We start from the raw sequence: 56287 nt of genomic DNA, 5'->3' as shown, positions 1-56287 counted from the left end.
CTTCTGGATGGAAATCAACAGCCAGGGCTTCCAGCGTGCGCGACAGCACGTTTTCATAGAACGCCTTGGCACGGTCCATGTCCTGCACATAGATTTCGAACCATCCAACGGGATTGCGTGTCATGGCAGACCTCCTGGGGGGATGCAGCGGGGGCGTGGCACGGGGGCCACCGTGTGTCCCGATTGTCAAAGTCTGGCCCGCCAGGGATGCAGGACGGTGGCTTTTCTTCCAGCAGGCGCAAGCATTGGCGTCTAAAAACCATAGCTGACTGCGTAGGTGCAGTATAGGTTTCTACCCTTTTATGCACCAACCTCAATGCTGCGTGCCCGCCCCGGGCTCAGGGGGCGGTGACCGGGCCCGGCGCGGCAGATGGGTCGTCGGCAGGGGCGCTGGGTGCGGCATCCCCGCGCAGCGCGCCCAGCTTGGCCTGCAGCCAGTCGTCATAGCCCTTGTGCACCAGCTCGTAGGTCTGGGCAATGCCGGACGCCACCGGGCTGCCTTCGCCCAGCACGCCCAGGCTGTTCAAGATGTCTTCCGCCTCCTGGTAGCCCTGCTTGAAACCGCCGCGGATCAGCACCACAAAATCCTGGGCCACCTCGGCCAGCTCCTTGTCGGGGTAGCGGGCCGCATAGGCGTCGAACATGGCGGTGGACAGGCCCACGATGCGGCCTGCCGTGGCCTGCGCGCTGTGGTCCTGGCCCATGGCGTTCTGGATGGCGTCGGGGCCCAGTTCGGGCGCCAGCTCCTGGTTGATGGCGTCCACCGCCGTGCGGTACAGCAGGGCCAGGCTGTCGTTGCCAGTCTGCAGGCTGACCTGCAGGGAGGCTTCCAGGATCTGCGCATTGCGCAGGTGCTGCTGGCCCTGGCTGCTGGCGGTGGCGGTTTTCTGCGCCTCGTCCAGCGGCGTGCTCTTGGCGGGCACGGCCGTGTCGGCGGAAACGGGCGAGGGGAAGGGGGTGGCGTTCAGCATGGTGCGCTCCAGATGCAATACAGGCCTGCAAGGCCTTATCGTGCATGTCGGCAATTCGGAGCGTGTACTGAAGTGCCGTCTGTCCTGATGGCGTGCATTCGTGAAAAAAAGGAGCTGTTGGCCTTGAATGGGTAAGCGTTTTAGGGTTAAAGCAGATGGAAAGCATTATTTGACCAGCGCTAGCAGCTCACTTTTTACTGAACTGATATGGTCATGTTGGGTTGAGGTGCATCTGATCCGGTGTTTTTGCCCCCAATCTGATGCTTTTGTTCCAGGCGCAGGGCGCGCACAGTCGCGGTGGAGCACCGCTGGTAGGGACTGGCGGGCGAGCCCTTTCACGCTATGCCTCATCACAACACTTCCACGAATGACGGCGGCAGCCAGCACGCGCCGCGCAAGACAATTCCGATCCACGCAGAGCCTGCCGCAGTTTCTTTTTATGAAGCGCGCAAGAAGATTCAGCCGCGTTCCATCCAGGGTCTGTTTTCCCGCTGGCGCTGGGCGCTGGTGTGGATCACGCAGCTGTTTTTTTACGGTGTGCCCTGGCTGCAAATTCATGGGCGCCAGGCCTTGCTGTTTGATCTGGAGCAGCGGCGTTTTTACGTCTTCGGCTGGCTGCTGTACCCGCAGGACTTCATCTACCTGACGGCGCTGCTCATCGTCAGCGCCCTGGCGCTGTTTTTGTTCACCACCGTGGCTGGGCGGCTGTGGTGTGGCTTCAGCTGCCCGCAGACGGTGTACACCGAGATATTCATGTGGATCGAGCGCCGGCTGGAGGGCGACCGCAGCGCGCGCCTGCGCCTGGATGGCAGCGGCTGGACGCTGGAGAAAGCGGCCCGGCGTGGCGGTAAGCACCTGCTGTGGCTGCTGCTGTCGCTGTGGACGGGCTTTACCTTCGTGGGCTACTTCGTGCCCATCCGCGACCTGGCGGTGCAGGTGATGGCGTGGCAAGGTGCCTGGCAGATTTTCTGGATTGCGTTTTATGCCCTGGCCACCTACGGCAATGCTGGCTTTTTGCGCGAGCAGGTGTGCAAATACATGTGCCCGTATGCACGCTTTCAAAGCGCCATGTTCGACAAGGACACACTGATCGTGAGCTACGACGCCGCGCGCGGCGAGGGCCGTGGCCCACGTGCTAAAGATGCCAACTATCGTGCCCAAGGTTTGGGTGACTGCATTGACTGCACGCTGTGCGTGCAGGTCTGTCCGGTGGGCATTGATATTCGCGATGGCTTGCAGTACGAATGCATTGGCTGCGGCCTGTGCATTGACGCCTGCAACAGTGTCATGGACAAAATGCACTATCCGCGCGGTTTGGTGCGTTGGAGTACCGAGCAAGCCCTGGCACAGCGCTGGAGCCGTGCGCAAATGCTGCGCCGCGTATTCCGCCCGCGCGTGCTGCTGTATGGCGCGGGGCTGCTGGCCATCACCGTGGCCATGGTGGCCAGCTTGTACGTGCGCGTGCCGCTGAAGGTGGACGTGGTGCGCGACCGGGGCACGCTCTCGCGCATTGTGGCGGGCGGCATGGTGGAGAACATCTACCGCGTGCAAATCGGCAATGCCACGGAGGTGCTGCAGCACTATGTGTTGTCAGCCTCGGGCCTGGGCGGGCTGCGTGTGGCCTCGGTGCCCGAGGTGGCGCTGGCAGCAGCCGAAGACCGCTGGGTGGTGGTGCGCCTGCAAGCTCCTTATGGTGCGGCGCAGCCAGGCTCCAACCCTGTGGTGATTGAGGTGCGTGCACAGGCCGATCCCAAGATTGCTGTGTCCGCGCACACCACTTTTTTGGCACCCCGCTAAACGCTAAAAGCTAAACACAGGGCACGGCACCTGTCAGCTACGTTTGCCGTGCTGCTGCATCTCGGTGCACCACTGGCCCAACTGCTGCAGGGCAGGGATGGTGCGCGCATCCCATTGCAAGCCAAAATTCAGCCGGATACAGCGTTCAAACCGTTGCGAAGCCGAGAACACCGGGCCGGGGGCCAGGCTAATCCCGGCGGTCAAGGCCTGCTGGTGCAGTGCCAAGGCATCGCAGCCTTCGGGCAACTCTACCCACATCAAATAGCCACCCTCTGGCCGGGTGGCGCGGGTGCCAGGGGGAAAGTACTGGGCAATCGCCTGGGCCATTGCATCGCGCTGGGTGAGCAAGATGTGGCGCAACTGGCGCAGGTGCTTGTCGTAGCCCACGCCCTCCAAGTAATGTGCCAGCGCCGTTTGTGCCGGGGCATTGGTGCTGATGGAGGTGGTGAGCTTTTGTCGGGCCACCGCCTGTGTGAAACGGCCTGCGGTGACCCAGCCAATGCGCCAACCGGGGGCCAAACACTTGGAAAACGAGCTGCAATGCAGCACCCAGCCTGCGCAGTCATAGGCCTTGATGGGCAGGGGGCGGCGGGCTGAAAAATACAGCTCGCCATAGACATCGTCTTCAATCACGGGTATTTGCAGGCGCGCAGCCATATCGCACAGGGCTTGCTTGTGCGGCGCTGGCATCAGGCTGCCCAGAGGGTTGTGAAAATTGCTCATCAACCAGATGGCCTGCGGGCGGTGGGTGGTGATGGCAGTTTCCAGCGCCTGCAAATCAATGCCGTCGCGCGGATGCGTTGGCACTTCAATGGCCTGCAGGCCCAAGCGCTCCAACGCCTGCAGTGCGCCGTAAAAACAGGGGGACTCCACCACCACCGCGCCGCCGGGGCGGGTGACGGCCGACAGGCATAGGTTCAGCGCCTCCAGGGCGCCATTCGTGATGACCACATCATCCATGTGCAGCGGCATGCCATCTGCCAAGTAGCGGCGGGCGATGTGGCGGCGCAGGCCACTGTGGCCGGTGCTCAGGTCATCGAGCAGGGCCTGCGGCTGGGCCTGGCGTGCGCAGGCGGCCAGCGACTGCGCCAGCTTGTTCCACGGGAAGTGCTGGGGCGCAGGGAAGGCGCTGCCCAGGCCCACCGTGCCCGGCTGGAAGCTGGCTTGCAGGATGGAAAAAACGCGCTCGCTCACATCCACCGTCAGCGAGGCAGGGGGGGGCAGCCGGGCAATCTCTGGCTCCGGCGGTGGGTGGTGCGCGCCCGAGGCCACGTAGTAGCCGGAACGCTCGCGCGCACGGATCAGCCCGCGCGCCTCCAGCAGGTAGTAGGCCTGAAACACTGTGGATGGGCTGACGCCACGTGCCGCGCAGCAGCTGCGCACCGAGGGCAGCTTGTCGCCTGGCTGCAGCACGCCCGCGTGGATGGACTGGGCGATGTCGGCGGCCAGGGTGGCGTAGCGCGTCAGGCTGGGGGAGGAGGCGGGTTGGGTGGACACAGCCGCCCAGTGTAGGGGCAGTCGGGCAGCCCCGCGCCAGACTGCACCGCCCCGGATTAGGTCGTGGCCGCGCTTTGCAACAGGCCCTTGGCGCCATGTGGCTCGCAGCGCAGGTACTGCGGGGCGGCCGCCACCTGGGCGCCCAGCTGGCGGGCGGCCTCCCAGGGCCAGCGCGGGTTGTAGAGCATGGCGCGGGCCACGCCGATGGCATCGGCCTGGCCGGCATCCAGAATGGCTTGGGCCTGCTGCGCTTCGGTGATCAGGCCCACGGCAATCACGGGCATGGCGCCGTGCAGGCTGCCGCGCAATCCAGCAGCCAGCGGGACTTGGTAGCCCGGGCCAATCGGAATCTGCTGGGCCGGGTGCAGCGCAGCGCTGGAGACATGCAAGAACGCGCAGCCGCGTTGTGCCAGTGCCTGTGCCAGCACTTGGCTTTGCGCCAAGTCCCAGCCGCCATCCACCCAGTCGGTGGCGGAGATGCGTACGCCGATGGGAAAGCCCGCTGGCAGGGCCGCCTGGATGGCGTCGAACACCTCCAGCGTCAGGCGCATGCGGTTGTCCAGGCTGCCGCCATAGGCGTCGTCGCGCAGGTTGGACAGGGGCGACAGGAATTGGTGCAGCAAGTAGCCGTGGGCAGCGTGCAGCTCCATTGCATCCAGCCCCAGGCCGTGCGCGCGCACCGCGGCGTCGACGAAGGCCTGCTTGATCTGGGCAATGTCCTGCAGCGTGGCGCTGGCCGGCAGCGGGTCGGTGGGCATGAAGCCCTGGGCGCTGGCGCTGAGGGTTTGCCAAGCCTCGGGATGGTCGGCAGGCAGGGCGCCCCCACCTTCCCAGGGCCGGCGGCTGCTGGCCTTGCGGCCGGCGTGGGCCAGTTGCATGCACACGGGCATGGGGCTGTAGCGGCGGATGTGTGCCAGCACCGGGCGCAGCGCCTGCACCTGGGCATCGTTCCACAGGCCCAGGTCGTGGGCGCTGATGCGGCCCCGGGCCTCGACGGCGGTGGCTTCCAGGATCAGCAGGCCGGCGCCGGACTGGGCCAGTTGGCCGTAGTGCATCAGGTGCCAGCTGGTGGCACAGCCTTCCTCGGCCGAGTACATGCACATCGGGGGGATGACGATGCGGTTGGCCAGTTCCAGCGAGCCAAATCGGATGGGGGAAAACAAAGCAGGCATGGGGGGCGCGTCCCTTCAAAACAAATCTTGCGCCGCAGCATGACACAAAAAAAGCGCGCCACCGATCCCCTCGGTGACGCGCTGTGGCAGGGTGCAAGCGTGCGGGTTCAGGCCTGTTCAGCCAGCAACTCTTGCAAGGTTTTGACCTGCAGGCGCAGGCGTTCGTTCTCGGCCTCCAACTCGGTCACGCGGGCCTGCAGTGTTTTGGCGGAGGCGAGCGGGGCGGCGTCCAGGCTGCCCTCGTCGGCTGCTGCGGGTTTGTCGGCCTTGGGTTTTTTCTTGGCCTCGCGCACGCGCTTGGCCGCTTGTTTGAGGCCGTCAGCACCTTCGGCGGCGACGGCTTGCTGCTCCTCCACGGGCAAGGTGGCCACGACGGCCGCAGCGTTGAGCGACAGCTCGCCAGCCTTTACCGCCGCCACCACTTCGGGGGCGGCTTTTTGCTGGATGGTCTCGATCATCTTGACCTGGCCCGCCGACAGGCGCGCGGCGCGGGCCAGGGCTTCGCGCGTGTCCAGCGCTTCGTCGGGCACCTTGGGGGTGCTGGCCAGGGCCTGGGCCACGGCGGGGTCGGTGTCGGTGTCGCCCTCCCAAGGCGCTTCGCTGCTGGATTCGGCCTTGGCGGCTTGCACGGCTGCGGCGGCTTGCGCGCGGCGCTCGGCAATGATTTCGCGCTTGCGCAGGGCCAGCACACCGCGCTGGTAGTCAGAGACGGAGCGGCGGCCCAGGTGCTGGTCGATCATCCACAGGTGAATGTCTTCCATGTTCTGAAAGCGCTCGTTCTGGATGGTTTTGAATGGCAGGCCGTGCTTTTGGCAAATGCCAAAGCGGTTGTGGCCGTCCACCAGGATGTTGCCCCACAGCACCAGCGCGTCGCGGCAGCCTTCGTCGAGGATGCTGCGCTCCAGCGATTCATATTCGTCGGGGGTGAGGGGGTCGATATAGGCCTTGAGTTCAGGCAGAACAACGATGTCTTCGGGGCTCATGGGATTCCAATGCAAGCGGGCCATGCACTGTAGCGGGCCGCCTGCGAATGTCAAAGAGGAAAGTCAAAAGGCACCCGAAGGTGCCTTTGCGAAGAAGCTGCAGCGCGCAGTGGGTATAGGCTTAGAAGCCTTTTTGGCCTCTAGCGCTTATCCAGTCTGCGCAAGCAGCTATGAAGTTTTATGCGTTCTCAGGGTGCAGCAGGCGCGAGATCAAGCCGCCTTCGACCGGGCCTTCCACGGGAATGCGCACGCGCACGGGGTTGCCCGCAGCCACTTGCACGGGCTCACCATCCAGGTTGAACATCTGCTCCAGCTTCATGGTGCGGTTGCCTGTGGGGTGGATGATTTCGATCATGTCACCCACCGAGAAGCGGTTCATGGTTTCGATCTCGGCCATGCCGTTCTCGTAGCCACGCACCGTGCCCACAAAGTGGCTGCGCTGCAGCACCGAGGTGCCGGTTTCGTAGTTCTGGTAGTCGTTGGCGGGGCGGCGCTCCAGCAGGCCACCGGTGTAGCCACGGTTGGCCAGGCCTTCCAGCTCAGTGATCAGGTGCGGGTTGAAGGGGCGACCGGCCACGGCGTCGTCAATGGCGCGGCGGTAGGTTTGCGCGGTGCGGGCCACGTAGTACAGGCTCTTGGTGCGGCCTTCGATCTTGAGCGAATCCACACCAATCTTGGCCAGGCGCTCTACGTGCTCGATGGCGCGCAAGTCCTTGGAGTTCATGATGTAGGTGCCATGCTCATCTTCCATGATGGGCATCATCTCGCCGGGGCGGCCTTTTTCTTCTAGCAGGTAGATGGCGTCGGCCTTGGGGTGGCGCTTTTGGTCGCCGCAGGTGCTGCTGAACTGGTTGTCCAGGTCGTTCTTGGCGTCTTCAAAGTTGAAGCCCTTGTCCATGGCCTGGCCCAGCGCTTCACCCGTGTTGGGGTCCACATCGGCGCCGTGGGTCTTGTATTCCCAGCGGCAGGCGTTGGTGCAGGTGCCTTGGTTGGGGTCGCGGCGGTTGAAGTAGCCCGACAGCAGGCAGCGGCCCGAGTAGGCGATGCACAGCGCACCGTGCACAAACACTTCCAGCTCCATGTCGGGGCATTCCTGGCGGATCTTTTCGATCTCGTCCAGGCTCAACTCGCGCGACAGGATGATGCGTTCCACGCCCATCTTCTGCCAGAACTTGACGGTGGCGTAGTTGGTGGTGTTGGCCTGCACGGACAGGTGAATCACGGCCTCAGGCCACTTTTCTTTGACCATCATGATCAGGCCGGGGTCGGCCATGATCAGCGCGTCGGGCTTCATGGCGATGATGGGCTCGATGTCGCGCAGGTAGGTGCGGATTTTGTCGTTGTGCGCAATGACGTTGGACGTCAAAAAGAACTTCTTGCCGCGCTGGTGGGCTTCTTGGATGCCTTGCGCAATCTGTTCCATGCGGAAGTCGTTGTTGCGCGCGCGCAGGGAATAGCGCGGCTGGCCAGCGTAGACAGCGTCGGCGCCAAAGTCATAGGCGGCGCGCATTTTTTCAAGCGAGCCGGCGGGAAGCAGCAGTTCAGGGGCTTTCATAGGGGGCTTATTTTCCTTGATTGGCGTCAGTCCGTCACGGCACTGGGGACATGTACCTGCAGTCAACGTGGGACAGCGCTGGGTGCTTTTAATAAAAGAGCTGCTTGCGCTGAATAAATAAGGACTTCAGGTAGATATCTATCTGAAGTCCTTGCAAAACCAGCGCTAAGCGCTATACAAAATATTTAGTCCTGGGGGCGGAAGCCGAAGGTGAACTCGGAAGGCACCTTGCCGTTGGTGTCTTTGGGCAGGGTCTCGGTCTTGTGCAGGGCGCGCACCACGGCGTCGTCCCAGGCCTTGTTGCCGCTGGATTTGACCAGTTGCACCCCGGTGATGGTGCCGTCGGGCGCCGCACGCACACGCACTTCGGCGCGTGGGTTGCCGCTGACCACATCGGGATAGACGATGTTGGGTTTGACCTTGGCCGCCACGCGCGCGCCGTAGCCCGCAGAGTGACCCGCCGTGCCACCGCCAGTGCCCTTGCCGCCGTTGGGGCCGCTGCTCTTTTCGGCCGAGCCGCTGCCGCCCGAGCCTGCCAGGCCTGCCATGGCGCGCAGGTTTTCCTGGCGCATGCGCTCCAGTTCCTTGGCGGCCTTGGCCTCTTGGGCGGCTTGCTCTTTTTTGCGCTTGTCGTCGGCAGCCTTCTTTTCGGCTTCAGCCTTGGCCTTCTCAGCCTTTTCTTTTTCGGCTTTCTCGGCTTTTTCCTTTTGGGCTTTCTCAGCCTTGTCGCGTTTTTCCTTCTCTAAACGCTCTTTCTTTTCCTGCTCGGCTTTCTCGCGCTTTTGCTGCTCCAGCTTTTCGCGCTTGTCTTGCTCGATCTTGTCTTTGCGCGCTTGCTCGGCCTTCTCTTTGTCGAGCTTGGCTTTTTCCTGTTTGGCTTTTTCGGCTTTTTCCTGCTCTGCCTTTTCCTTGGCCTTTTGGGCCTCCAGCTCACGCTGCTTTTTCAGCTCGGCTTCCTTTTGCTTGCGCTCTTGCAGCGCCAGCTCAGCATCGCGCTGGGCCTGCAGCTCTTGCTGGCTGGGCTGGGGCGGCGCAGGGGGTGGGGGGGGCAGCGGAACCGGCTCGGGTTCCGGCTTGGGCGCTGGAGTGGGTTCGGGCACCGGGGCAGGCGGTGGCGTGGGCGCGCGTGGCGCCGCTTGCTCAAAGTTTTCGGCCCACAGCTCAGCCTCGACGGCAGCTTGCTCCACCGCATCGGGAGGGCTCACTTTCCATACGAAGGCACCCACCAAAATGGCGTGCGCCAGCAATGCCATCACCCAGTTGCGCAGTTTTTTGGACTGCCGGGGAGGGGCAAATGGGTCGTGATCGAGGCGAGAAGACATGGAGGACAACAAGGCGGTGAACGAAGCGCGTAAAAAAATTATTTGGCGGCGGATTTCACGCCGAGCGCCACGCGCTTGACGCCCGCAGCTTGCAGCTCGCCCATGGCCGTCACAACGGCTTCATAGGTCAGGCCTTTGTCGGCCTGGATCATGACCGCACTGTCTTCCGGCTGGTTGGACTGCCAGGTCGCCGCCACCACTCCGAGCTCTTGCAGCGAAACGGCCTGCTCGCCATTGGGGGTTTTGATGCGGATGCTGCCATCGGCGTTCATCAGCACATGGGCCACGTTTTTGACGGCAGGTTTGGTGGACTTGCCGGCACTGGGCACATTGATGGCGCCGGGCGTGAGCATGGGCGCTGTCACCATGAAGATGATGAGCAGCACCAGCATCACGTCGATGAACGGCACCATATTGATTTCATTGACGGTGCGGCGACCGCGACCTCGGGAGCTGGCTGCTGGCATGTGATGCTCCTGCCTTCAATAGCCTGAAGCCGTGGCGCTGGCAGAGGGGCCACTCACATTGCGCTGCAAGATGTTGGTGAACTCTTCCATGAAGGTCTCTTGGCTGTTGGCAATCCGGTCAATGGTGTTGGCATAGCGGTTGTAAGCGGTCACTGCGGGAATGGCGGCAAACAGGCCCATGGCGGTGGCCACCAGGGCTTCGGCAATACCGGGGGCCACGGTGGCCAGGGTGATTTGCTCCATGTTGGCAAAGCCGGTGAAGGCGTGCATCACGCCCCAGACCGTGCCAAACAGGCCCACATAGGGCGAGACCGAACCAACGGTGCCCAAAAAGGACAGGCCGGACTCCACTTCGTCCATTTCACGCTGAAAGCTGGCGCGCATGGCACGGCGTGTGCCGTCCATCAAGGTGCCGCTGTCGTTGATGCGGCGCTCACGCAGTTTTTTGTACTCGCGCATGCCGCTGGCAAAAATGCGTTCCATCGGGCCGCCGTTTTTGGCGTTTTGCGTGGCGCTGTTGTAGAGGTCGTTGAGGCTTTGGCCCGACCAGAAATCTTGTTCAAACGATTCGTTGAACTGGCGCACCTGCTTGAGGGCCTGGGACTTGCGAAAAATAGTCGCCCAACTTGCTACGGAGGCGACGACCAAAATCAACATGACCAATTGCACCACCCAGCTGGCCTGCAAAATAAGGCTGAGGATGGACATGTCTTGGCTTGCGTTCATGAGAGTTTTTCCACGATGGAGTTCGGAATACGGGCAGGGCGCATGGTAGTGGCATCGACCCAACCAATGCGAATGCTGCCTTCACATAACAGCTGTGGCGCTTGATCGGATGACACAGGCCGCAAAAAAGCTTGCTGCGCGATGGTGAAGGACGCGCGGCCTGCCGATTGCAACACAGCGCTCACGTCGATCATGTCATCCAGACGCGCAGGTCGGAGATAGTTGATCTCGGCCTGAGTGACCACAAACATACCACCGACTTCATCGCGCAGTTTTTGCTGCTCTATGCCCAGGTTGCGCAGCCATTCGGTGCGTGCCCGCTCAAAGAACTTGAGGTAGTTGGCATAAAAGACGATGCCGCCGGCGTCGGTATCTTCCCAGTACACCCGGATGGGAAAGGTGAAGGCCATCAAAGTTCCCTTGCGTTACTGAAAAAGCTTTTGCATGCGGCGTACGGCCTCCTGCAACTGCTGCATGGAGTTGGCGGTCGAAAAACGCACATAGCGGGCGGTGTCTGCCGTGCCAAAGTCGCGCCCCGGCGTGATAGCCAGGTGCGCCTTCTCCATCAGTGCATAGGCAAACTCCCAGCTGTCTTTAACGCCCAGCTTGGCACACAGCGGCGTGCAATCTGCCCAGGCGTAGAAAGCGCCGTCGGGCATGACATCGATGCCAAAGCCCAACTCTTTCAGTGCAGGCAGGAAATAGTCGCGGCGCGCCTTGAACTCTGCGCGGCGTGCTTCAAAAATTGCAATGCTCTCGGGGCTAAAGCACGCCAGTGCCGCATGCTGCGCGATGGTGGAGGCGCAGATGAACAGGTTCTGCGCCATGCGCTCCACCACGGGCACCATGGCCTCGGGCACCACCATCCAGCCCAAGCGCCAGCCAGTCATGTTGAAGTATTTGCTGAAGCTGTTGATGGAGATGATGTCGTCGCTGATGGCCAGCGCGCTGTGGCTAAAGGCCTCTTCGTAGGACAGGCCCAGATAGATTTCATCGACGATGGTGATGCCGCCCTTGGACTTGACCACGTCATGGATGCGACGCAGTTCAGCCGGATCAATGGAGGTGCCGGTGGGGTTGGATGGCGAGGCCAGCAGCACGCCACGGGTTTGTTCTCCCCAGTGCGCGGCCACTTGGTCTGCGCTGAGCTGGTAGCGCTCTGCCGCACTGGTGGGAATCAGTTTGGCCACGCCTTCTGCTGCGCTCACAAAGTGGCGGTTGCAGGGGTAGCTGGGGTCGGGCATGAGGATTTCATCGCCCGCTTCAATCAGTGCCAAACAGGCCAGCTGGAGCGCAGCCGAGGCACCTGCCGTAATCACGATGCGCCGCGCAGGCACATCCACACCAAAGCGTGTGTGGTACCACTGGCTGATGGCTTCGCGCAAAGGCCCAAGGCCCAGCGCATTGGTGTACTGGGTGCTACCTGTCGTGATGCAGCGCTGCGCGGCGGCTTGTACTTGCTCGGGGGCGGTGTAGTCAGGCTCGCCGATGTTCAAGAAGATCATGGGCTCGGGGCCGCTGGCAACTTCTTGGGCCAGTTGCTGGGCGGCTTTGGCCACTTCCATGACGTAAAAGGGATCGATCTTTTCGGCGCGCGTAGAAAACTTCATGGGCAAGCAAAGCGCAAAGCGCTGTCACGTTGGAATTCACACAAATGCATATAAAAAAGGCAGCGGCCTGCTGGGCGCGCTGCCTTTTGCAAGGAGCCAATATTAGGCGGTTTTGCCGGCCTTGTCGGCTTCTACTTCGGTAGCCCGCAGCTCGGGAGCCAGTGCATTCAAGATGCCGTTGACGTACTTGTGTCCGTCCGTGCCGCCAAATTCCTTGGCCAGCTCAATCACTTCATTGAGCACAACGCGCCATGGCACATCCATGCAGTGCATCAGCTCATAAGCGCCAATCCACATACAAGCGTGCTCTATGGGCGACAGCTCTTGCAGCTTGCGGTCCAGCTTGGGCGTGATCAGTGCGTTCAAGTCTTCTTCCAGCTTGATGCAACCATGCAGCAGCGCGTCATAGTGCAGCGCATCGCACTTGTGAAAGCCAGCCAGGTCACGGGTGAACATATCGATGGATGTGGCATCGTTGCGGCCCACGATGTGCTGGTACAAGCCTTGCAGCGCAAATTCACGCGAACGCGTGCGCGGGGCTTTGGAAGCCGCCTTGCGTGCGCCGGTGCTGGTCAAGCCCGTGCGTTTGATGCGGGAAGGGCTGCTTTTGCCAGCCGGTGCGGATGCGTATTCGTCGCTCATGATTTTTTCAGAGTGTGGAGCAGGGTGGCCATTTCGATGGCCACACGCGCTGCGTCCAGACCTTTTTCGGTCTGGCGGGCAATCGCTTGCTCGAGGTTTTCGGTGGTGATGATTGCGTTGGCAATCGGAAGCCGGTAGTCCAGACTCAGGCGGGTGACGCCTGCGCCCGATTCGTTGGCTACGAGCTCAAAGTGGTATGTCTCCCCACGAATGATGCAACCCAGTGCGATCAGGGCATCGTAGCCGCCACGCTCGGCCATGGCTTGTAGTGCCACAGGCACTTCGAGTGCGCCGGGCACCATGACATGGTCGATGTCTGCGTCTTGCACGCCGGTGGCCAGCAGCTCTTGGTGGCAAGCTTGGGCCAGTGCATTGGTAATGCCTTCGTTCCAGCGGGCTTGGACAATGCCAATACGCAGTCCTTGACCGTTCAGCGAGGTGGCAGCGCCTTTGTCAGCGTTCAGCATCTTGGTTATTCCTTGGTGATATAGCCGGTGATTTCCAGACCGTAGCCGGCCATGCTGGGCATGCGGCGTGGCTGGCCCATCAGTTTCATTTTGTGCACGCCGCATTCGCGCAGAATTTGTGCGCCAATGCCGTAGGTGCGCAGATCCATGCGGCCCCGCTCAGGCGCCTGTGCAGAGCGGGCACTGCCTTCAAACTGCGCCAATAACTGGTCTGCGCTTTCGCCGCAGTTGAGCAGCACGGCCACGCCCTGGCCTTGGGCGTTGAGGTATTGCAAGCTGGTGTCCAGTCCCCAAGAGTGCATGGAGCGGTTGACTTCCAGCGCATCCAGTACAGACAGGGGTTCGTGTACGCGCACGGGCACTTCGTCTGTGTCGCTCCAGGAGCCTTTGACCAGGGCCATGTGCGCCGATTGGCTGGGCTTGTCCTGGAACAGGTGGGCCGTGAACTCGCCCCATGGGGTTTGCAGTGAGCGACTGCCCACTTTCTGCAGCAGCGATTCATTGCGGCTGCGGTACTGAATCAGGTCCGCAATAGTGCCAATTTTCAGGCCGTGTTCTGCAGCAAACAGCTGCAGATCAGGCAGACGGGCCATGGTGCCGTCGTCCTTCATGATTTCGCAGATGACGGAAGACGGGGTGCAGCCAGCCATGCCGGCCAAATCACATCCAGCTTCAGTGTGGCCGGCGCGGATCAGCACGCCGCCATCTACGGCTTGTAGCGGGAAGATGTGACCGGGTTGTACCAGGTCGGTGGGCTTGGCATTCGCAGCCACCGCAGCTTGCACCGTGCGTGCGCGGTCAGCAGCGGAAATACCGGTGGTGACGCCTTCGGCAGCTTCGATGGAGACAGTAAATGCAGTGCTGTACACGGTGCCGTTGCGTGCTGCCATCGGGGGCAGCTTGAGGAATTCGCAGCGTTCACGGGTCAGCGTCAGGCAAATCAGGCCGCGGCCAAACTTGGCCATGAAGTTGATGGCTTCAGGCGTGACGTGGTCGGACGCCAGTACCAAGTCACCCTCGTTTTCGCGGTCTTCTTCATCGACCAAGATGACCATACGGCCAGCACGCATTTCGGCAACGATGTCTTCCACCGGCGAAATCTGCACGGGTGTGAGTGGGGTGTTCATGGGGTGTCGTTCCTTGGATTTGCCTGTCGGGTTGCCGCCAGCACGGCCTTGGTATGGGCACCCGCCCAGCATGCGTGGTGCATGCGTCCAAAGAACATGTGTGCAGACGTCATCCGTCGCTAATAGCCATGCGCCGGATGGTGCTGGCTTCTGTGGAAAGCTGCCATTTTAGTGCTTTGTTGCGAGGGTGCAGAGATTGACCTGCTGCGCTGGGTCAATTTTCAGGGTCTTGCAAGCTGACATTCCCGTTGGGGTAGGCCACGCAGGGCAGTACACAGCCTTCGGCTTTTTCTTCCGCGGTCAAACCGGGCCAGTCAATTTGGTAGTGCACGCTGCCAGATCGGATGTGCCCCAAACAGGTGCGGCATGTGCCGTTGCGGCAAGAGCTGGGCCATCGCAGGCCGCCCATCTCGATGGAGTCGAGCAGGGTGTCGGTTGCCCATGCATCGCATTGCTGGCCGCTCGGTTCAAGTTTGACGGTAAATAGTTCAGGTGACAGAGGTGTGCTCACGGTTTTCCCAGGGCGGACGATCGATATGGGCAGGGATTGTCGCCGCATACGCGCTGACCAGTAGCTAGTGTGCAGAGTGCTTAAAAAATAGGCAAAGAACTTCTGGGCCTTGTAGATCAAGTACTTGTGCGGTCATCAGGGTCTATCGGATGGCTTATCCACATGGTTGTCCAGTCAATTTGGGGGCAACTGCCTGTTAGCTGCAGGTGTTCAAGGCGTGGCTGAGGCTGCTGTTACGAGTTGCGCAGATTGATGAAAAAACAGTCAGATTTTATTAATTCTTTTAAAAACAATAACTTGGTTTTGTTGTTGCTTGCTTTTCGTTAGGTTGTCCACAGGATTGTCAAGAGAAATGCGTGCTAAGTGTTGCCGTGGTTTGTGGCTGTGATGAAAAAATGTGCAAATGCCATCGGGGTTTGTAAAACAAGGGCTTAGCGCAGTTGTTTACAGGCCTGCAAAGTTTGTCCACATGCTTGTGCCGTGTTGCCGTGGATAAGCGCGTTGAGCCCCAGAGTCGCATCGGCGAACGCGAACACCAGAGGCTGTGCGTACAGTGCTCCACCCATGACAGGTCAAGCACGCATTCATACAAGCATGCATACAAACTAAGGAGATGAAGATGCAAAAATTGTCGTTTGAGGGGCAGGTGGCCATCGTGACGGGCGCCGGTGGTGGTCTGGGGCGCGAACATGCACTGGCTTTGGCGCGCCGGGGTGCCAAAGTGCTGGTCAATGACTTGGGTGGTGCGGTGGATGGCTCTGGCGCCAGCGTGTCTGCGGCGCAAAAAGTGGTCGATGAAATCCGCGCGATGGGTGGCCAGGCCATGGCCAATGGCGCCTCGGTCACGGACTTCGCGGCCGTGCAGGCGATGGTGCAGCAGGCGGTGGACGCCTGGGGGCGCGTCGACATTTTGGTCAACAACGCAGGCATCTTGCGCGACAAGAGTTTTGCCAAGATGCAAATGGAAGACTTCCGCTTGGTGGTGGAGGTGCACCTCATGGGCGCGGCCAATTGCTGCAAAGCTGTGTGGCCCCATATGCAGGCCCAAAACTACGGGCGCATTGTTATGACGACCTCTTCCTCGGGGCTGTATGGCAACTTTGGCCAGAGCAACTACGGCGCGGCCAAGATGGCGCAGGTGGGGCTGATGCAGACGCTGGCGATTGAGGGTGCCAAACACAATATCCATGTGAATGCTTTGGCGCCGACAGCGGCCACGCGGATGACGGAAGGTTTGATGCCGGAAGCAGTGCTCGCAGCCCTCAAGCCAGAAGCGGTGGTGCCTGCCATGCTGGTGCTGGCACATGCCGATGCGCCCACGCGCACTATTTTGTGTGCGGGTGCTGGCGGCTTTGAGGCGGCGCACATCACGTTGACGCAAGGCGTGTATGTGGGGGCCGGCGAAGATGCCGCTGAGCAACTGGCTGCGCAACTGGGCGCGGTGACAGACCGCACGGGCGAGCAGGTGCCACAAAGTGGTGCGGCGCAGGGGCAGCTGGAGGTGGGCAAGGCGATGGCCGCACAGTCAGCCACTGTCTGATAGACACGGCTATTTAGCCGTTACAAAGTCAGTGTGCAATCACGTGCTGCGGCGGCACAGCCGCCACGTGGTTATGCAAGCGCGGTGTGTCACATCAAAAAGCATGTCTCTATCATCACTGTGTGTGGGAGAGGCATGCTAAGGTTGTCCCCCGTTTTTTTGAACGCAACAGCCGAAAAGAATGAATTCCAAGCCCAAGCCGTCGCTATTTCCCGCAGCCGAGCGTCTGTCCGGTATCCGTCGCGGTATTGAAAAAGAAGGCTTGCGTGTGCTGCCTACGGGCTTTTTGGCACTGACACCGCACCCTGCGGGCTTGGGCTCTGCCCTCACGCACCCGCACATCACCACCGACTACAGCGAATCGCAGCTGGAGCTGATCACTTCAGCGCATCTGGGCGTGCAAGAGTGCCTGGATGAATTGCAGCAGGTGCACCAATACACGCTGCGCAGCATGGCTGCTTTGGGTGAAGAGATGGTGTGGGCATCCAGCATGCCCTGTGGCCTGCCCACCGATGAAACCATTCCCCTGGGGCGCTATGGCTCTTCCCACTCGGGGCGTTCCAAAAGCGTCTACCGCATGGGGCTGGGTCACCGTTATGGCCGCCGTATGCAGACCATTTCGGGCATTCACTACAACTGGTCCATGCCGGGCGTCAGCAGCGAAGAATATTTCGCCTTGATCCGCAACTTCCGCCGCCACGCGTTTGTGCTGCTGTATTTGTTTGGCGCATCGCCAGCCCTGTGCCCCTGCTTTGTGGAAGGCCGTGAGCACCGTTTGCTGCCGCTGGGCGATGGGCAAAAAGCGTTGTATTTGCCCTATGCCACCTCGCTGCGCATGGGGCGTCTGGGCTACCAAAGCGATGCGCAAGCATCGATCAACGTCAGCTACAACGGGCTGGATGGCTATGCCGACTCGCTCTACCAAGCATTGACCCAACCCTACCCTGCGTACGAGCAACTGGGCATTCGCAACCCGGGCGGTGACTACAACCAGCTAGGCACCAGCTTGCTGCAGATTGAAAACGAGTTCTACGGCACCATCCGCCCCAAGCGCACCACCTATAGCGGCGAGCGCCCCTTGCATGCTTTGCGTGAGCGCGGTGTGGAATATGTGGAAGTGCGTTTGATGGATCTGGATCCATTTGAGCCCGTGGGCATCAACGCATCCACCATGCGGATGCTGGATGTGTTCTTGCTGCACTGCCTGCTGACCGACAGCCCCAACGATTGCTCCGAAGAAATCACCCAGCTCAAGCACAACCAGCACCTGGTGGCAGAGCGCGGCCGTGAGCCCGGCTTGATGCTGCAGCGCGGCAACGAAAAAGTGCTGCTGAGCAGCTGGGCCCAGCAGGTGCTGGACGAGTGCCTGCCCTTTGCGCAGGCGCTGGATGCCACCCACGGCACCAATGCGTACAGCGAGGCCCTGGCCTTGGCGCAGTCGCGTGTGGCGCAGCCCGAGACTACGCCGTCTGCCCGTGTACTGGATCATACGCACCGCCTGCACGGCAACAGCTTTACGCAGTTTGGTCTGACCCAATCGCTGTGGGTGCGCGAGCATTTGCTGAGTCTGCCGTGGACGGACGCCCAACAGGCGCAATGGGCGCAACTGGCTGCAAAGTCCGAACAAGACCAGCGCGCCATTGAGGCTGCGGACACGGGCACTTTCGAAGCGTGGCGCCAGCGGTACATGGATCCTGCGGCGCTGGGTTAACACCCACTCAGCGCGCTTGCTGTGCCCGGCTTGCTCTGGCGGCGCGTAAGCGCTGCTGCACCGCGTGTTTCACGCCGCCTTGCTGTGGGCATCGGGCATGCTGGCGGTAGATTTGTCTGTTATCTCTAACATCCACCTCCGCTTTGCAATGCTGTGCCAGCGGCGCTGCACAGGCTTTGCGGATTGCGCATAGGTGGTTGGGGGTTGAAAAATAAGAGCTGCTAGCGCTGGTGAAATCTAGGTTTAAGATATAAAACACTTGCAAACCAAAGTTTTGCATACGCTGGCTGCTCTTGTTTTGTGTGAAACATCACTGCTGCCGTGCGGGCATGCATGGCCTTGATGTCATCCGACTGTCACAGTGTTGACATTTTGTAGCACTAAATTGGCAAGCACTCCATGTTGAGATGTTTGCTGCTATGTCGCTCCCTGCCTCTTCTTTAGCTCCCGTATCCGTGGCGGATGGGGTAGAAAAATCACCGCTACCCGCGCTGCGTACCCAGGGTGGCATGCTGCGCAATTGGCCTGTGGCCACCAAGATGGCGGTCGTCTTTGGCGGCCTGCTGCTGTGCGGCGTGCTGGTGGCTGGTGGTTTGATTGCCTACCTGCAGCAGGTGGAGCAGGGCGCAGCAGCCAGCTTGCAACGGCACGATGATGGCATTGCCCGGGCCCAGCAGTGGCAGGCCCTGACCCACCAAGGCGTGGAGACGGCACTGGCCAGCGTGCTTTCCTCCGAAGAAAGCGTGATTGCCGCTTTCGCCGGCAAAGCGCGCGACAACCTGGCGCAAGCCCATGACTTGCTGCAGACCATGACGCTGCAGGGCAGCTTGGGGGAGCAGTTGGCCGTGCAAGAGGCCGCGCTGCGCGAAAGCTATGCGCAAACTTTCAAAGCCCGGGATTTGGGCATGGCCTGGGAGGCGGAGCGGCTGGTCAAAGCATCGTTGCAACCCGCCGCGCAGCAATATTTGCAAACCCAAACGCAGTGGCTGGAGCAGCTGCAGCATGCGCGCCAGGCCGCGCAAGAGGCGGCAGCGCAGGCGCGCCAGTCGGCGCAGTTGTGGGCGCTGGCGGTGTATGCCGTATTGCTGGTGGTGGGGGTGTGGATTTCGGTGGCCATCACGCGCTCCATCACCCAGCCCTTGGCGCAAGCTGTGGTGCTGGCGCAAGCGATTGCGTGCGGTGATTTGACGGAACAGGTGACTGAAAACCGCAAGGATGAAATGGGCAGTTTGCTGCGCGCTTTTGCCAGCATGGGCCAGCAGCTGCACAGCGTGGTCGCGCAGGTGCGCAGCGGTGTGGGCCATGTCACGCAAACGGCCAGCCACTTGGCGCAAGGCAATTCCGAGCTGGCGCAGCGCACCCAGCACACCGATGCGCAGCTGCAGTTGGCGGTTACTGGGATTGAGCAAATCAGCCAGCAACTGGCGGATTCGGTGGCCAACGCCGGGCAGGCGCACCAGTTGTCCGCCTCGGCTGCGCAGTCGGCCAGCGATGGCGGTGCTGTGGTGCAGCAGATGGTGCACAGCATGGATAGCTTGCGCGCCCAAAGCGCGGAGATTGCCGCCATCACCGGGGTGATTGATGGGATTGCGTTTCAGACCAATATCTTGGCGCTCAACGCGGCGGTGGAAGCCGCGCGTGCGGGCGAGCAAGGCCGGGGCTTTGCCGTGGTGGCCGCCGAGGTGCGTGCTCTGGCGCTGCGCAGTGCCGATGCGGCGCGGCAGATCAAAACCTTGATTACCAGCTCGTTGGAGCAAATGGAGTCGGGGGCCGGGCTGGCGCAAGACGCCGGTCAGCGCATGCAGCGCATCGTGCGCGATGTGCAACACGTCAGCAGCCTGGTGGGGGGCATCACCCTCAAAGCCCAGGAGCAAAGCCAGGGCATGGCGCAGTTGCACACCACCATGGTGGCGCTGGACGGCATGACGCAGGACAACGCCCGGCTGGTACAAGCCAGCAGCCAAGCTGCTGCCAGCTTGCATGCGCAGGCCGGTCACCTGGCTGAGCAAGTGGCCGTCTTCAAATTGCAGGACGCAAGAAAACTGATAGCTTAGAGCGCTGGTGTATCAAGCGCTAGAGCCGTTTTTGGTTCTTTTATTTTTGTTTGCGGCGGCGCAGAGCGTACTGGCCGACAAAGGCAGCACCCAGCACCAGCGAGAACCATGCAGGAATGCGGGCGTGCTCAAACAGCTCGCGGGTGGGCGTGGCGGACATGAAGTGCGGTGCGATGATCAAAATCAAACCAATCAGCACCAAAATCACGCCGCGCACCAGCATGTCGTTGTTCAAAGGGTGGGCAGATGGTTTGGGGCGTTGGGAGGACATGATCGGGCGTTGGGGACGAGATAACAGCTTGCGATTATCCTTGCTGCCCTTCGCTCCCCGATAACAAGAACGTCAGAAAGCCCTTCGCCATGCAGATGATCCAATGGTTCCCCGGTCACATGAATTCCACGCGCAAGCTCATTGAAGAGCGTGTGAAAGACATTGACGTGGTCATTGAGGTGCTGGATGCGCGCATTCCCGGCTCCAGCTTCAACCCCTTGCTGCAAGAGCTCACGGGCCACAAGCCGCGCATGAAGCTGCTGAACAAGCAGGACGTGGCCGATCCCGTCAAAACCCAGCAATGGCTGGACTGGTACAACGCCCAGCCCGACACCCGCGCGATTGCCATGGATGCCGAAGAAGTGGCCCCGGCCCGCCGTCTGGTGGAGACATGCCGCCAGTTGGCGCCCAACCGTGGGGGCATGGCCAAACCCATGCGGGTGCTGATTTGCGGGGTGCCCAATGTGGGTAAATCCACCTTGATCAACACCATGAGCGGTAAAAAACAGGCCAAGGCGGCCGACGAAGCCGGTGTGACCAAGGATGAGCAGCGGATTGTGCTGGATGCCGACTTTTACCTGTGGGACACGCCGGGCATGCTCTGGCCCCGCATCTCGATAGCGCAAAGCGGCTTTAACCTGGCGGCTTCGGGCTCTGTGGGGCGCAATGCCTACGACGAAGAGCTGGTGGCGCTGGAGTTGCTGCTGATCTTGCAAAAGCACTATCCCCAAAACTTGGAAGACCGCTTCAAGCTGGGGCTGGGCGTGGCGCAAATTCAGGCCTTGCATGACGATGAGTTGCTTGAGGCGATTGGCCGCAAGCGCGGCTGCGTGATGAGTGGCGGGCGTGTGAACCTGCAAAAAGCGGCGGAGATTGTGATTACCGACTACCGCACCCATATGCTGGGACGCATCACCTTAGAGACGCCTGAAGAATTTGAGCAGTGGGCTGCAGTGGCTGCGGTGGCCGATGCCGAACGCCAGGCCAAAAAGGATGCGCAGGCCCAAGCCCGTAAAAAAGGGCGCAAGCCGCGCTGAAAACAGCATTTCTACCTACGCCGCGCGGAGCGTGGGTGTAGCAGGCTGTGAGCAATCTTTGGCTCCCAGTTGTTGCCCATAGCCTTCGCTTCGATGTTCACCTTCGCGCAACCTCACAACACCCGTTCTTCACCTGCGCTGGCGTATGCACGTATTGGGGCTGTACTCATCAGCATCTGGTATGGCGGCATGGGCTGGTTGACCACCATTTTTGCGGTGCAGGGGAGCAACCGCTGGTGGGGCGGCCCTTTGGCCACCTTGATTGCTGGGATTGCACTGGTTCTGATTTGGCGCGGTCATTGGCGCTGGGCAGCCCGTTGGCTGGTCGTGGGGGCTGTGGCGCTGACCAGTTTTTTTGCCTGGGACTTTGCGTTTCAGCCCTCGACCAGCTTGCTGGTGTTGACGGTGCTGGTGGTATTCGCCGCCTGGACTTTGGGCATGGTTGAGGCCAGCATCGCCGCAGTTGCGGTGATCTTGCTGGGTATCGGATTGATTTACTGGGGCTATATCGACTGGGCACAGATGCTGTCCGTCAGCTACGTGCTTTTTTTCTTGCTGGGCATCACTGGGCTGATGCTGCAGGGCTACCGCAGGCACCTGGAAGACTTGCGCGAATCTTTGAGCACGCTGGAGCAGCACAAGCAGCAACTCCATGTGCTGTACCAGGCGGTGGAGCAGTCTCCCGACAGCATTTTGGTGGTGGATTTGCAGGGCCATGTGATTTACGCCAACCCTGCCTATGAGGAGCGTACGGGGTACCTGCGCAGCGAGGTCATGGGGCTGCCCTCACGGCAAGTTTCTTTGACGGGGCTGACGCAGGAGCAGTACCAGGAGATGCGCCAAACCGTAGAAACCGGCCAGGTTTGGCAAGATACGGTGCGTAACCGGCTGAAAAATGGCGACATCGTGGTCGATGATGTTCGGATTGCCCCTGTGCTGAATGCGCAAGGTCTGGTGAGCTATCTGGTGGAGAACCGCCACGATATTTCGCAGCGCCTAGAAGCGGAAAACCGCATCTTGCATTTGCAAAAGCACGACAGCGTAACCCAGTTGCTCAACCGGCATGCCGTGCAAGAGCTGCTCGATGAGATGCTGGTTGCACTGCAAAGTGGGCAGGGGCCGCAACGTTATGGGGAACACCACGACTGGCACGCCTTGCTGCTGGTGGAAATTGATCGTTACCAGAACTTTGAAATTACGCGTGGCCGTGGCTGGATGGACGCTTTGGTGCAGTCGTTTGTGCAGCGGCTGCGCGCCGTGGCCCCCAGTGTTGCCAAACTGGCGCGCATTCGCATCAGCCAATTTGCGGTCATCGTGCCTGCGGTGGGGCAATCCCGCTATGGGGCGCGCATGCACACCTATTCGGTGGCGCAGGAGTTGCAAGAGGGTTTGCGTATGACCCAAATTACCAGCCTGGCTGAAGGGCCAGAGACGGTCAAACTCAGTTGCAGCGTGGGCTTTACCGTGTTCCCTTTTGTGGAGGAGGGGCTGAGGACCGACAGTGCAGACCATGTGCTGCGCCGCGCCAGCGTGGCGTTGAGCCAGGCTTTGCATCAAGGCGGTGGGCAGGTGCATTCCTATTCAGAACTGCTTGATGAGTCCATCCAGCGGCGTATGCAGGTGGAAAAAGAGTTGCTCGTCGCGCTGGACGAAGGGCAGTTGCAGGTGTTTTTGCAGTCTCAGGTGGATATGAATGGCCGTGTGGCAGGCGCGGAGGCCTTGGTGCGCTGGAAGCACCCGGTCAAAGGGTTGATTACGCCGGGCGATTTCATTCCGGTGGCGGAAAGCTGTGGCCTGATTGTGCCGCTGGGCGACTGGATGATGGAGCAGGTGTGTTTGCTGCTCAATGATCCGCGCGTGCAAGCCCAAGGCTGTGGGCTGTCGGTCAACGTCAGCACGGTGCAGTTTCGCCAGCCGCAGTTTGTGGACAAGGTGCGCGATGTGCTGCAGCGCACCGGTGCTCCCGCGCAGCAGCTGACGCTGGAAGTGACCGAGAGCCTGTTGCTCAACGACGTGGAGGGCACCATTCGAAAAATGGTGGCTTTGCGCGCATTGGGCGTGCAGTTTGCCTTGGACGACTTTGGTACAGGCTATTCATCCTTGGCGTATCTGATGCGTTTGCCGATTCAGGAAATCAAACTCGATCAGGCGTTCATTCATGATTTGGCCCCCATGTCCGAGCACAGTGTGCTGGTGCAGGCGCTGCTGATGGTGGCCAGCTCCAAAGATCTGCGCGTGGTGGCAGAGGGGGTGGAGCAAGCCGCCCAGGCAGAACTGCTGCAAGCGTGGGAGCCCAGCATCTTGTGCCAGGGCTACTTGTTCAGTCGCCCGGTACTGGCCCAAGATTGGTTGCTCAATCCGCAGTTGGGCATGACCAGTTGAAGGTGGTAAGGCGGCGGTGCTGCGCATGGGGCGCAGCGAAGGGAGCGCAGGCGTGGTGGCTGGCTTATTCCACGCGGATATGGGCCTGCTCAATCAACACGCCGTTGAGCGCATAGTCTTTGCGCACCGCAGTGGCAAAGTCCTCTTGCTTGGAGGCCCGGGGAACGTTGTCCAGGTTGCGCAGGCGCTGGCGCATCTCGGGGCTGAGCACTATCCGGTTGACCTCGGCATGAAAGCGCTCAATCACTGCGGGTTCGCTATTGCGAGGTGCGTAGAAGCCAAAGAGCGAGGTCTGGTTGGCTTTGTCAAAACCCAGCTCGCCCAGCGTGGGCGTGTCTTTGAACGCAGGCACCCGCTGAGGGCCTGTGGTTGCGAGTACGCGCAGCTTGCCTTGCTCAATCAGTGCATTGATGGGCGCAAAAGGGTTGGCCAGCAGCAAATCGAACTGCGCGCCAGCGGCGTCGGTCACCAATTGGCTGCCGCCTTTGTAGGGTACGTGCACAAACTTGCCGCCAGTTGCGCGGATGAGCTGCTCCACCATGATGTGCGCCAGCGTGCCGTAGCCTGAAGTGGCCACGCTGACACCTTGGCGCGTCTGGGCTTGCGCCAGCACATCGGCAAAGCTGCGGCCACGGAAGGCAGTGGTTGCCAGCACATAGACGGGGGCATACATCACGCTGGCAACCGGGATGATGTCGTGCATCGGGTCGTAAGCCACCTTCATCAGATACGGGTTGAGCGTGAGCGGGCTGATGGCACCAAACGCAAAGGTGTGCTGGTCATCAGCCTTGGCAAGCTCTGCCATGCCAATGGTGGCGCCGGCGCCCGGCTTGTTGTCCACCACAAAGGGCTTGCCCAGCGTCTGGCCCATCTGGTCGCCAAACATGCGTGCCACCACATCATTGATGCCGCCGGCGGGGTAGGGAACAATCAGGCGAATGGGTTTGCTGGGCCAAGTGGATGCAGCGGCATTCCCCTTGGCCGCACTGGCCAGTGATGGCAGGCCAGCAGCGACAAGGCTGGCGCCTGCCAGCAGCAGGTGGCGGCGCTGAATGGGGTTGCGGTGTGTGATGTTCATGCAAATTCTCCAGCCATAAAAAAACCGCGCCTTGGCGCGGTTTGGGCAAGTGGACGCTTGCTTAGCGCTTTTGTTCGAACCAGCGGCGAGCCAGGGTGTCCCAAAAGTGCGAACCCAGCTCGATATTGTCGTCGTTGAAATCATAGCCGGGGTTGTGCAGACCCACGCCGGGCTGGCCATTGGGGCCGTTGCCAATCCAGCCATAGGCGCCGGGAACTTCTTCCAGCATGAAGCCAAAGTCCTCTGCAGTCATGGCAGGGGCAATGTCGGGGAAGGCATTGTCCGCGCCCACCATCTCTGCCATCACTTCGCCCATGAAGCGTGCTTCATCGGCGGTGTTGGTGGTGTTGGGATAGCCAGGCTTGTGGATGTAGGTGGCTTCACACAGGTGCGCAGCCGCCACGTGGCTGGCAATGCGCTTCAAGCCATCCACCATGTATTCCTGTGTGGACTTGCTCAGCGTACGCACGGTGCCGTAGATGGCACATTCATCAGGGATGATGTTTTCCACGGTGCCGCCTTCGATCTTGCCGATAGTGAGCACCGCGCTGTCCAGCGGGTCTACGCCGCGCGAGACCAAGGTCTGCAACTGGCTGACGATGGCGCAGGCGACAGGGATGGGGTCCAGCGTTTTGTGGGGCATGGCCGCATGGCCGCCCTTGCCGCGCACGCGGATCTCAAACCGCAGGGTGGACGCCATGATGGGGCCAACGCGTACAGCCATCTGGCCTTGGGGCAGCGAGGGCCAGTTGTGCAGGGCAAATACAGCATCGCACGGGAAAAGTTGGAACAGGCCGTCGTCCATCATGGCCTTGGCACCTGCGCCGCCTTCTTCGGCGGGTTGGAAAATCAGGTGTACGGTGCCGTCAAAATTGGGGTTCTTTGCCAGCAAGGTGGCCGCGCCCAGCAGCATGGTGGTGTGGCCGTCGTGGCCGCAGGCGTGCATTTTTCCGGGTACGCAGCTGGCATGCGCGGCACCTGTGGTTTCTTGCACAGGCAGGGCGTCCATGTCGGCACGGATACCGATGGAGCGCCCGGGATTGTCTTTGGAGCGGCCTTTGCCGTAGATGGTGGCAACCACGCCGGTTTTGCCCAGACCGCGGTGCAGGGGCAGGCCCAGTGCCTGGAGGTAGGCCGCAATCTTGTCGGCCGTACGGTTCTCTTCGTAGCGCAACTCAGGGTTCGCGTGCAGATCGTGACGGAAGTTGAGCAATGTCCCCAAATAAGGGGTGATGTCGTTGGCGGTATTCATCAGTTGGGGTGGCTGGCACAGCTTCGTGCACCAGTCACTGATACGTAGGAGAAACCATTATGGGTCTTGCCAGACGGGTTGTCTGCCCTGGTGGAATGTAATCAAGTGTGGCAAGGTCTTTGGGTGTGTGCTGATTTTTTCTTCTAAGTTGTTGATTGTGAATAAGTAGTTGCGATGATGGGATTTTCAATGGGCATGCGGTGGCGAAATTGAATCATTCCAAACTTGCATCAATCGCGCGTGGGTTGATGCGGTGATGCCTGTTTTACTTCGGTGCGGCTGACCAGTGCGGGTACCAAGCGCAAGATGCCATAGGCCAGCAAGGCACTGAGGACGGCGGTAGCTTCCTCGCCCATGCCCGCCGCCACACCAATGGCGGCCGTCAACCAGATGCCTGCGGCGGTGGTGAGTCCCTTGACTTGTGGCAAACCTTGGGCGCTGGTATTTTCTTTCAGGATGGTGCCGGCCCCGAGAAAGCCCACCCCGGCAATCACGCCTTGCATGACCCGGCTGGCCTCATTGGCCTGCGCGCCGGTTTGCAGCGCAATCATGACAAACATGGCCGATCCCATGCACACCAGCATGTGGGTGCGCACCCCGGCGGCTTTGCCGATCGCTTCGCGCTCCCAGCCCAACAGGCCGCCCAGCAGGGCTGCCAGACACAGGCGCATCACGATGCGCGTGGCCTGTGCGGGATCGGGAACATCAGAAAACTCGGCCACTGCGGTGTGGGCCACTTGCTGCCACCAGTCTTGCATGGCCTGACTCCTTGGTTGAGATGTAATTCCCCCATGGTGCAGGCAAGTCGCAAAAGGCCGTGTGCGGAATCTCGGCCCAATGCTTGTCATCTCGGAGCCATGAAATGCACAGCTGCGCGCATGCGGCGACAATGTAGGCCACATGAAAAACACCATTTTGCCCCTGCAATTGTTTGTACAACCGTCTTTGCAAGACGTGCGTCCCCTCATCCTCTACCACGGTCGTCGCTGTCCCGATGGTTTTGGCGCTGCCATGGCGGCGTGGCTGTTCTACGGTGACAAGGCCGAATACCGCGGTCTGGACCACGGTGAAATCCAAAACGCAGCGGATCTGGGTGAAGACCTGGAAGGCCGTGCGGTGTATGTGGTGGACTTTGCGTTTGAGCCCGTGCTGATGGCCGAGATTGAATCCAAGGTCAGCAAGCTGGTGGTGCTGGACCACCACAAGAGTGCGGCCGAGAAGCTGACGGGCTACCAGTGCCAGTGCGGCGTGGTGCACTTTGACATGAACAAGTCTGGTGCGCGTTTGGGCTGGGAATTTTTCCACCCCGAAAAGCCCGTGCCCGGGCTGATCAAGTACATCGAAGACCGCGACATCTGGAAGTGGGAGTTTGCCGAGAGCGCGCCCTTCCTGGCTGCGCTGGACATGGAAGTGCGCACCTTTGAGCGCTGGGCCGAAATTGCCGCTTTCACGCCCGAGCAAGAAGCCACCTTCATGGCGCGCGGCGGTGCGATGGATGAGAAGTTCCAGAGCCTGTGCCAAGACATTGCCAGCGGTGCGCAGGTGCTCACGTTCAACGGCATGCAAGGTTTGATGGTCAACAGCCCCGGCGTGTTCCATAGTCAGGTGGGCGATATCCTCTCGCGCCAAAGCGGCAGCTTTGCGCTGATGTGGCACGCCGGCACCAAGGGTGTGAAGGTGGGCCTGCGTTCGCGCTCGGATTTCAACTGCATTCCGCTGGCCGAAAGCTTTGGCGGCGGTGGTCACGCGCAGGCTTGCGGCTTCAAGATGGACAATGCCCGTTTGCTGGATTTGCTCACGGGCGAGCTCAAGGCCGACCCCAACGCCAGCTATGACTTGGTGCCTGCCCCGCTGTTGGAGTTTGACGAAGAGGGCAAGTGGATCAAGCCCAAGAAGGCGTGATGCACGGTTTGGCCTGCAGTATTGATAGCTGCTGGCGCTGATGCCAAAAGGACTTCAGATAGTCATCTATCTGAAGTCCTTTTTCTTTGTGCGCTAGCAGCTCTCTTTTTAGGTGCTTGCTGGGGTGGGCAGCAGGGTGCCGCAGCTCTCGGGCAAGCCGCGTTCGGTCGCTTGCCAGCCGGGTACAGCCAGCAGTTGCTGCCATTGCTGCACTTCAGGCACATGGGCCAGTTGGCGCCAGTCGGCACAAAAGCGCAGAACTTGCCCGGTGCGCGGGTGCGGGATTTCCAGCGCGTGCGCATGCAGCCACAGGCGGTGCAGGCCAATGCGCTCGGCCCACCAGCGGTTGAGTGGGCCTTTGCCGTGCGTGGCATCCCCAATGATGGGGTGGGATTCGTGCTTCAAGTGGCGGCGAATCTGGTGGCGGCGGCCGGTTTTGGGGAAGGCTTCTACCAGCGAAACGCGCGTGCTGGCGTGGCGCGGGTCATAAGCCTCGGGCCACTCCAGGTGCGCCAGGCAGCGTAGCAGGGTTTGGGCAGGCTGGGCGGGCGCATCTTCGGGGGCATCGTCGGGCTGCAAGGCGTAGTCCACCTCCACGGTATCGGGCAGCCAGCCGCGCGCCAAGGCCAGGTAGTGCTTGTGGGCGCTGTGGTCGGCAAAGCAGGCGGCCAGCTTTTGGCAGGCCTCTTTGCTCAGCGCAAACACCAGCACGCCGCAGGTGCCTTGGTCCAGGCGGTGCACCGGCCACACATGCTGGCCAATCTGGTCGCGCAGGGTTTGCAGCACAAAGCGGGTTTCATGGCGCGCAATGGCGGTGCGGTGCACCAGCCAGCCTGCAGGCTTGTAGACCACGACCATGTCTTCGTCCTGCCAAAGAATTTCCAGCGGGTGGGTGTAGCAGGGGCGATCAGGGGTTTCGGTCATGGCAAGGCAGTGAAGGCGCACACAGACGGCGCAAAGCGGGCAAGTGTAGCGGCGGCGGGATGGGCGTGCGGGCGTAAGCCCTGCTGCGGCCCCTTGGCTGCGTTGTGGGATTGACTTGCTGTACGTGCGCACCGCCTGCGGTTTTGTGCGTTGTGCTAGGCGCACATCGATGGTGTGCGCGGTGGTGTGGGTGGCTCTCGCCAAATATGTGCGCGCTGCGCACCGAAATTGATTGAAAATCACTGGTTTGGTGCATGGTTTGCATCGTTTTGGCGCAGCGCACGCAGCGCAGGCATACAGAGCAAGAAAGTGGGCGGAATGTTTCAGGGCGTCGTGGCTTCGGTAGTGGCTTCATGCATTTTTGGTGGCATTTACTACCTGGCCCCGCTGCTGCAACCGCTGACGGGCGAGCAAATTTTTGGCTGGCGCATGCTGATGACCATTCCGTTCACCACGGCATGGCTGCTCTACAGCGGCCAGGGTGCGGCGGTGTGGGCGCTGTGGCAGCGGGTGGCCCAGCATTGGCCGTTTGCGGTGATGCTGCTGCTGACCTCCACCCTGGCAGGTGTGCAACTGTGGCTGTTTATGTGGGCGCCGCTGCATGGGCATGCGCTGCCGGTGTCGCTGGGCTACTTTTTGTTGCCGCTGGCCATGGTGGTTGCCGGGCGGCTGGTGTTTCAAGAGCGCCTGAGTGGCCTGCAAACCGCCGCCACGGCCTTGGCGGCGTGCGGCATGGCTTGGGAGATTTGGCATGCCGGTGGTCTGGCCTGGTCCACCTGGGTGGTGGTGATTGGCTACCCCGCGTACTTTGTGCTGCGCCGGGTGCTCAAGACCAACAGCCTGGCGGGGCACTGGCTGGATGTGGTGCTGATGCTGCCCGTGTGCGCATGGTTTGCGTTTGCAGATGCCTCCGCTGGCGCTACGGGCTGGCAGTCCGTGCAAGCCACGGCCATGTTGCACTGGATGGTGCCGCTGCTGGGCGTGATCAGCGCGGTGGCGCTGGCGCTGTACATGGCGGCCAGCCGCCTGCTGCCGCTGGGCTTGTTTGGGCTGCTGTCGTATGTGGAGCCCATGCTGCTGGTGCTGGCCGCGTTGCTGATGGGCGAGCGCATTCAGCCCGGGCAAGAGCCCATGTATGTGCTGATTGGCGCAGGTGTGGCCTTGCTGGCACTGGATGGGGCGTGGCAAATGCGCCGCCCCGCCGTGGCCCGTGCGGCTTAGGGCGCGGCAAAACATGAGAGATGCGGTACCAGGCGTGCAGCGCACAAGCCTGGTGCCTTCACAGTTGATTTGAAAGGAGGTTGGTCCATGGATACCCAGGCAGCAAACCCCATCCGCATTGGCGTGGTGGGTTACGGCAATTTGGGCCGCGGCGTAGAAAACGCTGTGGCCAAGAACCCCGATATGGTGGTGGCAGGCATTTACACCCGCCGCGACCCTGCGCAGCTCAAACCGTTGTTTGCAGGCACTCCCGTGTTTTCGATGGCCGACCTCGAAGGCCATGCCGACCGCGTGGACGTGCTGGTGCTGTGCGGTGGCTCCAAAGACGATCTGCCCGTGCAGTCGCCTGCGCTGGCCGCTAAGTTCTGCATTGTGGACAGCTTTGACACCCACGCCCGCATCCCTGAGCACTTTGCGGCCGTCGATGCTGCGGCCCAAGGTGGCAAGACCACGGCGCTGATCTCTGCCGGCTGGGACCCCGGCATGTTCTCCATCAACCGCATCATGGGCGAAGCCCTGCTGCCCGATGGCGTCACCTACACCTTCTGGGGCAAGGGCTTGAGCCAGGGCCACTCCGACGCCATCCGCCGCGTACCCGGTGTGGCCGGTGGCGTGCAGTACACCATCCCCGTGGAAGCCGCAGTAGATGCGGTGCGCAGCGGCTCCCGCCCCACGCTGACCACGCGCCAAAAGCACCAGCGTGATTGCTATGTGGTGCTGGCCGAAGGTGCCGACGCGCAAGCCGTGCGCCAGGCGATTGTGACCATGCCCAACTACTTTGATGAGTACGACACCACGGTCAACTTCATCACGGCCGAAGAACTCAAGGCCAAGCACAGCGCCATGCCCCACGGCGGTTTTGTGATTCGCAGCGGCAATACCTCGGCCGACAACAAGCAGGTGGTGGAATACCGTCTGCAACTGGACAGCAACCCCGAGTTCACCTCCAGCGTGCTGGTGGCTTATGCCCGTGCCGTGCACCGCATGCAGCAATGGGGCATGACCGGTGCCAAGACGGTGTTTGACGTGGCCCCCGGCTGGCTGTCTGCCAAGAGCGCGGAGCAACTGCGCAAAGAAGCGCTGTAAGCAGGCGCTGCACTGGCACCAGCAAAAAGCCCGCTGTATACACAGCGGGCTTTTTTGTTGATGAAAACATGGTTTAACGCTTTATATAAGCGCAAGTAGCTATGAAAATTGATTGAAGAAAGGCGCTTCAATGGTAGGGGTGAGCGGCGCGTGCGAGGCTTTGCTGGCATTTGTTGACCAAGGCCTGCAGATAGCCTTCGGCAAAAAACACATCGTGGTAGGTGTCGGTCTCAAACAGGCGCAGCGGTGCTTGATCGGGCCCTAGTACGGTGGTGGTGCCATGTTTCATGGTGGCGTAGTAGTTTTTGGTGTGCGCGTCGCGCTTTAAATCAAACTCAGCACCGATCAGCTGCAACGCAATGTTTTGCCCTGCGCTTTTGTCGATGACATGGACGGTGCATGGGTCTTGAGGGTCAAAAAACTCCCAGTCATCGCCCAGCACGGCAATGCGTGACAGCTGGCTCAAGGCGTCCGCAATCTCGTTGGAGGAAGCGGTCTCCACATTCAACGCGGTGTCCTGCGTGGGGTAGCCGCTCATGCGTGCTTGAAAGTCGCTACAGGCGGCAAGGCCCACAGCGAGTGGGAGGAGAAGCGTTAAACGAATCACGGTGGTGAACAGGCAAAAGGGTGGGCTAAAAATGCGGCGCGCAACAGACTGCATACGTGCAGTGCCGCGAAGCAGTGTGAATTTCCACGTTGTCTTAAGGGTGGGTGGTAGAGGGCGGTGCGCTGGCGGCACTGGCATCTTCCAGCCGGTCCACATCACGCAAGGGCTTGAACACCCGCATCCAGGTACCCACTACGCCCAAGGTGCACAGGCAGCCGACTATGGCGGCGGGCACAGCGCCCAAAGCGGCAGCCATGGACCCCGCTCGAAACTCGCCCAGTTCATTGCTGGAGCTGATGAACAGCATGTTCACCGCATTCACGCGCCCGCGCATGGTGTCGGGCGTTGAAAATTGCACCAGGGCCGAGCGGATGTACACGCTCACCATATCGGCCGCACCTGCCAGCGCCAGCATGGCCATGGACAGCCAGAACCAGTGCGACAGCGCAAACACCAAGTTGGCCAAGCCAAACACGGCGACTGCAGCGAACATCACCTTGCCCACGCGGCGCTGAATGGGGCGTGCACTGAGCCACAGGCCCATGAGCACTTCACCGCCCGCCATGGCCGAGCGCAGCAGGCCCAGACCTTCGGGGCCGGTGTGCAGCACCTCCTTGGCGTAGACGGGCAGCAAGGCGACCACGCCCCCGAGCAGCACGGCAAACAAGTCCAGCGAGATGGTGCCCAGCACAATCGGGCGGCTGCGGATGAAGTGGAAACCGTCTGCTGCACGCTGCCACATCGTGCCTTCCAGCACTTGGCGCGGGGCCGCGTACTTCACGGGCACGCGCCACAGCAGCAGCACGGCCAGGGCCAATGCGATGGCGCACACGGCATAGGTCAGTTCACCGCCGCCCAGCCCAAACAGCACGCCACCCAGTACGGGGGCGGCAATGGCGGCGCTGCGCATGAGCATGCTGTTGGTGGCCAAAGCCTGGGCCAGATGTTCGCGCGGCACGATCTGCGGCAGCAGGCTTTGCATGGCGGGCCCGGTGAACGCGCGGCTGCAGCCAAACATCACCAGCACAGCGTAGATGCCGCCCACGCCATGCTCGCCCAAAGTGCTCAGCCACAGCAGCAGGGCTGCGCACAGGGCGGCCACGCTCCAGCTGGCTGCCAGCATGCGTTTGCGGCTGATACGGTCGGCCAGATCGCCCGCAGGAATCAGCAGCAAGAGCATGGGCAGAAACTGCGCCAAACCGACATAGGCCAAAGAGATGGGATCGCGGGTAATGCCATACACCTGCCATGCCACCACCACGGCCTGCATTTGCTGGGCAAACACTCCCAGCATGCGGGCTGTCAAAAAGGGCAGAAAACCGGGTTGGCGCAAGGCTGCGTTGTGAAAGGGCGTAAAACGGGGCACGGTAAAACCAATGAAGCACGGCGTGCTGCTGCCAGCGGCAGCGCACAAAAAAGCCGCTGGTGCAGCGGCTTGTGGATGGACTTAGCCCAGGGTGACGACCACGGGGGCGTGGTCGCTGGGTTGCTTGTTTTTGCGCGGTGCGCGGTCGACCACGCAGGCCGTGGTGCGGGCCTTGAGCGCGGGGCTGACCAAGATATGGTCAATGCGCAGGCCTCGGTTTTTCTGGAAGCCGAGCATGCGGTAGTCCCACCAGGAGAAGCTTTTCTCTGGCTGATCAAACATGCGGAAGGCATCGGTCAGGCCCATATCCAGCAGCGCCTGGAAGTGTGCCCGCTCTTGCGGGGTGTGGTGGATGGTGCCGCGCAGGCCTTCGGGGTCATACGAGTCGCGGTCTTCGGGCGCCACGTTGAAGTCACCCACCAGCACCAGTTGCGGGTGCTGGGCGATTTCCGCCTTCACAAAGGCTTCCAAAGCAGACAGCCAGCGCAGTTTGTAGACAAATTTGTCCGAATCAGGGGCTTGGCCATTCACAAAGTAGCAGTTGATCAGGCGCACTTCACCTTGCGGTGTGTCCAGCGTGGCCGCAATCACACGGGCTTGCTCATCGTCCAAGCCGGGGATGTTGCGCACCACATCACGCATGGGGTGGCGGCTCAGGATGGCGACGCCGTTGTAGGTTTTTTGGCCATGGCACACGGCTTGGTAGCCAGCAGCTTGCAACTCCATGAAGGGGAATTTGTCATCCGTGAGCTTGAGCTCTTGCAGCCCAATTGCATCGACCGGGTTGGCTTGCAGCCAGTCCAGCAACTGCGGCAGACGCACGTTCAGGGAGTTGATGTTCCAGGTGGCAATTTGCATGGTGATGATTTTTTATCGTGCGACCAGCGGCATGGTGTGCGGCTGGTGGGAAGGGTTCTGCAGCGCACAGGGTGGGCCGCGATGGAAGTCCATTGTAAAAGTGCATGCAGCCCCCCCGGGGCGAATGACCATGAAATCATTCGCATTTACGGGCGTGCTTGTGGGTCACTTCCCCATACGTGTGCTTACAAATTTAGTTTTTCAAATTTCGGTAATTACTGAAATTTGTGTATATTTCGCACATCGGGTGGGGTTTGCCCGATACGCTTGTTAATTGACAGCCACCTCATTGCCGTGAGGTGGCTTTTTTTCGGCCTACGGGCGGCGCAATCTCAGGCCACAGCAGGCGTGCGCTCTTGCTGAAAACCGGTGGTGGCGTGGGTGCTGCCGTCATCAAACACCAGGGTGCGCTCGGGCCAGCGCAGGGCTGCCAGTTTCATGTGCGCATGCGGGCGACTGAAGGTGCGTGCCTGAGCGCGCGCGCCCACCGAGTAGTCCACGCAAAACACATTGCCATGCTGGCCATGCCAGGCGTAAGGGCTGACGCTGCGAAACAGCCCTTCGTGGGTGGTTTGTGCGGGCAAGGTCGAGCGCCAGTAATGCCCCACCACCACGGGGGTGGCCTCGCTGTAGTTGTTCCACCAAGCCACGCGCTCCACAAAGCGCCATTTGTTGCCCGCAAAAAATGGCTCGGGGGTTTGACGCTCCAAGCCGCAGGTCAGTACTTTCAACGGGTTGATCAGGGCTTTGTTGAGCTCGTTGTCGCAGTGCGCCTGCAAAAACGGCGGGCAGCGTTCGCCATCTTCCAGGCTGTGCGGCCAGATGGTTTTTTCTTCGGCCATGCGGTCGGCAATGCGCAGCTGCGCGGCGACCTGGGCGGCTTGCTGCTCCCAGCGGTCATATTCCGCGCGGGCGCTGCCCAGGGGCATGGCCCGTGCCTTGGCGATATCTGGCGCATGCCAGGCTGCGTGAATGACGCGCAGGTCTTCGCGCTCCAGCCCCAGCGGCAGGCTGTTGAGGAAGGCTTCAATGCGCGCGCGCTGCAAGGTGTTGGTGGCGCGAACAAATTGGCTGTATTTGGCCGTGTCGCTGGCCACGCGCTCTTCAAAGAACCAGCCAGCGCCGTCTTTGGGGTCGTGGCGCAGCAAGTTGATCTCGTGGTTGCCTGCAATCGCGCTGGCGTGGCCGCTCTCGACCAAGCGCTGCACCAAGCTCACAACGCCGGGGCTGTCGGGCCCACGATCGACAAAGTCGCCCACAAACACCAGTGTGCGTGACTGCGGGTGGCGGCCATCTTCGTCATAGCCCAGATGGCGCACCAAGTCCTGCAAGGCAGACAGCTCACCGTGGATGTCGCCCACGATGTCAAGCGGGCCGGGGGGCAGGGGCTGGATAAGGCTCATGGCGGCAGTGGCTTTCAACGAAAAAACGCCCGTAAGAAATGCACGGGCGTTCCATATTGTTGCAATGCAGCAATGTCGTCAACCCGTCTTCACCCTGAGCATGTAACGTGTATGACGCAGGAAGAGTGCGTTGTTAGCGTTTGCGTTCGTAGCGGATAAAGCTAAATGATTCCCCTTGAGGAGAAACACGTGCTTCACGTCGAGTTTCTAGCCATTCAGCATCATCAAGCTCTGGAGCGTATGCATCACCATTAATCTCCTTATGCAGAACAGTCATTTCTATGAAGTCTGCTACAGGAAGTGCTTGTGCGTAAATTTGCGCGCCACCCATGACCCACACGGGCTCACCAAGACGTTGGCCAATTTCGAGGGCTTCGTTAAGAGTACATGCACGTACAGTGCCCTCAGCATTCCAATCTGTTTGGCGAGTAACGACGATGTTGGTGCGTCCTGGAAGCGGGCGGTATTTTTCGGGCAAAGAGTCCCAAGTTTTTCGCCCCATGACAACAGCGCAGCCACTGGTCAGTTGTTTGAAACGCGCAAGATCTTCTGGCAGGTGCCAAGGGATCGTGTTATTCAGGCCAATGACATGGTTGTCTGAACGCGCATAAATGAGGGCAATAGACATTCGAACGTTGAATCTTTCAAACGGGCGATTGTCCCAGAAAGTATGCCTCCTGCGCTATATGCTGGCGTTATCCCTTGCGTTTAAAAAAAGAGAGCTGCTTGCGCTGATTATTTATAGACTTTGGATGGTTTTGTATCTGAAGTCTATGAATATCAAGCACTGACAGCTCTTATTTTTGTGGCGGCTTACACAGCCACTGGGGCTTTGATGGCGGGGTGGTGCTCGTAGCCCAGTACTTCGAAGTCTTCAAATTCGTAGCCGAAGATGGAGTCAGGCTTGCGCTTGATGTGGAGCGTGGGGTAGGCAAATGGCTGGCGGCTCAGTTGCGTTTCCACCTGTTCGAAGTGGTTGTTGTAGATGTGGCAATCGCCGCCCGTCCAGATGAAGTCGCCCACTTCCAGATCACACTGCTGCGCCAGCATGTGCGTCAGCAGCGCGTAGCTGGCAATGTTGAACGGCACGCCCAGGAATATGTCGGCGCTGCGCTGGTACAGCTGGCAGCTGAGTTTGCCGTTGGCCACATAGAACTGAAAGAAAGCGTGGCAGGGCATCAGCGCCATCTGGTCCAGATCGGCCACATTCCAGGCGCTGACGATGATGCGTCGGCTGTCCGGGTTGGTCTTGAGTTGTTTGACCACTTCGGCAATCTGGTCGATGTGGCTGCCGTCGGCTTTGGGCCAGCTGCGCCATTGCACGCCGTATACGGGGCCGAGGCTGCCGTCCGCGCGCGCCCATTCGTCCCAGATGGTGCAGCCGCGCTCTTGCAGCCACTTGACGTTGCTGTCGCCGCGCAGGAACCACAGCAACTCATGGATGATGGATTTGAGGTGCACCTTCTTGGTGGTCACCAGCGGAAAACCTTCGGACAGGTCAAAGCGCATCTGGTGGCCAAACACGCTGCGGGTGCCGGTGCCGGTGCGGTCACCCTTGCTCACACCATGCTCGTACACATGGCGCATAAAGTCTTCGTATTGCGAGCGGACGGGGCGTTCTGTGGTGGGAGGTGTCATGGTGGGCAAGTCTACAAATCAAAAGCAAAACCGCCCAAGGGCGGTCGAGGCGGTCATTGTGCCACGCGGGGGAGCGAAGGCGCTTGCTACGCGGTGCGAAGACGCTTGCCTTGCCAGGAGATAAGGGGGGATACGCGGTGTTGGCGGACATACATCCTGCGGCATTGTTTTCACAATATATGCATCAATATCGTATAAAACCACGGTTCACGCTTATTTGATGAGCGTAGGTAGCTATGGTTTTTACAGTATCACCATGTGGAGAAAAGCAATGAAAAAAGCAATGCTCAGCCCTTGGCACACCATCTGTTTGATCACTGTGGCCGGTGTGCTGGCCGCTTGCGAGCCCGCCGCACCGCCCCTGCCCAAGGCCGAGTCCCGTGCAACACCCAGCGCCAAACCTGCCGATGCCGCCACCGATGCCGTGCATGGTTTGGGCGCCGATGCCGCGTTGGTGGCTGAAAGCGCGCAAAACGCGCAGGCTCTGCCCAGCCATGCCCAGCCCAGTGCCGATGCTTCGCCGCTGGGCGAGCTCAAGCAATACGTGGGCACCTACCCCAGCGACAGCAATGTGAGTTTTCTTGAACAAGGCGTGCTGGCCGAACGCCTCAAGCAGATGCTGGGCAAAGACTATTCCACGTTGCTAGCCAATCTGCGCACCGTGAGTCCCTTGAGCGAAGAGGGCGGGCGCTGGTTCATCACCGGCAATCGCCCGCACGAAGGCGGGACCGAGGCGGCGGCCGTGGTGGTGGATGCCGCCAAAAATGCGGTACGCGTCTGGATGCTGCACGAGGGCAAGGTCACGGAGTACCGGGACCCCAGCCACGTCGATGTGCCCTGGCCGGCCGAAGTGCAGGTCATGCTCGAGAACCAAAAGAGCGCAGCCAAGGGTTAAGCAGTTCCCAGTTCTGCACCATAAAAAACGCCACGTTAGAGCGTGGCGTTTTTGCTGGGAAAGGCAGGGGGCTCAGGCTTTGAGCACGCACCCGGGGTTCATGAGCCCTTGCGGGTCGAGCGCCTGCTTGATGGCGCGCATCATGCCCAGTGCCACGGGCGATTTGTACTTTGCCAGCTTGTCGGCCTTGAGTGCGCCCACACCATGTTCTGCCGAGAACGAGCCCCCAAACTGTGCGACGGCGTCATACACCAAGGTGTTCACCAGGTCTTCTTTGTCGTTGAGGAAAGCCTTGCCGTCCTGGCCTTCGGGCACCTGCACGTTGTAGTGCAGGTTGCCGTCGCCCAGGTGGCCGAAGTTGACCAGGCGCACACCGGGAATCTCGCGCTGTAAAACGGCATCTGCGTGCTCGACAAACGCCGGAATCTTGGAGGCCTGGATGGAGATGTCGTGCTTGATGTTCAGGCCCTCTTCAGCCTGGGCCAGCGGAATGCTCTCGCGGATGTGCCACAGCTCATGCGCCTGCGCCATGCTTTCGGCCACCACGGCATCCAGCACGCAGCCGTCTTCCAACGCCAGCTCCAGCAGGTGCTCAAAGCGCGCGCGGGCATGGGCTTCGGACTCGCTGTCTGAGTTCTCCAGCAGCACGCAGTAAGGCGCATCGGCCATGTCGGCAAACGGCACGCGCAGCTGCGGCATGTGTTTGACCACCAGCGACACCGCAAATCGCCCCATCACTTCAAAGCCAGTCAGGCCTGCTGCCAAGTGCTGGTGCGCCAGCCCAAGCAGGCGCACGGCGGCCTCCATACTGGGCACGGCGGCAAAGGCCGTGAGCTGCGCGGCGGGCTGGGGGAACAACTTCATCGTGGCCGCAGTGATGATGCCCAGCGTGCCTTCGCTGCCAATGAACAGGTCGCGCAGGTCGTAGCCGGTGTTGTCTTTGCGCAGGCCGCTCAAGCCATCCCAGACCTCGCCTTGGGGAGTGACGACTTCCAGCCCCAGGCAGAGCTCACGTGCATTGCCGTAGCGCAGCACCTGCGTGCCGCCAGCGTTCGTGCCCAGGTTGCCGCCTATGGTGCAACTGCCCTCGGCCGCCAGCGACAGGGGGAACAGAAAGCCCGCCTTGTCTGCCGTTTCCTGCAAGGTCTGCAGGATTACACCCGCCTCGACGGTCACGGTCAGGTTGTCGGCATCTAGCTGGCGCACGGCCTGCATGCGCTGCAGGCTCAGCACCACTTGCTGGCCCGAGTCGTCGGGGGTGGAGCCCACGGACAGGCCGGTATTGCCCCCCTGGGGCACGATGCTGACCCCGGCGGCCGCACAGGCCTTGACGACGGCGGCCACCTCCTGGGTGGTGCCCGGGCGCACCACGGCCAGGGACTTGCCGTGCACGCGTTTGCGCCAGTCTTGTTCGTAAGCGCTCAAATCGCCTTCGGTGAGGACATGGGCATCGCCAACAATCTGGCGCAAAGTGGAGAGCAGGGCAGTGGAAGTCATGGTGAGCGGGCCGCCGTTGGTGGGCGCCAGTGCAAAAAAGCCAGGGGAAAACAGACCGCATCCTAAGCCTGCGCAGCGCGGCAGGGAGGAAGCAGCGGCAAAGTCTTAAGCCTAGGGGATTGCAAGGGCACAAACAATTGAAATAAATTGCTGCGTTATGCCAGTTTTTCCGAATAATCTCAGCCTGCGCCAACTGCGCGCGTTTGACGAGGTTGCGCGCCAAGGCGCTTTTGCACCTGCGGCGCGTGAGTTGTGTCTCACGCAGTCGGCACTGTCCGAATCCATTCGCCAGCTTGAAGAGGCAGTGGGGATGCGCCTGTTTGACCGCACCACGCGCACAGTGGGGCTGACCAGCGCGGGCCAAGCCTTTTTGCAGGATGTGCGCCAAGCATTTGAAACGCTGGAGCAGGGGGTGCAGCACTTGAGTGACTTGGCCGCTTTGCGCAGGGGCAAGGTGCGGATTGCTGCCGCTCCGTCGGTATTGGCTGTGCTGTTGCTGCCGGTACTGCCCCAGTTGCGCGCGCAGCACCCCGGTATTGAAGTGGAGTTGACGGAAGACAGCGCCGAAGGCATTGCCCAGCGGGTGCACGATGGGCGGGTGGATTTTGGTGTGGGTGCGGCCCACCCCGCAGGGGCGGAGCTGCTCACCCAGCCTTTGCTCAGTGACCGCATGGGGCTGGTGGCATGCGCCGATGAGCCGCTGCTGCATAAGCCCACCCTCCAAGCCGCAGATCTGGCGCACCTGCCCTTTGTGGGCTTGACCACGGATACGGCCATCAGCCAGTTGCTGGCGGCTGCACCGGGCATGCCAGCCAATGTGCTGCAGACACCGCTGCGTGTCTCCAACCCAGCCTTGCTGTTTGATGCCGTGCGCCAAGGGCTGGGGGTGAGTTTGATTCCTGCGTTGACCGCGCAGCACCCGGCGCGCGGTGCATTGGGTTTTCGGGTGCTGGATACGCCGCAGATTGTGCGCCACACCTTGCTGATTCAGCGCCCGCGCCGTGCGCTTTCACCCGCAGCGCAATTGCTGTGCAACGCTTTGCGCCAGCAGGTGCTGCAGCTGGCGCAGCAACCGGGCATGGTGCAGGATTGACTCAGACTTGGGCTGCTGCGATGGCAGCTTTGGCGGCTTTTTGGCGCCAGCGCACATGCAGCGCGCAGGCCACAAACAGCAGCAGGCACAGGGCCACTTCCACCATGGCCAGGTAGTTGCTGGGGGCCTTGTCGCTCCAGGCGCGCACCACCCCTTCGGTGAAATACAGCCACACCACCAGGCTGACCCAACGGTAGGTGTACATGCGGTGCTTGAGCAAGCCCACCAGCGGAATGCACAGAGGCAGGGCTTTGAGCACCATCCAAGAACCTCCGGGGCGCAGCGGCGCAAGCCACAGCTCCCAACAGAGGCTCAGAACAATCAGGCCCAGCAGGCTGCCAACGGCCAGCCAGCGGGTGGCAGCGACGTCGCTGCCCGGAAGGGTGTTGCTTGTGGAATTCATTGGGGTGGCATCATACGGCCCATGCCACTGACTATTCACCGTGCCCGACTGCGCGCGCGCCAATTGCGACAAACCTTGCAGTCTTTCCCCTGGCGCAACACCTTGCACACGCTCAAAGCCCGTTTCAGTGAAGACCAGCTGGGCTTGACGGCCAGCAGCCTTACCTTCACCACGCTTTTGGCACTGGTGCCGTTTTTTACCGTGTTGCTGGCGGTGTTCACGGCGTTTCCCAGTTTTGGGCGTTTGCAAGCCACCCTGCAGCGCTGGCTGGTGGAAAGCCTGATTCCGGTGGAGATTGCCGAGCAGGTGATGGACTACCTGATGCAGTTCACCAGCAAGGCCAGCCAGCTCGGGATTGTGGGTCTGGCCTTTTTGCTGCTGACAGTGGTGAGTCTGATCTTGACCATGGACAAGACGCTGAACCACATCTGGCGCGTGCAGCGCATGCGCCCGCTGGGGCAGCGCCTGCTGATTTATTGGGGTGTGCTGACCTTCGGCCCCTTGCTCATGGGCCTGAGCATTGCCACCACGTCGTACGTGCTGTCGGCCTCGCGCGGGCTGGTGGCGGTGCTGCCGGAGAGCGTGCAGATGGGCTTTAATTCGCTGGAATTTTTGCTGCTGTCTGCCGCCATGGCAGCGCTCTACCACTTTGTGCCCAACACGCCCGTCAAGTGGCGCCATGCGTGGGCAGGGGGGCTGTTTGTGGCGGCGGGCATGGCCGTGGCCAAAACGGTGCTGGGCTTGTACCTGTCGACCGTGCCCACGTATTCCGCCATTTATGGCACGTTTGCCACGCTGCCTATCTTGCTGATCTGGATTTACACCTGCTGGGTGATTTTCTTGCTGGGTGCCGTGGTGGCTGCGTACGTGCCCAGCCTGCTGGCTGGCACCAGCCGTGATTTGCGCCAGCCGGGCTGGAAGCTGGAGCTGGCGCTGGAGACTCTTGCCGTGCTGGAGCCCGTGCGCGCCCAGGCACAGCGTGGCCTGCCAGCCATGGCCCTGGCCAAGCGGCTGCGGGTTGACCGGCTGCAGCTGGAGCCTGCATTGAGTGCCCTGACCGCCATTCGCTGGGTGGGCGCCATGCCGGATACGGGCACCGCCTATCTGGAAGAGGGTGAGCCGCGCTACGTGCTGCTGGCAGACCCTGATACCACCCAGCTGGCGGTGCTGGTGGAACATATGTTGCTGACGCACACCCCCAGCACCGACGCCCTGTGGCACAGCGCAGGCTGGACGCAGACGCTGCTGCGCGATGCCCTACCGCCGGTCGACAGCGTGGGTGACGACACAGGTGGGGACGGGGTCGCCAAGCCGTCGCAACCCTTGTAAGCACCCGCAGCTGCAGCACTGCACCATGGGTGTTTGAAGGCGCTAGCCCTTGCTGGGTAAGCGCTAAGTGCTTCATTCTTTGAAGTGGCGTGCTATGTGGTGCATCTGCACGCCAAGCCACTCTGCCGCCTGGCATGTGCTGGCCCAGGGGCGGCACGCTCCCTGGTTGCAGACCTGTGAGAGCACCGTATGCCCCCCATGGTGTGGCGTGCCGCCGCAGCGCGCCAACTGGCGCCGGGCAAAACAAAGCCCCGGTGCTTGCGCGGCCGGGGCTGGTGGCTCCACCTAGACTTGGTGCGAACCTAATACCCACTATGTCGGCAGCCTTCGGGAAAACTTAAGCCCGGAAATCGTCAGTGCTTGCTACAGAAGAATACGGCCGCTGCACATCTGTGCGTACATCTTCCAATCGCCCATAAAGCTGTAGAGCGGGCGTTGGAAACTGGCGGGCTTGTTGTGCTCAAAGCCAAAATGACCTATCCATGCGAAGGCATAGCCCAGCAACAGCCCCAGCGCCACCCACCACGGCTGGCGCAGCATGATGGCCAGCGCCAAGCACACCAAGCCCAGGCTGCTGCCGACAAAGTGCAGCCGACGGCAGGTGCGGTTGCTGTGCTCGCTGAGGTAGAAGGGGTAAAACGCTGCAAAGCTGGTGAACGCTTTGGCATCGACGGTGTTGGCGCTGTCAGCCATGGTGGCCTCCGGGGGCTGCTGGGATAGCAATGCTTATAGAGGCTGGGCGGGATGTTGTCCCGCGGCAGTGCAACAAGCACCATGCCCCGACGCCCTGCAGGGCAGGGCGTTAGGGTGAGGTGGGAGTGCGGCTAGCCGTTGAGAAAACCATGCACCGCAAACAGCGTGGCGTCGGGTGACTCCGTCATCTGGTTGTGGCCGTTGGGAATCATCTGCACTTTCACCTGTTTGCCCGCTGCCTTGGCGGCTTCAATCAGGCCCTTGGCCGCCTTTGGGGGCGTCATCTGGTCTTGTTCGCCCAGCACAAACAGCACCGGCGCGGTGATCTGCGCCATGGCGGCTTCACCGCTGCGATAGCTGTCACAGGCGGTAAAACCGGTGTGCAGCAAGTTGGTGTCGGTATTGCTGGCCAGCACACGGCGGCCTAAGGCCATGCCCGCACCAAACACCCAGCTGCCCGCGCCATTCGGTGGGGCGAGTGTGGCGCGCGAGAAGGTGTTGACCAGCTGGATGGCTTGCTCGGGCGTGTGGAGGGCCGACTCCAGCAGCGCGGGCGAGACCTTCATTGGAAAGGCCGTGCCCACCAGCACCAGATGGCTGATGCGGTCTTGCAAGCTGGCGGCTGCCTCCATGGCAATCAGGCTGCCCCAGCTGTGACCAATGAGCGCGGCCTTGGCCAGGCCTGCGGCGTCCATGAGCTGGCCGATGAAGGTGGCTGCCGCTTCCACGCTCTGCGGAGCAGCGCCTTGGCTGCGGCAGTGGCCGGGCAGGTCAATGGCCAGCACGTTCCAGCCGTGGTTGGCCAGATAGCGGCTTTGCAGTGCCCACACGCTGTGGTCGCACAGCACGCCGTGAATCAGGATGGCGGTGGGCTTGGCGGCATCGAAAGCCTTGCCGCCAGTGTAGGCGTAGATGTTGTCGTTGTTGACTTTGAAAAACATAGCTGTCTCCGCAATATAGATAAGCGCTAGCGACTGTTTTTGTTATGAATGCATCAAGCTGCTTTCTCTGCAGCTTTGAGCGCGCGCTTGAGGTCGTCGATCAGGTCGTCGGCGTCTTCCAGGCCAATCGACAGGCGGATCGTGCCCTGGCCGATGCCGGCTTGCGCCAGTGCCTCATCACTCATGCGAAAGTGCGTGGTGCTGGCGGGGTGAATCACCAGCGAGCGGCAGTCGCCCACGTTGGCCAGGTGGCTGAAGACCTTCAGCGTTTCAATGAACTTCTTGCCCTGGTTACGGTTGCCTGCGATGTCAAAGCTGAACACCGAGCCGGCACCGCGCGGCAGCAGCTTTTGCGCCAGCGCGTGGGAAGTGTGCGATTCCAGCATGGGGTGGCCCACACGGCTGACCAGCGGGTGGCTGGCGAGGAACTGCACGACCTTTTCGGTGTTGCGCATGTGGCGTTCCATGCGCAGGGGCAGGGTTTCGATGCCTTGCAAGATCAGCCAGGCACTGTGCGGGCTCAGGCAGGCGCCAAAGTCACGCAGGCCCTCGCGGCGCGCGCGCAGCAAGAAGGCGCCCGTGGTGCTTTCTTCGGTGAACACCATGTTGTGAAAGCCGTCGTAGGGCTCGGTCAGCTCGGGGAATTTGCCCGACTTGTCCCAGTCAAAGCTGCCGCCATCCACCACAATCCCGCCAATCACCGTGCCGTGGCCGGACAGGAACTTGGTGGCCGAGTGGTAGACGATGTCCGCACCATGCTCGAACGGCTTGATGAGCCAAGGCGAGGTGAGGGTGGAGTCGACCAGCAGCGGTACGCTGGCTTCGTGGGCAATGGCCGACACGGTGGGAATGTCCAGCACATCCAGGCCGGGGTTGCCCACGGTTTCTCCAAAGAACAGCTTGGTGTTGGGGCGCACGGCGGCTTTCCAGCCGTCGATGTCGCCGGGCTTGACGAAGGTGGTCTCAATGCCAAAGCGGCGCAGCGTGTAGTGCAGCAGGTTCTGGCTGCCACCGTACAGCGCCGTGCTGGCGACGATGTGGCTGCCTGCGCCCATCAGCGTGGCAATCGACAGGTGCAGGGCCGCCTGGCCGCTGGCTACGGCAATCGCGCCCACGCCGCCTTCCAGGGCGGATACGCGCTGCTCCAGCACCGCATTGGTGGGATTGGAGATGCGGCTGTAGACGTGGCCGGGGCGCTCCAGATTGAACAGGCTGGCAGCGTGGTCACTGCTCTCAAAGACGAACGAGGTCGTCAGGTGAATGGGCGTGGCGCGCGCGCCGGTGGCAGGGTCAGGCTGTGCGCCTGCGTGCAGGCTCAGGGTGTCAAAGCCGGGGTAAGAGTAGCCGGGCATCGGGAGTCTCCATGGTTTTTATCGCGAATAGGGGCGATGCTGGCACAGATGCGTGGGGCGGTCAGCACCGTCGGTGACGCACAGAGCGCAGCAATGCTCTTTTTACGGGAGCGTTGGGCGCTCATTGAAGGCTGCTTGTAAATGAAAAATCATCAAGAAGTGTTGATCTGAAAGCGTCAGTAGCTATGTTTTGTATAGTTCTATGCAAAATTTCTCGCTTGTCGCAGACAAACGTCTGCGTGCTTGCGATGTGGGCTATATTGCGCAAAACACTGCTGCGCTGGGATGCAGCAGTCGTAGCTTGGAGATACACGGAATGAAAGTGAGCGACATCCTGCTCCTCAAGGGCAACAGTTTGTATGTGGCGCAGGCCGACGATGCCTTGGCTGACGCGGTGACGCTGATGGCCGAAAAGGACGTGGGCTCGCTGGTGGTGCTAGAGCACGGCGATGTGGTGGGCATGCTCACCTTCCGCGAAGTGATTCAGGCGATTGCCAAAAATGGCGGCAGTCTGGGCACGGTGCGTGTGCGCTCGGTCATGGACGATGCGCCGCTGACCTGCACCTCTGAAACCGAGCTCGATGAAGTGCGCCGCATGATTTTGGACCACCACGCGCGCTATATGCCGGTGATGGACAGCCGCCAGCTGACCGGCGTGGTCAGTCTGTACGACGTGGCTAAGGCTGTGGTGGACAGCCAGAATTTTGAAAATAAACTGCTCAAGGCCTATATCCGCGACTGGCCCGAGTCCGAAAGTAGCACGTCGCCTGAAAACTGAGCGCGCCGTGTGTGCTGTAGAAAAGGCTTCCATCAGGAAGCCTTTTTTCTAGGGCGCAGGTGCCTGGAAGGTGCCTGCAGCTTGCTCGGCCGCTCAGGCAGGCTGGGTGATGGCCTGTTTTTGCATCCACTGCGCTATTTCACGGCCCGGCATGGGTTTGGCGAAATGGTAGCCCTGCAAGATGGGGCAGCCTTGCTCGCTCAGCCACTGGGCTTGTGCGAGCGTTTCCACCCCTTCGGCGACCACGGTCATCCCTAGACTTTGGGCGATATTGAGTACCGAGCGGGTAAGGGCGCTGGCTGCTGCGCTGGTGCAGACGTCTTGCACAAAGCTTTTGTCGAGCTTGAGTTCGGAAATGGGCAAGCGGTGCAGGTAGCTCAGGCTGGAGTAGCCGGTGCCAAAGTCGTCCATGGACAGGCGGATGCCCATTTCGTTCAGGGCCTTGAGGTTGTCCAGCGTGGCCGGGCTGCTGTCGAGCATCACGCTTTCGGTGATCTCCAGCATGAGGTCCTGGCAGCCCAGGCCGTGTTGGTGCAAGGTGGCTTGCACGTGCTGGGCAAATGCTGGGTCGTGGAAATTGTTGGTAGACAAATTCACCGCGATGTGCGGAATCCTTAAGCCTTGCGTGCGCCAAGCGGCCAACTGGGCACAGGCTTCGTTGATCAGCCATGTGGTGAGTTGGTGGATCAGGCCTGCGTCTTCCGCCACCGCAATAAAGCGCGGCGGCGCCACCCAGCCCCATTCTGGGTGGTGCCAGCGCGACAGTGCCTCCACGCCATACAGTTGCTCGGGCGCATGGCTGGTGTGGCTGAACACCTGGGGCTGAAAGTGCAGCTGCAGCACACCTTCTGCCAAGGCTTTGCGCAACTCCCGCTCCATATTCGCGCGCTCTTGGCTGACTTGGCCCATCTCCGGCTGGTAAATCTCCCACAGCTGGCAGCCTTGGCTTTTGGCGGCATACATGGCCTGGTCGGCACGGCGCAGCAGGGTTTCAATGTCAGTGCCGTCTTCGGGGTAGCTGCACACGCCAATGCAGGCATTGGGAATGGTCATGACCCCGTTGATGATGAAAGGCTCGGCAATCGCATCCAGCATGCGCTGGGCCAGTTCGGGAATTTGTGCGGTGCTGTATCCCGGCATGAGGACTGCGAATTCGTCGCTGGACAGGCGGCCCACCACATCCTCGGGGCGCGTGCAATTGCCCAGACGCAGCGCAATCTCGCGCAACAACGCATCGCCCGCGGAGTGCCCCAAGCTGTCATTCCACAGCTTGAAGCGGTCCAGATCCAAAAAGAACAGCAAACCCGTGTGGCCGCGCATGCTGTGCAGCGCTTGCTCTGCGCACTCATTGAACATGGTGCGGTTGGGTAAATGGGTCAGGGTGTCGTAGTAAGCCAGTTGGCGAATGCGGTGCTTGTTGGCATCGCGCTCCATCGCAATCGCACACAAATGCAGGCAGGCCAAAACCAGTTGGCGGTGCAGCTTGTTGGGCGTGCGTTCGCTGTCGAAGTACAACGCCAGCGTGCCCACCACCTGACCTGCGGGGTTTTTGATGGGGCTGGACCAGCAGGCAAGCAGCCCGGCTTCCACAAACAGGGGGGCAGCACCGCACCAGTTCGGGTCTTGGGCAATGTCGTGTGCGATGACTTCGTTGCCCGTGAACGCTGCAACGCCGCAGGCCCCGACCTCTGCGCCCATGCGCACACCGCGCATCAAGTCCACGATGTGGGTGGGCATGCTGGGGGCTGCCAGCGGGTGCATGATGCCGTCGGCATCTACCGCCATGACGCTCACGCGGACACGGGGTGCAATGGCTTCCAAGGCCAAGCACATGTCCTGGAGTAACTCCGGCAGGGGCTTTTCCATGACCACGTCTTCCAGCATTTGCCGCTGCAAAGCTTCAAAACGCTTGGTAAAACCGATGTCAGTAAACACCAGAACTTTGGCCGTCGTGCCCGCCGTGGGAAAAGGCGGGCGTTTGAGGGTGTTGACGGTGGCGGCCATCCACACTTGCGAGCCATCAAAGCGCTGCACTTGCAGCTCTCCGTGGTAGGCGCCACCGAGCGTGAGCTGTTCGCGGATATGCGCAGCCAGATCGGGCCATGCATGGATCAGGGTTTGCAGCGGGCGCTTGCTTTGGAGATCTTCCAGGCGATAACCTAGCAGGCGTGTTAACCCTTCATTGATGTGGATGACATTCAAATCGTCATCCGTAATGATCCACGCGCTATCGCTGCTGTGCAGCGCTTGCAACCAGTCCGGAGTTGGTTGGGCCGGCGTCAAGTGTGTCATCAAGCGGCTTTCTTGAAAATTTTTCGCAAATAGTAACAAGCCGTCAGAAGCCCACCAAGGTGTTCAAGCATCGCGCGGGCATAATCTTGCGCATTATGAGCGGCAATACCTTCGGAACCATTTTCACCGTCACCAATTTTGGTGAATCCCACGGCCCTGCGATTGGCTGCGTTATTGATGGCTGCCCCCCTGGCTTGCCGCTGACTGCCGCGGATATTCAGCACGATCTGGACCGCCGTCGCCCCGGCACCAGCCGCCATGTCACGCAGCGCCAAGAGCCGGATCAGGTGGAAATTCTGTCGGGTGTGTACGAAGGTGTGACGACGGGCACCCCCATCGGGCTGCTGATTCGCAATACCGATCAGCGAAGCAAAGACTACGCCAACATAGCGCAAAGCTTTCGCCCCGGGCATGCAGACTATGCGTACTGGCACAAATACGGCGTGCGTGATCCACGCGGTGGCGGCCGCTCTTCCGCGCGGCTGACGGCACCCACGGTGGCTGCGGGTGCGGTGGCCAAGAAATGGCTCAAAGAAAAGTTTGGCACCCAGTTTCGCGCCTGCATGACGCAGCTGGGGGAGCTGCCCATCACTTTTGAAGACTGGGCGCATGTGCAGCACAACCCCTTCTTTGCCCCGGTGGCCGATGTGCAGCAGCTGGAAGACTACATGGATGCGCTGCGCAAGGCTGGAGATAGCTGCGGTGCGCGCATTCGCGTACAAGCCACGGGCATGCCTGTGGGCCTGGGCCAGCCGCTGTATGACAAGCTGGATGCCGACGTTGCCTACGCCATGATGGGCTTGAATGCCGTCAAGGGCGTGGAAATCGGTGCAGGCTTTGCCAGCGTGGCGCAGCGCGGCACGGTGCATGGGGATTCGATGAGCCCCGAGGGCTTTCGCAGCAACAATGCGGGCGGCATTGTGGGCGGCATCAGCACGGGCCAAGACCTGGAAGTGTCGATTGCCATCAAGCCCACCAGCTCCATCCTGAGCCCGCGTGAATCGATCGATGTACACGGTGCCAGCACCGAGGTGATTACCAAAGGCCGCCATGACCCCTGCGTAGGCATTCGTGCCGCGCCGATCGCCGAGGCCTTGCTGGCGCTGGTGGTGATGGACCATGCCTTGCGCCACCGCGCGCAGTGCGGCGATGTGCGCCAGGATGTAGCGCCCATTCCTGCTTCAGCTGCATAAAAAAGAGCTGCTAGCCCTGGTGGATGGTGGCTTTCGGATAGAAAACCATCTGAAGTCTATGCATAACAAGCGCAAGCAGCTACTGTTTAAAAGCCACCAAGAAAAAAAGACCGCCTAGGCGGTCTTTTTAGCTGTGGCGGTGCTTAGGGGCCGGCTCAGGTGCGCACCTCGTCGACCAAGTGTTTGAAGTCATCAATGTCTTCAAAGCTGCGGTAGACGCTGGCGTAACGGATGTAGGCCACTTTATCGAGCTTGCGCAGCTCGTGCATCACCAGCTCACCAATGCGGCTGGAAGGCACTTCACGCACGCCAGCGGTCAGCAACTGCTCTTCCACGTGCTCAATCGCGTTGTCCACTTCGGTCGAGGCCACGGGCCGCTTGCGCAATGCCAGCGCAAACGAGGCTTGCAGCTTGTCATGGCTGAAGTCAATGCGCCGCCCGTCTTTCTTGACCACCGTGGGAAAGCTCACATCCGGGCGTTCATAGGTGGTAAAGCGCTTGGCACACGCCAGGCACTGCCTGCGACGGCGGATAAAAGCCCCTTCTTCGGCCACGCGGGTTTCCACAACCTGGGTGTCCGTGTGGCTGCAAAAGGGGCACTTCATGAACAGTAAAAATTACTTGTAGACAGGGAAGCGGGCCGTCAGCTTGGCCACTTCTTCGCGCACGCGGGCCAAGGTGGCTTCGTCGTTGGGGTTGTCCAGCACGTCGGCCACCAAGTTGGCGGTGAGGCGTGCTTCTTCTTCCTTGAAGCCGCGGGTGGTCATGGCCGGTGTTCCCACGCGAATGCCGCTGGTCACGAATGGCTTCTCGGGGTCGTTCGGAATGGCGTTCTTGTTGATGGTGATGTGCGCAGCACCCAACGCAGCTTCCGCAGCCTTGCCGGTGATGCCCTTGGCACGCAGGTCCACCAGCATGACGTGGCTTTCAGTGCGGCCCGACACGATGCGCAGACCACGCTCGGTCAGCGTATCAGCCACCACCTTGGCGTTCTTGACGACTTGCTCTTGGTAAGCCTTGAACTCGGGGGTCATGGCTTCCTTGAACGCCACGGCCTTGCCCGCAATCACGTGCATCAGCGGGCCGCCTTGCAGGCCGGGGAAGATCGCGCTGTTCAGCGCCTTTTCGTGCTCGGCTTTCATCAAGATCACGCCGCCACGGGGGCCGCGCAGGCTCTTGTGGGTGGTGGTTGTGACCACGTCGGCGAAAGGCACAGGGTTGGGGTACACGCCTGCAGCGATCAGGCCGGCGTAGTGGGCCATGTCCACCCACAGAATGGCGCCCACTTCCTTGGCGATCTTGGCAAAGCGCTCAAAGTCGATGCGCAGCGCGTAGGCTGATGCACCAGCGATGATGATGCGGGGCTTGTGCTCACGGGCCAGCGCTTCCATCTGCTCGTAGTCGATGGATTCATCGGCGTTCAGACCGTAGGAGATGGCGTTGAACCACTTGCCGGACATGTTCAGTGCCATGCCGTGGGTCAGGTGACCGCCTTCGGCCAGGCTCATGCCCAAAATAGTGTCGCCGGGCTTGGCAAACGCCATCAGCACGGCCTGGTTGGCTTGCGAGCCGGAGTTGGGCTGCACGTTGGCCGCTTCAGCGCCGAAGATGGCCTTGATGCGGTCAATCGCCAGCTGTTCCACCACGTCCACGTGTTCGCAGCCGCCGTAGTAGCGCTTGCCGGGGTAGCCTTCGGCGTACTTGTTGGTCAGCTGCGAGCCTTGGGCTTCCATCACGGCCGGCGAGCAGTAATTTTCGCTGGCGATCAACTCAATGTGCTCTTGCTGGCGGTGGTTTTCAGCCTGGATGGCGGCAAAAACTTCGGGGTCGACGATCTCGACAGTATTGGTGCGTTGGAACATGGTTTGGCAGTCCTGTGAACTTGTATTCCCTTGAAGACAAGGGCTGCCCAGGCGAACGGCTGAAACGCCCGATCTGTCTGGGCGGTACGCTCCCCGGTGGTTGGCGCGGGGCTGAAAAGCCCTTTGCAGCGATTCCACGTCAGTGCAGCGCCGAAAGTATTCATTCGGTGGCACCTATCGCCAGTTGCGTACCCCGCAAGTGTAGCCGAGCAAGCAATGACCAGAAACAACGAAACGCAAGCACCGCATGGCTGTTGGGCCATTGCAAGTGCTTGCGCTGGGTGGCGCAAAGCTCAACCGCGTTAGAGGTTGGAGTTCAGAGCAATGTGTTCGTTGTCTTGCACATTGCTGGCAGCCACCGCTTCGGTTGCTGCATCATCCTTCATGGGGGTCACCATACGCTTGGCCACCAAGGTCGGTTTGACCTGGGTCGTCGGCGTGCTGCTGCCTGCAACTTGGCGCAAGCGGCGGTGCTCGGCCAGGACCTTGGCAGCGTAGCCACCGTCGGTCTGCAAGTTGGCCGCGCCCACGTAGTATTTCAATGCGCCTTCCACGGAGCCTGTGATCTGGATGTATTCCTTGAGGATGGCAGCACCCACGCGCAGATTGCTGATGGGGTCAAACGCAGCATGGTTGCCCCCGAAGTTGTCGTACTTGTCGGTGTGCACGCGTGTCATCACCTGCATCAAGCCTTGCGCCCCCACGGTGCTTTGTGCAAAGGGGTTGAAGCGGGACTCAATCGCCATCACGGCCAAGATCAGGGTCGGGTCGATCTTTTGCTGGGCACCTTGCTCATAGGCTTCCGCAACGATGGCCGCAATAGGCTCTGCAGCCACTTTGTACTTCTTGCTGATCCAGTAGGCGACAGCCGACTGGTCTTTGGGAAGCTCTTTGGGGTTGGAGGCCGTTGCGCGCTCAATCGCTTCGGGCTCAGGGGTCAGGCCCACATCAGCCACATAGCGGTCTTGCAACCAAGTGCGCAGTTGTACCTCGCCTTGCGCGCGCAAATCAGGGTGCGCGAACAAAGCAACGGCAGCAAATGCAACGATCAAACCGATCAATGCAAAGCTGTTGTGGGTTATTTCGAGAAAACCCTCGGTGATATCTGCCGCAATGGTGCGCACAGAAGTCACCCAGTTTCCTGGCTTAGACATGGCGTTTCCTTTCTTGAGGCTGGGGAGACGTGACCGTACAAGGTCATGCCTGCAAACCAGCCTGAGATCCGATAGCTACTGTTTCATGCGCTTACTCAGCGCCTAGAGGGCATGAACATCCCCGGTGGGGATTGAAGTAACAACGTTAGACAATCTTGCGATTTGTGAAGTGGGCGGATTCTAAATTTCGTCTAAATTACCAGTCAATACTTTAGATTTGAATTTTTATTACTTTTTTATCTTAGTGATCTGTGTTTCTATCCATGGTGGATGCAGTAACTGCCTGTAAACCCTCGGTTTGTGGTGTTTGTCAATGCTTTCTTTGCTATCAAACTGGGTGTTGGTTTATTGAATTTTTAAATTATTTAATTAAGTTAATAGTTCAAAACTTGAATGGACGGATGCAGCGGATGGGTGCTGCTGCATTCCATGCTGAAAACAGTGTCAATTTTTCTCAAGCAGTGAGCGCTAGCGCCTTAAGGCGCGTTAAGGTGCCAAGAGGTAATGACCTTCATACGGAGTATGGATAACAAGATGGCGCAAACAAAACAAGCAGGGCGGGGTGCAGCACTAGGGCGCAAACTGACAGTGGCCGCAGCTGCGGTGCTGGTGGTGTGGGGTGGGTTGTGGCTGGCATTACCGGGGGTGATTGCACAGCAGTTGCAAGCCCACGCGACAGAGGCGCTGGGGCGTGTGGTGACGGTGCGCAGTGTGGAGGTGGCGCCATGGTCGCTGGCGGTAGCGGTCAATGGCCTCGAGGTTGCTGGCGCAGCGGGGCAAGCGCCAGCGTTGTCGGTGGAGCGCGTTTACATCAACGCTTCATTGAGCAGCTTGTGGCGCTGGGCGCCTGTGCTCGATGCCCTGGAGCTGGATCAGCCGGTGGTGCGCGTGCGCCAAGATGCGCAAGGTCAGTGGGACTTTGCAGATGTGCTGGCCAAGCTGCAGCGCAACCCAGAGCCTCCGAAGCCCGAGGCGCAAGGGTTGGCGCGCTTGGCGCTGTACAACATTCAGGTTCGGGATGGCCGGGTGGAGCTGGATGACCAACTGGTGGGGGTGCAGCACAAAATTGAAGCTTTGCAGCTGCAACTGCCGTTTATCAGTACGCTGCCTTCGCAGCGGGAAGTGAAAGTGCAGCCGCAGCTGTCCATGCGCGTGAATGGCAGCGAGATTGCCTCGCAAGCGGTGGCAACGCCCTTTGATGCGGCCCACACCACCCAGGCGAAGCTGGTGATTCAGCAGTTTGACCTTGCGCCTTATGCCCCTTATCTGCCAGCTGGTTTGCCCGTGCGCTTGCAGCAAGGTGTGGTGGATGCGCAGGTGCTGATAGCGTTTGAGCAGAACCAGCAGCCGACGCTACAACTGCAAGGCAGCACGCTGCAGCTGTCGGATTTGAAGCTCAACGATGCGGCTGGGAAGAAGTTGGCGGGCTTGAACAAGCTCTCTATAGAGGTGGGTGATACACGGCCTTTGCAACAGCAGGTGCGGCTGGCTTCAGTCACTTTGCAGCAGCCATTCGGATATCTGCACCGCCGTGCAGATGGGGGCTTCCTTCCTGCGCCTGTGGTGGTCAAGAAAGGTGTTCAAGAAGCAGTGGCCGCTGCGCCTTCTGCAGTTGCTGCAGATAAATCAGAAAACATAGCTGTCAAGGAAGATTGGAAGCTGGTTATAGACCGATTTGATGTTGAATCTGGGTGGGCGAACTGGCGGGATGATGTGGGGCAGGTTGGCGCTGCCTTGCGCGTCGATCAGTTGACACTGCATGCACAAAATTTGGCATGGCCTATGGATGACGGGGCGCGCTGGCAGCTTGCTGCGCAGTTGCAAGGTGAAGACCGTGCCGCGCGTGGCATGGTGCACAGCCGTGGTCAGGGTGGTGTGGAGAGGGGGCAGGCATCGGTCGTAGTCGATAAGTTCGATGCGCAAGCAGTGCACGCTTATGCCCGGCAGTGGCTCAAATTGCCGGTAGAGGGCTTGGCATCGCTGTCGGCAGGTGTTGCCTGGCAAGGCGGGCGTGTGCATGCTGTGGTGCCTTCGCTGGCTATTGAGTCGGTGGCGCTGGGGCGTGCTGCGTTGCCTGATGTGGCCTGGACTGGCTTGCAACTGCGCAATCTCCAGCTAGATACAGCCCAGCAGCAAGTCAATGTGGAGCACATCACCTTGGAGGCGCCGACCGCTCGCGTGCAGCGCAACGCGCAGGGCCATTGGATGTATGAGCAGTGGCTGCAGCCGGTGGTGGGTGCACCAGCCAAAGGCAAGGAAACGGTGGCAAGTCCAGGGGGCAAGCCATGGCAGGTGCTGGTGCAAGACCTGGAGCTGGCTGCCGGGCAGGTAGAGCTGACGGACGCATCGCTCGGGGGGGCGCCACTGGCCATCAAGCTGTCGGATGTGCAGCTGCGTATGCAAAACGTGGACAGCGTAAAAGGTACAGCCCAGACCAAGTTGTCTGCGCGTTTGGCAGAGCGTACGCGCCGCGGTGGCTGGGGTAAGCCGGGTACTTTGTCCTATGAGGGTGATTTGCAGCTCGACCCGCTGGTGACCAAGGGGCGGGTGCATGTGAATGCTTTGCCGCTACAGGCTTTTGAGCCCTATATGGCCCCGCATTTGAACGTGCGCTTGGTGCGGGCGCTGGCCAGTTTTGATGGCTCGGTGCAGTACGCCCAGCGCCCCAAGGGGTCGCAGATGCAACTGCAAGGGCAGGGGCGCATCAGTGACGTGCATGTGCAAACGCTTTTGGGGGATGAGCAAGCCGCACAGGCGGTGCAGGGCCAGAATGCATCGCCAGCGATGGGGGTAGAAGACCTGCTGCGTTGGAAGCAATTGCGTTTGCAAGGCGTGCAGGTCGCCATGCAGCCTGCACAAGCTCCACATATCCAAGTGCGTAGCACGGAACTGGAAGATTTTTATGCCCGAATCGTGGTGCTGCCCGAGGGACGTTTGAATTTGCAAAACCTGCTGAAAAACGCGGCTAATGCAGAGGAGACTAGTGCTGGCGCCACTGCGGCCGTTGCGCCAGCAGAAGGTGTTCAGGGGGTAGCGGTGGTTGCCTCAGCAGCGGCACCTGCCGCTGCAGAACCTTCGGCACGCGTGGACATGGGGCCAATTGCGCTGCGGGGTGGGGTGATCAAGTTTTCGGACTATTTCATCCGCCCGAACTACAGCGCAGATTTGACGGCTTTGAATGGCAGTTTGGAGGCATTTTCATCCCAGCCAGCGGTGGCCGGTGAGCAGCCTGCGTTGGCAAAGCTGACACTGGCCGGCGTGGCGCAAGGTACGGCACAGCTTGATATCGATGGAGCCATCAATCCGCTGGCTCAGCCCTTGGCTTTGGATGTGCGCGCCCAGATCAAGGGCCTGGATTTGCCGCCTCTGACACCCTACTCTATTAAGTATGTGGGACATGGCATTGAAAAGGGCAAGCTTAGTATGGATGTGCGCTACCAGGTGCAACCAGGTGGTCAGCTCACGGCAACCAACCAGTTAGTCCTCAATCAATTGACTTTTAGCGATCCTGTGGAAGGTGCGCCAGCATCTTTGCCTGTGCGCTTGGCGGTGGCGCTTTTGGCTGACAGCAATGGGGTCATCGATTTGAACTTGCCGATTAGCGGTTCGTTGAATGACCCGCAGTTCC

Annotated in this window: 50 protein-coding genes and 1 riboswitch (1 of these 51 only partly in view); of the genes, 15 read left to right on the top strand and 35 right to left on the bottom strand. The window is 60.7% G+C overall.

Going from position 1 to position 56287, the window contains the following annotated elements:
* Together B3R00_RS16355 and B3R00_RS12405 are read right to left on the bottom strand one after the other, a co-directional pair.
* Positions 1–124 (bottom strand): VOC family protein (locus B3R00_RS16355; RefSeq protein WP_414647018.1); only part of this gene is annotated, 124 nt, incomplete at its 3' end.
* A gap of 214 nt (positions 125–338) precedes the next feature.
* Positions 339–971: a DUF5610 domain-containing protein gene (locus B3R00_RS12405; protein WP_286999280.1), complete on the bottom strand. Its 633-nt coding sequence runs from the start codon at positions 969–971 to the stop codon at positions 339–341.
* Between the two features lie 342 nt (positions 972–1313).
* Here B3R00_RS12405 and ccoG point away from each other — a divergent pair, with 342 nt between their 5' ends.
* The gene (gene ccoG / locus B3R00_RS12400; protein WP_286999279.1) at positions 1314–2768 is read left to right on the top strand and encodes a cytochrome c oxidase accessory protein CcoG; all 1455 of its coding nucleotides are present in this window, start codon (positions 1314–1316) and stop codon (positions 2766–2768) included.
* 33 nt (positions 2769–2801) lie between these two features.
* Here the strand turns inward: ccoG and B3R00_RS12395 are convergent, their stop codons facing one another.
* From B3R00_RS12395 to B3R00_RS12335, 13 genes are all read right to left on the bottom strand, one after another.
* The gene (locus tag B3R00_RS12395) at positions 2802–4235 is read right to left on the bottom strand and encodes a PLP-dependent aminotransferase family protein (RefSeq protein WP_286999286.1); all 1434 of its coding nucleotides are present in this window, start codon (positions 4233–4235) and stop codon (positions 2802–2804) included.
* 86 nt (positions 4236–4321) lie between these two features.
* A complete protein-coding gene (locus tag B3R00_RS12390) occupies positions 4322–5437 on the bottom strand; it encodes an NADH:flavin oxidoreductase/NADH oxidase (RefSeq protein ID WP_286999278.1) in 1116 nt (371 codons plus the stop codon).
* Positions 5438–5544: 107 nt separating this feature from the next.
* Positions 5545–6420, bottom strand: a complete 876-nt coding sequence (locus tag B3R00_RS12385; protein ID WP_286999277.1) for a plasmid replication/partition related protein — start codon at positions 6418–6420, stop codon at positions 5545–5547.
* A gap of 178 nt (positions 6421–6598) precedes the next feature.
* Positions 6599–7975: a tRNA 5-hydroxyuridine modification protein YegQ gene (gene yegQ, locus B3R00_RS12380; protein WP_376747619.1), complete on the bottom strand. Its 1377-nt coding sequence runs from the start codon at positions 7973–7975 to the stop codon at positions 6599–6601.
* Between the two features lie 185 nt (positions 7976–8160).
* A complete protein-coding gene (tolA, locus tag B3R00_RS12375) occupies positions 8161–9297 on the bottom strand; it encodes a cell envelope integrity protein TolA (protein ID WP_286999276.1) in 1137 nt (378 codons plus the stop codon).
* 38 nt (positions 9298–9335) lie between these two features.
* Positions 9336–9764 carry an ExbD/TolR family protein gene (locus B3R00_RS12370; protein WP_219162336.1) on the bottom strand — a complete coding sequence of 143 codons (429 nt, stop codon included), beginning with the start codon at positions 9762–9764 and terminating at the stop codon, positions 9336–9338.
* 15 nt (positions 9765–9779) lie between these two features.
* Positions 9780–10490 carry a protein TolQ gene (gene tolQ / locus B3R00_RS12365; RefSeq protein WP_219162335.1) on the bottom strand — a complete coding sequence of 237 codons (711 nt, stop codon included), beginning with the start codon at positions 10488–10490 and terminating at the stop codon, positions 9780–9782.
* The gene (ybgC, locus tag B3R00_RS12360; protein ID WP_286999275.1) at positions 10487–10900 is read right to left on the bottom strand and encodes a tol-pal system-associated acyl-CoA thioesterase; all 414 of its coding nucleotides are present in this window, start codon (positions 10898–10900) and stop codon (positions 10487–10489) included. Before ybgC ends, tolQ begins: the two co-directional genes overlap by 4 nt.
* Before the next feature lie 15 nt (positions 10901–10915).
* Entirely contained in the window at positions 10916–12100 is a 1185-nt protein-coding gene (locus B3R00_RS12355) for a pyridoxal phosphate-dependent aminotransferase (RefSeq protein WP_286999274.1), read from the bottom strand.
* Between the two features lie 102 nt (positions 12101–12202).
* Positions 12203–12742 (bottom strand): transcription antitermination factor NusB, encoded by a 540-nt coding sequence (nusB, locus tag B3R00_RS12350; protein ID WP_286999273.1) that lies wholly within the window; start codon positions 12740–12742, stop codon positions 12203–12205.
* Positions 12739–13209, bottom strand: coding sequence for a 6,7-dimethyl-8-ribityllumazine synthase (ribH, locus tag B3R00_RS12345; RefSeq protein WP_286999272.1), 471 nt, complete (start codon positions 13207–13209; stop codon positions 12739–12741). Before ribH ends, nusB begins: the two co-directional genes overlap by 4 nt.
* Positions 13210–13214: 5 nt before the next feature.
* Positions 13215–14336, bottom strand: coding sequence for a bifunctional 3,4-dihydroxy-2-butanone-4-phosphate synthase/GTP cyclohydrolase II (gene ribBA, locus B3R00_RS12340; RefSeq protein WP_286999271.1), 1122 nt, complete (start codon positions 14334–14336; stop codon positions 13215–13217).
* 214 nt (positions 14337–14550) lie between these two features.
* Positions 14551–14847, bottom strand: coding sequence for a 2Fe-2S iron-sulfur cluster-binding protein (locus B3R00_RS12335; RefSeq protein ID WP_286999270.1), 297 nt, complete (start codon positions 14845–14847; stop codon positions 14551–14553).
* A gap of 619 nt (positions 14848–15466) precedes the next feature.
* Here B3R00_RS12335 and B3R00_RS12330 point away from each other — a divergent pair.
* From B3R00_RS12330 to B3R00_RS12320, 3 genes are all read left to right on the top strand, one after another.
* Positions 15467–16387 carry an SDR family NAD(P)-dependent oxidoreductase gene (locus B3R00_RS12330; protein WP_286999269.1) on the top strand — a complete coding sequence of 307 codons (921 nt, stop codon included), beginning with the start codon at positions 15467–15469 and terminating at the stop codon, positions 16385–16387.
* A gap of 181 nt (positions 16388–16568) precedes the next feature.
* On the top strand, positions 16569–18098 hold the full coding sequence (gene gshA, locus B3R00_RS12325) for a glutamate--cysteine ligase (RefSeq protein ID WP_286999268.1): 1530 nt from the start codon (positions 16569–16571) through the stop codon (positions 18096–18098).
* 419 nt (positions 18099–18517) lie between these two features.
* Positions 18518–20152 (top strand): methyl-accepting chemotaxis protein, encoded by a 1635-nt coding sequence (locus B3R00_RS12320; protein ID WP_286999267.1) that lies wholly within the window; start codon positions 18518–18520, stop codon positions 20150–20152.
* Positions 20153–20192: 40 nt separating this feature from the next.
* On the opposite strand, the gene B3R00_RS12315 is transcribed toward B3R00_RS12320, so the two are convergent.
* Positions 20193–20423: a hypothetical protein gene (locus tag B3R00_RS12315; protein ID WP_286999266.1), complete on the bottom strand. Its 231-nt coding sequence runs from the start codon at positions 20421–20423 to the stop codon at positions 20193–20195.
* A gap of 89 nt (positions 20424–20512) precedes the next feature.
* Between B3R00_RS12315 and ylqF the strand changes: the two genes are divergently transcribed.
* Positions 20513–21460: a ribosome biogenesis GTPase YlqF gene (ylqF, locus tag B3R00_RS12310; protein WP_257469062.1), complete on the top strand. Its 948-nt coding sequence runs from the start codon at positions 20513–20515 to the stop codon at positions 21458–21460.
* Between the two features lie 93 nt (positions 21461–21553).
* On the top strand, positions 21554–23842 hold the full coding sequence (locus B3R00_RS12305) for a putative bifunctional diguanylate cyclase/phosphodiesterase (protein ID WP_286999265.1): 2289 nt from the start codon (positions 21554–21556) through the stop codon (positions 23840–23842).
* A 64-nt stretch (positions 23843–23906) separates the two neighbouring features.
* Here the strand turns inward: B3R00_RS12305 and B3R00_RS12300 are convergent, their stop codons facing one another.
* The 3 genes from B3R00_RS12300 to B3R00_RS12290 all read right to left on the bottom strand — a co-directional run bounded on the left by B3R00_RS12300 (position 23907) and on the right by B3R00_RS12290 (position 26930).
* Positions 23907–24920, bottom strand: a complete 1014-nt coding sequence (locus tag B3R00_RS12300; RefSeq protein WP_286999264.1) for a Bug family tripartite tricarboxylate transporter substrate binding protein — start codon at positions 24918–24920, stop codon at positions 23907–23909.
* 61 nt (positions 24921–24981) lie between these two features.
* A complete protein-coding gene (locus tag B3R00_RS12295; RefSeq protein WP_286999263.1) occupies positions 24982–26172 on the bottom strand; it encodes a M20 aminoacylase family protein in 1191 nt (396 codons plus the stop codon).
* A gap of 230 nt (positions 26173–26402) precedes the next feature.
* Positions 26403–26930, bottom strand: a complete 528-nt coding sequence (locus B3R00_RS12290) for an MgtC/SapB family protein (protein ID WP_286999262.1) — start codon at positions 26928–26930, stop codon at positions 26403–26405.
* A gap of 142 nt (positions 26931–27072) precedes the next feature.
* Here B3R00_RS12290 and B3R00_RS12285 point away from each other — a divergent pair, with 142 nt between their 5' ends.
* Complete coding sequence (locus B3R00_RS12285; RefSeq protein WP_286999261.1) at positions 27073–28074, top strand: DHH family phosphoesterase; 1002 nt, start codon at positions 27073–27075, stop codon at positions 28072–28074.
* A 108-nt stretch (positions 28075–28182) separates the two neighbouring features.
* Here B3R00_RS12285 and B3R00_RS12280 read toward each other — a convergent pair whose 3' ends face one another.
* Positions 28183–28998, bottom strand: coding sequence for a pseudouridine synthase (locus B3R00_RS12280; RefSeq protein WP_286999260.1), 816 nt, complete (start codon positions 28996–28998; stop codon positions 28183–28185).
* A 318-nt stretch (positions 28999–29316) separates the two neighbouring features.
* Here B3R00_RS12280 and rarD point away from each other — a divergent pair, with 318 nt between their 5' ends.
* Together rarD and B3R00_RS12270 are read left to right on the top strand one after the other, a co-directional pair.
* Positions 29317–30219 carry an EamA family transporter RarD gene (rarD, locus tag B3R00_RS12275; protein WP_286999259.1) on the top strand — a complete coding sequence of 301 codons (903 nt, stop codon included), beginning with the start codon at positions 29317–29319 and terminating at the stop codon, positions 30217–30219.
* Positions 30220–30306: 87 nt separating this feature from the next.
* Positions 30307–31305 (top strand): diaminopimelate dehydrogenase, encoded by a 999-nt coding sequence (locus B3R00_RS12270; RefSeq protein WP_286999258.1) that lies wholly within the window; start codon positions 30307–30309, stop codon positions 31303–31305.
* Between the two features lie 127 nt (positions 31306–31432).
* Here the strand turns inward: B3R00_RS12270 and B3R00_RS12265 are convergent, their stop codons facing one another.
* The 6 genes from B3R00_RS12265 to B3R00_RS12240 all read right to left on the bottom strand — a co-directional run bounded on the left by B3R00_RS12265 (position 31433) and on the right by B3R00_RS12240 (position 37177).
* Positions 31433–31843, bottom strand: coding sequence for a hypothetical protein (locus B3R00_RS12265; protein WP_286999257.1), 411 nt, complete (start codon positions 31841–31843; stop codon positions 31433–31435).
* 163 nt (positions 31844–32006) lie between these two features.
* The gene (locus B3R00_RS12260; protein WP_286999256.1) at positions 32007–33278 is read right to left on the bottom strand and encodes an MFS transporter; all 1272 of its coding nucleotides are present in this window, start codon (positions 33276–33278) and stop codon (positions 32007–32009) included.
* 81 nt (positions 33279–33359) lie between these two features.
* Positions 33360–34136, bottom strand: a complete 777-nt coding sequence (gene xth, locus B3R00_RS12255) for an exodeoxyribonuclease III (RefSeq protein WP_286999255.1) — start codon at positions 34134–34136, stop codon at positions 33360–33362.
* A gap of 332 nt (positions 34137–34468) precedes the next feature.
* On the bottom strand, positions 34469–35539 hold the full coding sequence (locus B3R00_RS12250) for a metallophosphoesterase (RefSeq protein ID WP_286999254.1): 1071 nt from the start codon (positions 35537–35539) through the stop codon (positions 34469–34471).
* Between the two features lie 133 nt (positions 35540–35672).
* Positions 35673–36167 carry a dihydrofolate reductase gene (locus B3R00_RS12245; RefSeq protein WP_286999253.1) on the bottom strand — a complete coding sequence of 165 codons (495 nt, stop codon included), beginning with the start codon at positions 36165–36167 and terminating at the stop codon, positions 35673–35675.
* A gap of 185 nt (positions 36168–36352) precedes the next feature.
* Positions 36353–37177: a thymidylate synthase gene (locus tag B3R00_RS12240; RefSeq protein WP_286999252.1), complete on the bottom strand. Its 825-nt coding sequence runs from the start codon at positions 37175–37177 to the stop codon at positions 36353–36355.
* 271 nt (positions 37178–37448) lie between these two features.
* Here B3R00_RS12240 and B3R00_RS12235 point away from each other — a divergent pair, with 271 nt between their 5' ends.
* Positions 37449–38072: a hypothetical protein gene (locus B3R00_RS12235; RefSeq protein ID WP_286999251.1), complete on the top strand. Its 624-nt coding sequence runs from the start codon at positions 37449–37451 to the stop codon at positions 38070–38072.
* Positions 38073–38144: 72 nt separating this feature from the next.
* On the opposite strand, the gene B3R00_RS12230 is transcribed toward B3R00_RS12235, so the two are convergent.
* Positions 38145–39569: an FAD-binding oxidoreductase gene (locus B3R00_RS12230; protein WP_286999250.1), complete on the bottom strand. Its 1425-nt coding sequence runs from the start codon at positions 39567–39569 to the stop codon at positions 38145–38147.
* A gap of 157 nt (positions 39570–39726) precedes the next feature.
* Between B3R00_RS12230 and B3R00_RS12225 the strand changes: the two genes are divergently transcribed.
* Positions 39727–40662: a LysR family transcriptional regulator gene (locus tag B3R00_RS12225; protein ID WP_286999249.1), complete on the top strand. Its 936-nt coding sequence runs from the start codon at positions 39727–39729 to the stop codon at positions 40660–40662.
* Position 40663: 1 nt separating this feature from the next.
* Here the strand turns inward: B3R00_RS12225 and B3R00_RS12220 are convergent, their stop codons facing one another.
* Positions 40664–41065, bottom strand: a complete 402-nt coding sequence (locus tag B3R00_RS12220) for a DUF2069 domain-containing protein (RefSeq protein WP_286999248.1) — start codon at positions 41063–41065, stop codon at positions 40664–40666.
* 21 nt (positions 41066–41086) lie between these two features.
* Here B3R00_RS12220 and B3R00_RS12215 point away from each other — a divergent pair, with 21 nt between their 5' ends.
* Complete coding sequence (locus tag B3R00_RS12215) at positions 41087–42394, top strand: YihY family inner membrane protein (RefSeq protein ID WP_286999247.1); 1308 nt, start codon at positions 41087–41089, stop codon at positions 42392–42394.
* 363 nt (positions 42395–42757) lie between these two features.
* Here the strand turns inward: B3R00_RS12215 and B3R00_RS12210 are convergent, their stop codons facing one another.
* From B3R00_RS12210 to B3R00_RS12200, 3 genes are all read right to left on the bottom strand, one after another.
* Complete coding sequence (locus B3R00_RS12210; RefSeq protein WP_286999246.1) at positions 42758–43087, bottom strand: DUF962 domain-containing protein; 330 nt, start codon at positions 43085–43087, stop codon at positions 42758–42760.
* Between the two features lie 131 nt (positions 43088–43218).
* On the bottom strand, positions 43219–44028 hold the full coding sequence (locus B3R00_RS12205; protein ID WP_286999245.1) for an alpha/beta fold hydrolase: 810 nt from the start codon (positions 44026–44028) through the stop codon (positions 43219–43221).
* 53 nt (positions 44029–44081) lie between these two features.
* A complete protein-coding gene (locus tag B3R00_RS12200) occupies positions 44082–45380 on the bottom strand; it encodes an O-acetylhomoserine aminocarboxypropyltransferase (protein ID WP_286999244.1) in 1299 nt (432 codons plus the stop codon).
* Positions 45381–45696: 316 nt separating this feature from the next.
* On the opposite strand from B3R00_RS12200, the gene B3R00_RS12195 reads away from it, so the two are divergent.
* Positions 45697–46158 carry a CBS domain-containing protein gene (locus tag B3R00_RS12195; protein ID WP_286999243.1) on the top strand — a complete coding sequence of 154 codons (462 nt, stop codon included), beginning with the start codon at positions 45697–45699 and terminating at the stop codon, positions 46156–46158.
* Between the two features lie 93 nt (positions 46159–46251).
* Here B3R00_RS12195 and B3R00_RS12190 read toward each other — a convergent pair whose 3' ends face one another.
* Entirely contained in the window at positions 46252–48450 is a 2199-nt protein-coding gene (locus tag B3R00_RS12190; RefSeq protein WP_286999242.1) for a sensor domain-containing protein, read from the bottom strand.
* Between the two features lie 95 nt (positions 48451–48545).
* On the opposite strand from B3R00_RS12190, the gene aroC reads away from it, so the two are divergent.
* Positions 48546–49643: a chorismate synthase gene (gene aroC, locus B3R00_RS12185; RefSeq protein ID WP_286999241.1), complete on the top strand. Its 1098-nt coding sequence runs from the start codon at positions 48546–48548 to the stop codon at positions 49641–49643.
* A gap of 155 nt (positions 49644–49798) precedes the next feature.
* Here the strand turns inward: aroC and nrdR are convergent, their stop codons facing one another.
* From nrdR to B3R00_RS12170, 3 genes are all read right to left on the bottom strand, one after another.
* Positions 49799–50248, bottom strand: coding sequence for a transcriptional regulator NrdR (nrdR, locus tag B3R00_RS12180; protein ID WP_286999240.1), 450 nt, complete (start codon positions 50246–50248; stop codon positions 49799–49801).
* A gap of 12 nt (positions 50249–50260) precedes the next feature.
* Positions 50261–51505 (bottom strand): serine hydroxymethyltransferase, encoded by a 1245-nt coding sequence (gene glyA, locus B3R00_RS12175; RefSeq protein WP_286999239.1) that lies wholly within the window; start codon positions 51503–51505, stop codon positions 50261–50263.
* 38 nt (positions 51506–51543) lie between these two features.
* Positions 51544–51703, bottom strand: a riboswitch (ZMP/ZTP riboswitch).
* Between the two features lie 104 nt (positions 51704–51807).
* The gene (locus tag B3R00_RS12170) at positions 51808–52659 is read right to left on the bottom strand and encodes a lytic transglycosylase domain-containing protein (protein ID WP_219162302.1); all 852 of its coding nucleotides are present in this window, start codon (positions 52657–52659) and stop codon (positions 51808–51810) included.
* Positions 52660–53193: 534 nt separating this feature from the next.
* On the opposite strand from B3R00_RS12170, the gene B3R00_RS12165 reads away from it, so the two are divergent.
* Positions 53194–56287 carry the 5' portion of a DUF748 domain-containing protein gene (locus B3R00_RS12165; RefSeq protein ID WP_286999238.1) on the top strand. The gene runs 629 nt beyond the window's last position, so only the first 3094 of its 3723 coding nucleotides appear in the window; the start codon lies at positions 53194–53196; its stop codon lies beyond the right edge, outside the window.

Source organism: Comamonas sp. UBA7840 (genome assembly GCF_002501455.1).
Classification (GTDB): domain Bacteria; phylum Pseudomonadota; class Gammaproteobacteria; order Burkholderiales; family Burkholderiaceae_C; genus Comamonas; species Comamonas jiangduensis.
This window is presented reverse-complemented; position numbering and strand designations above follow the sequence as displayed.

Bases quoted from the DNA above. Each gene is read 5' to 3' on its own strand.
- B3R00_RS12405 (WP_286999280.1), bottom strand. From the start codon at position 971: ATGCTGAACGCCACCCCCTTCCCCTCGCCCGTTTCCGCCGACACGGCC.
- ccoG (WP_286999279.1), top strand. From the start codon at position 1,314: ATGCCTCATCACAACACTTCCACGAATGACGGCGGCAGCCAGCACGCG.
- B3R00_RS12390 (WP_286999278.1), bottom strand. From the start codon at position 5,437: ATGCCTGCTTTGTTTTCCCCCATCCGATTTGGCTCGCTGGAACTGGCC.
- B3R00_RS12385 (WP_286999277.1), bottom strand. From the start codon at position 6,420: ATGAGCCCCGAAGACATCGTTGTTCTGCCTGAACTCAAGGCCTATATC.
- yegQ (WP_376747619.1), bottom strand. From the start codon at position 7,975: ATGAAAGCCCCTGAACTGCTGCTTCCCGCCGGCTCGCTTGAAAAAATG.
- tolA (WP_286999276.1), bottom strand. From the start codon at position 9,297: ATGTCTTCTCGCCTCGATCACGACCCATTTGCCCCTCCCCGGCAGTCC.
- B3R00_RS12370 (WP_219162336.1), bottom strand. From the start codon at position 9,764: ATGCCAGCAGCCAGCTCCCGAGGTCGCGGTCGCCGCACCGTCAATGAA.
- tolQ (WP_219162335.1), bottom strand. From the start codon at position 10,490: ATGAACGCAAGCCAAGACATGTCCATCCTCAGCCTTATTTTGCAGGCC.
- ybgC (WP_286999275.1), bottom strand. From the start codon at position 10,900: ATGGCCTTCACCTTTCCCATCCGGGTGTACTGGGAAGATACCGACGCC.
- B3R00_RS12355 (WP_286999274.1), bottom strand. From the start codon at position 12,100: ATGAAGTTTTCTACGCGCGCCGAAAAGATCGATCCCTTTTACGTCATG.
- nusB (WP_286999273.1), bottom strand. From the start codon at position 12,742: ATGAGCGACGAATACGCATCCGCACCGGCTGGCAAAAGCAGCCCTTCC.
- ribH (WP_286999272.1), bottom strand. From the start codon at position 13,209: ATGCTGAACGCTGACAAAGGCGCTGCCACCTCGCTGAACGGTCAAGGA.
- ribBA (WP_286999271.1), bottom strand. From the start codon at position 14,336: ATGAACACCCCACTCACACCCGTGCAGATTTCGCCGGTGGAAGACATC.
- B3R00_RS12330 (WP_286999269.1), top strand. From the start codon at position 15,467: ATGCAAAAATTGTCGTTTGAGGGGCAGGTGGCCATCGTGACGGGCGCC.
- gshA (WP_286999268.1), top strand. From the start codon at position 16,569: ATGAATTCCAAGCCCAAGCCGTCGCTATTTCCCGCAGCCGAGCGTCTG.
- B3R00_RS12320 (WP_286999267.1), top strand. From the start codon at position 18,518: ATGTCGCTCCCTGCCTCTTCTTTAGCTCCCGTATCCGTGGCGGATGGG.
- B3R00_RS12315 (WP_286999266.1), bottom strand. From the start codon at position 20,423: ATGTCCTCCCAACGCCCCAAACCATCTGCCCACCCTTTGAACAACGAC.
- ylqF (WP_257469062.1), top strand. From the start codon at position 20,513: ATGCAGATGATCCAATGGTTCCCCGGTCACATGAATTCCACGCGCAAG.
- B3R00_RS12305 (WP_286999265.1), top strand. From the start codon at position 21,554: ATGTTCACCTTCGCGCAACCTCACAACACCCGTTCTTCACCTGCGCTG.
- B3R00_RS12300 (WP_286999264.1), bottom strand. From the start codon at position 24,920: ATGAACATCACACACCGCAACCCCATTCAGCGCCGCCACCTGCTGCTG.
- B3R00_RS12295 (WP_286999263.1), bottom strand. From the start codon at position 26,172: ATGAATACCGCCAACGACATCACCCCTTATTTGGGGACATTGCTCAAC.
- B3R00_RS12290 (WP_286999262.1), bottom strand. From the start codon at position 26,930: ATGCAAGACTGGTGGCAGCAAGTGGCCCACACCGCAGTGGCCGAGTTT.
- B3R00_RS12285 (WP_286999261.1), top strand. From the start codon at position 27,073: ATGAAAAACACCATTTTGCCCCTGCAATTGTTTGTACAACCGTCTTTG.
- B3R00_RS12280 (WP_286999260.1), bottom strand. From the start codon at position 28,998: ATGACCGAAACCCCTGATCGCCCCTGCTACACCCACCCGCTGGAAATT.
- rarD (WP_286999259.1), top strand. From the start codon at position 29,317: ATGTTTCAGGGCGTCGTGGCTTCGGTAGTGGCTTCATGCATTTTTGGT.
- B3R00_RS12270 (WP_286999258.1), top strand. From the start codon at position 30,307: ATGGATACCCAGGCAGCAAACCCCATCCGCATTGGCGTGGTGGGTTAC.
- B3R00_RS12265 (WP_286999257.1), bottom strand. From the start codon at position 31,843: ATGAGCGGCTACCCCACGCAGGACACCGCGTTGAATGTGGAGACCGCT.
- xth (WP_286999255.1), bottom strand. From the start codon at position 34,136: ATGCAAATTGCCACCTGGAACATCAACTCCCTGAACGTGCGTCTGCCG.
- B3R00_RS12250 (WP_286999254.1), bottom strand. From the start codon at position 35,539: ATGAGCCTTATCCAGCCCCTGCCCCCCGGCCCGCTTGACATCGTGGGC.
- B3R00_RS12245 (WP_286999253.1), bottom strand. From the start codon at position 36,167: ATGTCTATTGCCCTCATTTATGCGCGTTCAGACAACCATGTCATTGGC.
- B3R00_RS12240 (WP_286999252.1), bottom strand. From the start codon at position 37,177: ATGACACCTCCCACCACAGAACGCCCCGTCCGCTCGCAATACGAAGAC.
- B3R00_RS12235 (WP_286999251.1), top strand. From the start codon at position 37,449: ATGAAAAAAGCAATGCTCAGCCCTTGGCACACCATCTGTTTGATCACT.
- B3R00_RS12230 (WP_286999250.1), bottom strand. From the start codon at position 39,569: ATGACTTCCACTGCCCTGCTCTCCACTTTGCGCCAGATTGTTGGCGAT.
- B3R00_RS12225 (WP_286999249.1), top strand. From the start codon at position 39,727: ATGCCAGTTTTTCCGAATAATCTCAGCCTGCGCCAACTGCGCGCGTTT.
- B3R00_RS12220 (WP_286999248.1), bottom strand. From the start codon at position 41,065: ATGAATTCCACAAGCAACACCCTTCCGGGCAGCGACGTCGCTGCCACC.
- B3R00_RS12215 (WP_286999247.1), top strand. From the start codon at position 41,087: ATGCCACTGACTATTCACCGTGCCCGACTGCGCGCGCGCCAATTGCGA.
- B3R00_RS12210 (WP_286999246.1), bottom strand. From the start codon at position 43,087: ATGGCTGACAGCGCCAACACCGTCGATGCCAAAGCGTTCACCAGCTTT.
- B3R00_RS12205 (WP_286999245.1), bottom strand. From the start codon at position 44,028: ATGTTTTTCAAAGTCAACAACGACAACATCTACGCCTACACTGGCGGC.
- B3R00_RS12200 (WP_286999244.1), bottom strand. From the start codon at position 45,380: ATGCCCGGCTACTCTTACCCCGGCTTTGACACCCTGAGCCTGCACGCA.
- B3R00_RS12195 (WP_286999243.1), top strand. From the start codon at position 45,697: ATGAAAGTGAGCGACATCCTGCTCCTCAAGGGCAACAGTTTGTATGTG.
- B3R00_RS12190 (WP_286999242.1), bottom strand. From the start codon at position 48,450: ATGACACACTTGACGCCGGCCCAACCAACTCCGGACTGGTTGCAAGCG.
- aroC (WP_286999241.1), top strand. From the start codon at position 48,546: ATGAGCGGCAATACCTTCGGAACCATTTTCACCGTCACCAATTTTGGT.
- nrdR (WP_286999240.1), bottom strand. From the start codon at position 50,248: ATGAAGTGCCCCTTTTGCAGCCACACGGACACCCAGGTTGTGGAAACC.
- glyA (WP_286999239.1), bottom strand. From the start codon at position 51,505: ATGTTCCAACGCACCAATACTGTCGAGATCGTCGACCCCGAAGTTTTT.
- B3R00_RS12170 (WP_219162302.1), bottom strand. From the start codon at position 52,659: ATGTCTAAGCCAGGAAACTGGGTGACTTCTGTGCGCACCATTGCGGCA.